Below are 42,232 nucleotides of genomic sequence, written 5' to 3' on the forward strand. Positions count from 1 at the left end.
GCGTCGAACATCCGGGTGGCGTCGTCCGGGTCGAGGATGCCGCCCACCCCGATCACCGGCAGCCGTCCCCCGGTCTCGGTGTGCACGAAGGAGACCACCGCGCGGGCCCGGTCGGCCAGCGGCCGGCCGGAGAGCCCGCCCGCCTCCGCCCCGCGCGGCACGTCGGCGGCGGCCAGCCCGTCGCGGGCCAGCGTGGTGTTGGTGGCGATCACCCCCGCCGCGCCCCGGGCCAGGCAGACCTCCAGCAGCTCGGCGATGGCCGGCTCGGTCAGGTCCGGAGCGATCTTGACCAGCACCGGCTTCTCCCCCACCAGCGCCGCCAGCAGGGCGTCCAGGTGCGCCTTGCCCTGCAGGGAGCGCAGTCCCGGGGTGTTCGGGGAGGAGACGTTGACCGCGAAGTAGTCACCGTGCCCGCGCAACGCCCGGTACGAGGCGAGGTAGTCCTCCACCGCCTCGTCCAGCGGGGTCACCTTGGACTTGCCCAGCGAGATGCCCAGCGGCACCCCCAGCGGGCGGGGCAGCCCCGCCAGCCGGGCCGCGAGCGCCTCGGCGCCGGCGTTGTTGAAGCCCATCCGGTTGACCACGGCCTCGCTGTCGCGCAGCCGGAACAGCCGGGGCCGGGGGTTGCCCGGCTGGGCGTGCGCGGTCACCGTGCCGACCTCGACGAAGCCGAAGCCCAGCGCCGGCCAGGCCGGCAGGGCGACGCCGTTCTTGTCCATCCCGGCGGCCAGCCCCACCGGGTTCGGGAACTCCACCCCGAACACGGTGCGGGGCGCCCGGACCAGGTACCGGGAGCGCAGCGCCGCCAGGGCCGCCGGCCGCCCGGCGAGCCCGCCGAGCCGCCGCAACGTCCACTCGTGCGCCGCCTCGGCGTCCCCGCCGCCCACCCGGAACAACCAGGGCCGCACCACCCGCTCGAACATCACCCCGCACCTCCCGCCCCGCGCCCCACTCCGTCTCCCGTTCCCCGCCCCACTCCCCGCCCCGTTCCCCCGGCGGTGATCATGGGGTTGGCGGCCCGCCGTGCCGTGGCGACTGCCGCCAACTCCATGATCGACGGGGACGGGGACGGGGACGGCGGTGGGGTGGGTGGGGTCACTGCGGGGCCCGGAGGGTGGCGTGGAGTTCCTGGAGGGGGCGGACCTGCATGTCGCCCCGGATCCGGGCCTCGATGCCCATCACCGCCGCCGCCACGCCCGGCACCGTGGTGATGCACGGGATGTCCGCGGTCACCGCGGCGCTGCGGATCTCGTACCCGTCGGAGCGGGCGCTCGCGCCCGAGCCCTGCGGGGTGTTCACCACCAGCCCCACCTGACCGCTGAGGATCAGCGACACCGCGTCGTCGTCCGAGCCGGCCTGGTAGTGCTTGCGGATCTGCTCGCAGCCGATGCCGTGCCGGCGCAGCACCTCGGCGGTGCCCTCGGTGGCCAGGATCTCGAAGCCCAGGTCCGCCAGCCGCTTCACCGGGAAGACCATGGCCCGCTTGTCCCGGTTCGCCACCGAGACGAAGACCTTCCCGCCGGTGGGCAGCGACCCGTACGCGGCCGACTGGGACTTGGCGAACGCGTGCCCGAAGTGGGGGTCGATGCCCATCACCTCGCCGGTGGACTTCATCTCCGGGCCGAGCAGCGAGTCCACGCCCTTGCCGGTCGGGGTGCGGAACCGCTTGAACGGCAGCACCGCCTCCTTCACCGCGATCGGGGCGTGCGCCGGCAGCGAGCCGCCGTCCCCGGTCGCCGGGAGCAGCCCCTCGGCGCGCAGCTCGGCGATGGTGGCGCCGAGCGCGATCCGGGCCGCCGCCTTCGCCAGCGGCACCGCCGTCGCCTTCGACACGAACGGCACCGTCCGGGACGCGCGCGGGTTGGCCTCCAGCACGTACAGCACGTCGTCCTTGAGCGCGTACTGCACGTTGAGCAGCCCGCGCACCCCCACCCCGTGCGCGATCGCCTCGGTGTACCGGCGGACCTGCTCGATGTGCGGGCCGGCGAGGGTGATCGGCGGCAGCGCGCAGGAGGAGTCGCCGGAGTGGATGCCGGCCTCCTCGATGTGCTCCATCACGCCGCCCAGGTACACCTCGCCGTCGGCGTCGCAGAGCGCGTCCACGTCGATCTCGATGGCGTCGTCGAGGAACCGGTCCACCAGCACCGGGTGGTCCGGGGAGATGTCGGTGGCCCGGCCGATGTAGTCACGCAGCGTCGGGTCGTCGTAGACGATCTCCATGCCCCGCCCGCCGAGCACGTACGACGGGCGGACCAGCACCGGGTACCCGATCTCCTCGGCGATCGCCCGCGCCTGCTCGTACGAGGTGGCGGTGCCGTGGGCCGGCGCGCGCAGCCCGGCGCGGGCCAGCACCTCGCCGAACGCACCCCGCTCCTCGGCCAGGTGAATCGACTCCGGCGAGGTACCGACCACCGGCACCCCGGCGTCCTTGAGCCGCTGCGCCAGGCCCAGCGGGGTCTGCCCGCCGAGCTGCACGATCACCCCGACCACGCCGGGCCCGCCGGCGTCGCGGCCGGAGGTGTCCTCGGCGTGCCAGACCTCCAGCACGTCCTCGAAGGTCAACGGCTCGAAGTACAGCCGGTCGGCGGTATCGTAGTCGGTGGAGACGGTCTCCGGGTTGCAGTTGACCATGACCGTCTCGAAGCCGCCCGCCGTGCCCTCGGCACCGGGCACGGCCCCCGCCGGCGCCGGAGCGCCGCGCAGCGCCTGGACGGCGTGCACGCAGGAGTAGTCGAACTCGATGCCCTGCCCGATCCGGTTCGGCCCCGAGCCGAGGATGATCACCTTGGGTCGCGCCGAGCCGGTCACCTCGGTCTCGGTGTCGTAGGTCGAGTAGTGGTACGGGGTGGTCGCCTCGAACTCGGCGGCGCAGGTGTCCACCGTCTTGTAGACCGGCCGGACGTCGAGCCGGTGCCGCAGGGTCCGGACCCCGTCCTCGGCGGCCAGTTCCGGGCGCAGCGCGGCGAGCTGCCGGTCGGACAGGCCGGCCCGCTTGGCCCGGCGCAGCAGGTCCAGGTCGAGCACCGGGGCGGCGACGATCTCCCCACGCAGCTCGACCAGCGCGGCGATCTGGTCCAGGAACCACGGGTCGATCCCGCCGGACGCGGCGGTGACCTCGGCGACCGAGGCGCCCAGCCGCAGCGCCCGCTCCACGGTGTACAGCCGCCCGTCGTGCGGCACCCGCAGCGCGGCGAGGGTGTTCTCCTTCGTCGCGCCGTCGGGATCCGGCTGCGTCCAGAAACCCGCTGATCTGGTTTCCATCGAGCGCATCGCCTTGTTCAGCGCCTCGGTGAAGTTACGCCCGAGGCTCATCGCCTCGCCGACCGACTTCATCGTGGTGGTCAGCTCCGGGTCCGCGCCGGGGAACTTCTCGAACGCGAACCGGGGGATCTTCACCACCACGTAGTCCAGGGTCGGCTCGAAGGCCGCCGGGGTCTTGCGGGTGATGTCGTTGGGGATCTCGTCCAGGGTGTAGCCGATGGCCAGCTTCGCGGCGATCTTCGCGATCGGGAAGCCGGTCGCCTTCGACGCCAGCGCCGAGGAGCGGGACACCCGGGGGTTCATCTCGATCACGACGATCCGGCCGTCGGCCGGGTTCACCGCGAACTGGATGTTGCAGCCGCCGGTGTCCACCCCGACCTCGCGCAGCACCGCGATACCCAGGTCGCGCAGGTGCTGGTACTCCCGGTCGGTGAGCGTCATGGCCGGGGCCACGGTCACGCTGTCCCCGGTGTGCACCCCCATCGGGTCGACGTTCTCGATCGAGCAGACCACCACCACGTTGTCGTGGCGGTCCCGCATGAGTTCGAGCTCGTACTCCTTCCAGCCGAGCACGCTCTCCTCGATCAGCACCTCGTGCACCGGGCTGGCGGCCAGCCCCGCCCCGGCGATGCGCTGAAGGTCCTCGTCGGTGTGCGCCATGCCGGAGCCGAGACCGCCCATGGTGAACGACGGCCGGATCACCACCGGCAGGCCCAGCTCGGCGACGGTCTCCTCGACCTCGGCCATCGAGTGGCAGACCCGCGAGCGGGGCACCAGCGCCGCCGGGTCCTCGACCCCGATGCGGACCCCGGCCTTGGCGACGATGTCCTTGAAGAGCTGCCGGTCCTCGCCGCGCCGGATCGCCTCAATGTTGGCCCCGATCAGCTCGACGCCGTACTTGTCCAGCACCCCCGCCTCGTGCAGGGCGACCGCGGTGTTCAGCGCGGTCTGCCCGCCCAGGGTGGGCAGCACCGCGTCCGGCCGCTCCCGGGCGATGACCAGCTCGACGAACTCCGGGGTGATCGGCTCGACGTAGGTGGCGTCGGCGAACTCCGGGTCGGTCATGATCGTCGCCGGGTTGGAGTTGATCAGGCTGACCCGGATGCCCTCCTCGCGCAGCACCCGGCAGGCCTGGGTGCCGGAGTAGTCGAACTCGCAGGCCTGTCCGATCACGATCGGCCCGGAGCCGATGACCAGGATGTGCTTGAGATCGCTCCGCTTAGGCATTCTTGCCGCCTTCACTGTGGTTCCGGTCGAGGCCGCGGCCCTCGCTCTGCTTCCGGTCGGGGCCGCGGCCCTCGATCAGCTCGGCGAAACGGTCGAAGAGGTAGTCCGCGTCGTGCGGGCCGGCCGCCGCCTCCGGGTGGTACTGGACGGTGAAGGCGGGCACGTCCCGGGCCCGCAGCCCCTCGACCACGTTGTCATTGAGGCAGACGTGGGACACCTGGACGCCACCGAACTCGGTCTCGATCACCTGGTCGGGGACGACCGCCCCGGGCGCGGCCCCCGGCACCTGCACGGCGAAGCCGTGGTTGTGGCTGGTCACCTCGACCTTGCCGGTGGCCCGGTCCAGCACCGGCTGGTTGATCCCCCGGTGGCCGTAGCCGAGCTTGTAGGTGCCGAAGCCGAGCGCCCGGCCGAGGATCTGGCTGCCGAAGCAGATACCGAACAGCGGCACCTGTCGGCGCAGCACCTCACGGGCCAGCGCGGCCGGGCCGTCGGCGGTGGCCGGGTCCCCCGGGCCGGGCGAGAAGAACACCGCGTCCGCGCCGGTGGCCAGCAGGTCCTCGATCGTCGAGTGCGCGGGCAGCACGTGGGTGGTCACCCCCCGGGCGGCGAGCCGACGCGGCACGTTGCGCTTGATCCCCAGGTCCAGCGCGGCGACGGTGAACCGGTGCTCGCCCTCGGCCTCGACCACGTACGGCGTGGCGGTGGTCACCTCGGCGGAGAGGTCCGCGCCGACCATCTGCGGGGCCTCCCGCACCCGGGCCAGCAGGGCGCGGGGGTCGTCCTCGACGCTGGAGACGCCGACCCGCATCGCGCCCCGCTCCCGCAGGTGCCGGGTGAGCGCCCGGGTGTCGATCCCGCTGATGCCGACCACGCCCTCGGTGCCGAGCCGGTCCTCCAGGCTGCCCGTGGCGCGCCAGTTCGAGGCGACCCGGGCCGGGTCACGGACCACGTACCCGGCCACCCAGAGCCGGGCCGACTCGTCGTCCTCGGTGTTGACGCCGGTGTTGCCGATGTGCGGGGCGGTCTGCACCACCACCTGCCGGTGGTAGGACGGGTCGGTCAGGGTCTCCTGGTAACCGGTCATGCCGGTGTTGAAGACCGCCTCGCCGAAGGTCTCCCCGACGCTGCCGTACGCCTCGCCGTGGAAGGTCCGGCCGTCCTCCAGCACCAGGATCGCGCTCCTGCGCTTCGCCATTACGCGCCCCCTTCGATCCGGACTGCGGGACTCCGCTCCGCTACGTTCCTCGCCCGGAAACCCGAGCCTTCCTCGATCCGGACTGCGGGACTCCGCTCCGCTACGTTCCTCGCTCGGATCACTTGACTGCCTTTCCGTCGAGCACCGTCGCCTCGCCACGCAGGAAGGTCGCCACGATGCGACCCGGCAGCGTCATCCGGGCGTACGGGGTGTTGCGGCTACGGCTGGCCAGCTCGGCCGGCTCGATCCGGCGTCGGGCGGCCGGGTCGACCAGGGTGAGGTTGGCCGGCACGCCGGGGGCGGGGTCGACACCGTGCCCGGTCAGCCCGGCGATGCGGGCCGGCGCGCGGGACAGCCGCTCGGCGATCAGGTCCCACTGCGGCCCGAGCACCTCCAGCGCGATGGACAACGCCGTCTCCAACCCCAGCATGCCAGGCCGGGCGTACGCCCACTCGCACTCCTTGTCCTCCACCGCGTGCGGCGCGTGGTCGGTGGCGACGATGTCGATCACGCCCTCGACCAGTCCGGCGCGCAGCGCGGCGACGTCGGCGGCGGTCCGCAGCGGCGGGTTGACCTTGAACACCGGGTCGTAGCTGGCCCCCGGGCTCCAGTCGGCGGCGACCGCCGCGCTGCCCAGTTCGCCGCGACCGCCCACGACCTCGTCGGTCAACAGAAGGTGGTGCGGGGTGACCTCGGCGGTGACCCGTACCCCCCGGGCCTTGGCCTGGCGCAGCACCTCGACGCTGCCGGCGGTGGAGACGTGGCAGACGTGCAGCCGGCTGCCGACGTGCTCGGCCAGCAGCACGTCCCGGGCGATGATGGCCTCCTCGGCGACCGCCGGCCAGCCGGTCAGGCCGAGCCGGGTGGAGACCTCGCCCTCGTGCATCTGGGCGCCCTCGGTGAGCCGGGGCTCCTCGGCGTGCTGGGCGATGATCCCGTCGAACGCCTTGACGTACTCCAGGGCACGGCGCATCAGCTTCGGGTCGGCGACGCAGTGCCCGTCGTCGGAGAAGATCCGCACCCGGGCCGCCGAGTCGGCCATCGCGCCCAGCTCGGCCAGGCGCTCACCGGCCAGCCCCACGGTGACCGCGCCGATCGGCTGCACGTCGACCAGGCCGGCCTCCCGGCCGAGCCGCCAGACCTGCTCGACCACCCCGGCGGTGTCGGCGACCGGGGAGGTGTTCGCCATCGCGCAGACGGCGGTGTAGCCGCCCAGCGCCGCCGCCCGGGAGCCGGACTCCACGGTCTCGGCGTCCTCCCGGCCCGGCTCGCGCAGGTGGGTGTGCAGGTCGACCAGGCCGGGCAGGGCGACCAGCCCGTCGGCGTCGACCACGACGGCGTCCGGCGCGGAGAGCCCCGGGCCGGCCTGCGCGACCACGCCGTCGCGGATCAGCAGGTCGGTCGGCGCGGCGCCGACGACGCTCACGTTCTTGATCAGGTACGCGGTCACCGGTTGTTTCCTCCGAGCAGCAGGTAGAGCACGGCCATCCGCACGGAGACTCCGTTGGCGACCTGTTCGACGATGGTGGAGCGGGGCGAGTCGGCGACCTCGGGGGTGATCTCCATCCCCCGGTTCATCGGCCCCGGGTGCATGACGATCGCGTGGTCGGGCAGCCGCCGCAGGCGGGGGCCGTCCAGGCCGTAGCGGCGGGCGTACTCGCGGGCGGAGGGGAAGTAGGAGTCGCCCATCCGTTCCCGCTGCACGCGCAGCATCATCACCACGTCCACGCCGGGCAGCACCGCGTCCAGGTCGTAGGAGACGGCGGTGCCCGGGGCGAGGGCGGCGGCGATGTCCACCGGGATCAGCGTCGGCGGGCCGACGAGGGTGACCTTGGCGCCGAGCGTGGACAGCAGCAGGACGTTGGAGCGGGCCACCCGGCTGTGCAGCACGTCCCCGACCACCGCGACCGAGAGGCCGGCCAGCCGGCCCAGCCGCGAGCGCATGGTGTACGCGTCCAGCAGCGCCTGGGTCGGGTGCTCGTGGGTGCCGTCGCCGGCGTTGACCACCGAGCCGTCCACCCAGTCGGCCAGCCGGTGCGGGGCCCCGGAGGCGGGGTGCCGCACGACCACCGCGTCGGCGCCCATCGCCTGGAGGGTCAGCGCGGTGTCCTTCAGGCTCTCGCCCTTGGTCACGCTGGAGCCCTTGGCGGAGAAGTTGATCACGTCGGCGCTGAGCCGCTTCGCCGCCGCCTCGAAGGAGATCCGGGTCCGGGTGGAGTCCTCGTAGAAGAGGTTCACCACGGTCCGGCCGCGCAGCGCGGGCAGCTTCTTGACCTCCCGGCCGGCGACGGTGGCCATCTCGGCGGCGGTGTCCAGGATCTGGGTCGCGGTGGCGGCGTCCAGGTCCGCGCCGGAGAGCAGGTGCCTGATCATGCGTACGCCTGCCTTTCGTTCGCGGTGCCCCGCTCCGCTGCTGTCCGCGCGCTCACCGGGCGTCCTCCCCGTAGAGGCGTACCTCGTCCTCGCCGTCGGTCTCAGCCAACGTCACCCTGACGTTCTCGGCCAGCGCGGTGGGGATGTTCTTCCCCACATAGTCGGCGCGGATGGGCAGCTGGCGGTGCCCCCGGTCGACCAGCACGGCGAGCTGCACCGAGGCGGGGCGGCCGATGTCGCTGAGCGCGTCGAGCGCGGCCCGCACGGTGCGGCCGGAGAAGAGCACGTCGTCGACGAGGACGACCCGGCGGCCGTCGATCCCGCCCGGCGGAAGCTGGGTGGGCCCGACCGCGCGGGTGGCGTGCCGGCGCAGGTCGTCGCGGTAGAGGGTGATGTCCAACACGCCGACCGGAACGTCGAGCCCCTCGAAGGTGCTGATCCGGGCGGCGAGCCGGCGGGCCAGCGGGACGCCCCGGGTCGGCACGCCGAGCAGAACGGTGTCGGCGGCGCCCTGGGTCTTCTCCAGGATCTGGTGGGCGATCCGGTCGACCACGCGGGAGACGTCGGCGGCGGTCAGGATCACCTTCACCGAGGGTTGCCGCGCGGGAGACGAACGGGCAGCCGGTGGGTAGGCCACGGCGGACCTCCTTCCCCGCCTCACGGGACGGGTCGTTAAAGGACGTCGGGACCGGCACGGCGACCGCGAACGGCCGCCGACCGGGGCTCACGCCACGTTACCAGTGGTCACCGCGTCGAGATCCGCCGGCCGCTGATCCCCGGCTCAGGGTACAGAAATGCGGACAACTCCCCCGGCCGCCCCAACGGTACGGTCACGAGCACTTGACCAGGTGTCCCAATCCCCGTACCGTCACGCTCCGTAGCGATCGCTGGGAGAACCCCGAGCAGCACTGGGAGTGTCCGAATGCCCTCTGAATACGCCAAGTCGCTGGGCGCCCGCCTGCGCTCCATCCGCCAACAGCAGGGCCTGTCCCTGCAGGGGGTGGAGGAGAAGTCGAACGGGCGCTGGAAGGCTGTGGTGGTCGGCTCGTACGAACGCGGTGACCGCGCCGTCACGGTGTCCCGTCTGGCCGAGTTGGCCGACTTCTACCGCGTTCCCGTCAGCGAGCTGCTGCCCGACGGCAGCGGGGTGCGCCACGAGCCGACCAGCAAGATCGTCCTGGACCTGGAGCGGCTCTACGACGAGGCCTCCGAGGACCTCGCGTACGTGGCCCGGTACGCCCGCGCCATCCAGCAGCAGCGCGGCGACTACAACGGCCGGGTGCTCTCCATCCGCGCCGACGACCTGCGCGCCCTCGCGATCGTCTACGACGCCTCGCCGTCGGGCCTGATCGAGCGGCTCACCGAGCACGGGGTGCTGGTCGCCGACCCGCGGGCGTTCTTCGCCTCCTGAGCGCTGTCACGGCCTCCTGAGCGCCGTCACGACGGGGCCCGTGCCATCCGGCACGGGCCCCGTCGACGTTCTCTGTGATTCTCCGCTCACCCGACGTCCCGCCTGCCGGAACCCCGGACGGCGGACCGGGTCGGGCCACCGCCGCCGGGTCGGCCCCGGTCAGCGGGTGGCGTACTCGGCGATCCGGTCGAGCAGACCGTTGAGGAACCGTGGGGAGTCGTCGGTCGACATCTGCCGCGCCAGCTCCACGGCCTCGCTGATCGCCACCGGGTCGTCGATCTCGTCGACGTAGAGCAGCTCGTACACGGCGATGCGGGCCAGGTTGCGGTCGACCACCGGCATCCGGTCCAGCGTCCAGCCCTCGGCGTAGCTGGCGATCAGCTCGTCGATCCGGTCCAGGTGCGCGGCCACCCCCTCGACGAGGCTGACCGCGTACCCCAGGTGCTCCGGATGGGGCCGCTCGATCCGTTGCAGGTAGCCGGCGAGCACCTCGACCGGCGGCCGGTCCCGCAGGTCGGCCTCGAAGAGCACGTCCAGCGCCCGCTTGCGCGCCTTGCGGCGCGCCGGCATCTGCTGCTTGGGCCCCTCGGCCATCAGGCGCGGCCGAGGTAACGGCCGTCGCGGGTGTCGACCTTGATCTTCTCGCCGGTGGTGATGAAGAGCGGCACCGGCACGGTCGCCCCGGTCTCGACGGTGGCCGGCTTGGTCCCACCGGTGGACCGGTCGCCCTGCAGGCCCGGCTCGGTGTAGGTCACCTCCAGCACCACGCTGGTCGGCAGCTCGAGGTAGAGCGGCAGCCCCTCGTGCATGGCGACGGTCGCCTCGGCCTCGGGCAGCAGGTAGTTGGCCGCCTCGCCGACGGTCCCGCCGGGGACGGTGATCTGGTCGAAGGTGTCCAGGTCCATGAAGACGTAGTCGTCGCCGTCGGCGTACAGGTACTGCATGGTGCGCTTGTCCACGGTCGCGGTCTCGACCTTGGTGCCCGCGTTGAAGGTCTTGTCGACGACCTTGCCGGAGAGCACGTTCTTCAGCGTGGTACGCACGAACGCACCACCCTTACCGGGCTTGACGTGCTGGAATTCGACGACGGCCCACAGCTCCCCGTCGAGGTTGAGTACCAGGCCGTTCTTGAGGTCGTTGGTGGTGGCCATTTCCTGCCTTGATCGTCGAATGGCGGACAGACCTGGGAAGTCTACTAGCAGGCCGCCGACCGCCGCCGCTGCGCCGACGGTGGGCACCGACCACGCGGCGTACCGGAGTCCAGCGGGACAGCCCGGCGACGGACGGCCGGGCCGGGGCCAGGCCGGCCACCCCCGCGTGGGCCAGGTCGACGACGGTGCCGCCCGGCGGCCTCAGTGGGCCGCCCTCGGCAGGGTGAGCAGGACCAGGGCGCCACCGACGGCCATCACGGCGAAGACCATCGCCATCCCGAACGTCTCGGTGAGCGGCCCCACCACGACCGGCGCGGAGATCGCCCCGATCCGGGACAGCGCCGACACGATCGACGCGGTCCGGGCCGGGGCGATGCCGTGCCGGACGGAGAGGTGGTCGGCGGCCCCGAAGAGCATGGGAAAGATCGGACCGGCACCGAGACCGGCACCGGCGATGGCGGCCAACGCCCACCAGGCCGACGCGTCCACCGCCGTCACCGCCAGGCCGGCGAGCATCGACCCGAGCACCGTCGCACCGGCGACGGCGGCCACCGGCACGGTGCCGAACCGGCGCACCGCGACGTCGAGGACCAGCCGGGACGCCACCAGCCCCGCCGCGAAGACCACCGGGGCGGCGGCGGCCACCTCGGGCGGCGCCAGGAGCCCCCGGCTGAGCAGCAGCCCGGTCCACTCCTGACCGGGACTCTCGACGTAGCTGGCGGCCAGCGCGGCGAGGGCGAGGACCGGCAGGACGTAGCGCAGCCGCCGGGCTCGGGCCGACCCGGCGGCGACGCCCGGCGCGACCGGGTCGGTCGTGGCCGGGCCGGTGCGCGCCGGCGCGTCGTCGTCGGCCGGGCCGGCCCGGCGCCGCAGGACCAGGACCGCGACCTGCGCCGCCACCGCGACCACGGTGACGACCGTGACGTGCACGACGACCGGCACCCGCAGCCCGGCCGCGGCGGCGCCGAGCACGCCCGCGGCGGTCAGCGACAGCGACCAGGTGGCGTGCATCCGGCCCATCAGCGAGGTACGCCGCCGCTGCTGGCCCCGCACCGCGACGGCGTTCATGCCGACGTCGTGCGCGCCGTCGAGAACGCCCATCAGCAGCAGCGCCAGGCCCAGGAAGATCAGTTCCGGCGCCCAGGCCACGGAGACCGCCAGCACCGCGTACCCGAAGCCGGCCAGCAGGGTCGCCCCGAAGTCGCCCCGCGCCCGCACCAGGGCCGGGGCGACCAGCGAGCCGACCAGGCCGCCCAGCGCCGAGGCGAACAGGACCACCCCGAACGCCGTCTCGCTGGCCTGGGTCCGGTCGGCGATCTCGGGGTAGCGGGTGAGCAGGGTGCCGTACATCGCCCCGTTGACGGCGAACGCGACGGCGGGCGCGAACCAGTCCAGCAACTCCCGACGGTTACTGCTGGTGCGCACCCCGACGACCATGCGGTAAACTTATACGCATCAGAAGGCCGGCACAATTCAAGGACAGGTTCCGATGCCCACCGGTCCCCGACCACGGATGACCGACCTCGCCCGCGCCCTCGGGGTCAGTCAGGCCACGGTCAGCAACGCGTTCAACCGGCCCGACCAGCTCAGCCCCGAGCTGCGCGAACGGATCCTCGCCGCCGCCCGGCAGGCCGGCTACCCCGGCCCGGACCCGCTGGCGAACACCTTCCGGCGGGGCCGGACCGGCGCGATCGGGCTCATCGTGCACGAGCCGTTGCAGTACCTCTTCGAGGACGCGGCGGCGCAGCTCATCATGGCCGGCGTGGCGCGGGCCTGCGGCGAGCACAGCTCCTCCCTGGTGCTGGTGCCCCGGGCCGAGCCGGGCCGACCCGACGTCGTCTCCTCGGCCCTGGTCGACGGGTTCGTGGCCTTCTGCGACCCCCTCGAACCGGACCGCCGCGAGCTGCTGCGCCGCCGCCGGCTGCCGGTCGTCGGGCTCGACGCCCCGATCGCCCCCGGCGAGCCCTACGTCGGCATCGACGACCGGCACGCCGCGCGCACCGCCGCCGCGCACCTGGTCGCCCTGGGCCACCGCCGGTTCGGGGTGATCAGCTTCCGGCTGGCTCCCGACTCGACGCCCGGCATCGTGCCGACCGGGTTCGACGCGCCCACCGGGTACGTCGCCAACCGGGCCCGGCTCGACGGGTACCGTGACGGGCTCCGCCCGGCCCTGGACGCCGGCGGCACCGCCACCGTCGCCGCCGCCAAGGGCGTCGAGGAGGGCCACGGCGCGGCGGTCGCCGCGGACCTGCTCGACCTGCCCGACCCGCCCACGGCGATCCTGGCGATGAGCGACCGGCTCGCCCTCGGCGCCGTCGCGCTGGCCCGCTCGCGCGGCCTCGACGTCCCCGGTGACCTCTCCGTCATCGGCTTCGACGACGTTCCCGCCGCCGCCACGGCGACACCGCCCCTGACCACCGTGGCCCAGCCGCACGCCCGCAAGGGCACCGAGGCCGTCCGGCTGCTCTTCGAGGAGGAGCCGGCAGCGACCGCCCTGCTACTGCCCACCCACGTCGTGGTGCGCGGCTCGACCGGGCCGCCGTCCGGCACCACCTGAGCCGCACCGACCACCAGGAGGGGACATGGAGCATCCCGCCGCCGCCCATCTCGCCCTGGGCGCCGTCCGCCGGCACGTCGAGTCCGCGCGCCCGGACGCGCCGACCCGTCCCGAGCCGCCGGGGCCGGGGCCCCGGATTCCGCAGGCCCGACACCGGGCGGCCGGGGCCCTGCGCCGGCTGGCCGACTGGATGGAACCCCCGGCGTCCGCCCTGCGCGTCGGCGAGTGACCGGTGCCGGCCGGGCGCACCGCCGCAGCGTTCAGCCGGCCAGGGTGGCCAGGTGCCGCAGGGCGAGCCGGTACCCGTCGACGCCCAGACCGCAGATCACCCCGGTGGCGACCGCCGACACCACCGAGTGGTGCCGGAACTCCTCCCGGGCGTGGATGTTGGAGATGTGCACCTCGACCAGGGGCCCCCGCAGCATCGCGCAGGCGTCCCGGACCGCGTACGAGTAGTGCGACCAGGCGGCCGGGTTGAGCACCACCGCCGCGCCCTCGTCGGCGGCGGCGTGCAGCCAGCCCAGCAGCTCGTGCTCGGCGTCGGTCTGCCGGACGGTGACGTCCAGCCCCACCTCCCGGCCGGTGGACTCGCACAGCTCCACCAGGTCGGCGTAGCTGGTCACCCCGTACACGTCGACCTGGCGGGTGCCCAGCCGGCCCAGGTTGGGGCCGTTGAACACGTACACCCTCCGCGCGCTCACGACCGGGCCACCTGGCGGTAGGCGGCGTGCAGCAGGTCGTCGTCCGGGCCCTCCAGGATCGCCGGGCGGGCCAGCCCGTCCAGCACCACGAACCGCAGCCGGTTGCCGCGCGCCTTCTTGTCGACCCGCATGGTGGCCAGCAACTGCGGCCAGGCGTCGGCGGGGTAGCTGGTGGGCAGGCCGAGCGCCGCCACGGCGCTGCGGTGCCGCTCGGCGGTCGCCTCGTCCAGCCGGCCGGCGAGCCGGGCCAGGGTGCCCGCGTACACCAGGCCGACGGCGACCGCGTGCCCGTGCCGCCACCGGTAGCCCTCGACCTTCTCGATGGCGTGCGCCAGGGTGTGGCCGTAGTTGAGCACCTCCCGTACCCCGGACTCGCGCAGGTCACCGGAGACCACGTCGGCCTTCACCCGGATCGCCCGCTCGATCAGCTCCCGGGTCACCGGCGCGGTCGGGTCGGTCGCCGCCGCCGGGTCCCGCTCCACCAGGTCGAGGATGACCGGGTCGGCGATGAACCCGCACTTGATCACCTCGGCCTGCCCGGCGGCCAGGTCGGCGGCGGGCAGGCTGTCGAGGGTGGCCAGGTCGGCCAGCACCCCGACCGGTGGGTGGAACGCGCCGACGAGGTTCTTGCCGGCCGCCGTGTTGATGCCGGTCTTGCCGCCCACGGCCGCGTCGACCATGCCCAGCAGCGAGGTCGCCACCGGCACCCAGCGCACCCCGCGCAGCCAGCAGGCCGCGACGAACCCGGCCAGGTCGGTGACCGCGCCGCCACCCACCCCGACCACCGCGTCGGTGCGGGTGAAGCCGGCCGCGCCGAGCCGTTCCCAGCAGTCGGTGGCGACCTCGATCCGCTTGCCCGCCTCGGCGTCGGGCACCTCGATCGGCAGCGGTTCGACCCCGGTGGCGCGCAGCCGCTCGCCGAGGGCGTCGGCCAGGTTCTTCAGCGGGGGCGCGTGCAGCACCGCGACGCGGTCCGCCCCCGGCAGCAGGCCGGGCAGCGCGTCGAGCAGGTCACGTCCCACCAGTACGTCGTACGGCCGCTCGCCGCCGACCGAAATCCGGGTCTCCTCGTCCATCGAGGGCAGCCTAGTGGAGCCGGGTTCGGCGGGCCGGCCGACGCCCGGCGGTGCCCGGATGGCGGTACCGGCGACGGTCAGCGCTTGAGCAGCGTGACGATCTCGTCGGCGATCTCGTCGGGGGTACGCCCGTCGGTGACCACGGTCGCGGTCGCCACCTCGGTGTAGAGCGGCCGGCGCTGGTCCATCAGGTGTTTCAGCGTGGCCCGGGGGTTGATCGCCAGCAACGGCCGGCCCGCCCCCAGCCCGACCCGCCGGACCGCGTCGGGCAGCTCCACCGACAGGTGCACCACGGTGTGCCCGATCAGGGCGGCGCGGTTCTCCTCGGCGAGCACCGCGCCCCCGCCGAGGGCGAGCACCCCGGCGTGCGAGGCCAGCGCCGCCGCCACCGCCGCCCGTTCGAGGGCCCGGAAGTGCTCCTCCCCCTCGTCGACAAAGATCTCCGGGATGGGCTTGCCGGCCATCCGCTCGATGTCGCCGTCGGTGTCCCGGAACGCCACGCCGAGCCCGGCGGCGAGCGTCTCGCCCACCGTCGTCTTGCCCGACCCCGGCGCTCCGACCAACACGACCAGCGGCTTCGTCACGGCAGCGGTCACCGGATGACCAGGGCGTCGAGGTACCCGGCCAGGTTGCGGCGGATCTCGGCCACCGAGTCGCCGCCGAACTTCTCCACCGTCGCCTCGGCCAGCACCAGGGCCACCATCGCCTCGGCGACCACCGCCGCGGCGGGCACCGCGCAGACGTCGGAGCGCTGGTTGATGGCGGTGGCCGGCTCGCCGGTGGTGACGTCGACCGTGGCCAGGGCCCGGTTCAGCGACGAGATCGGCTTCATCGCCGCCTTCACCCGCAGCGGCTCGCCGGTGGTGATGCCGCCCTCCAGACCGCCGGCCCGGTCGGTCACCCGCCGTACCCCGGTCGCGGTGGGCACCATCTCGTCGTGCGCCTCGGAACCCCGGGACCGGGCCTGCTGCCAGCCGTCGCCGATCTCCACGCCCTTGATCGCCTGGATCGACATCAGCGCGGTGGCCAGCCGGGCGTCCAGCTTGCGGTCCCACTGCACGTGGCTGCCCAGACCCGGCGGCACCCCGTACGCGAGGACCTCGACCACGCCGCCGAGGGTGTCGGCGGCCTTCTTCGCGGCGTCGACCTCGGCGACCATCCGGGCGCTGGCCTCGCTGTCGAGGCAGCGCAGCGGGTCGGCGTCGATCTGCTCGGCGTCGGCCGGGGTGGGCCGCAGGCCCGGCTTGGCGGCGACCGGGCCCAGCTCGACCACGTGCGAGACGATCTCGATGCCGAGGGCCTGCCTGACCAGCGCCTTGGCCACGGTCCCCACGGCGACCCGGGCGGCGGTCTCCCGCGCGCTGGCCCGCTCCAGGATCGGCCGGGCGTCGGTGTGCCCGTACTTCTGCATCCCGGCGAGGTCGGCGTGGCCGGGCCGGGGCCGGGTGAGCGGGGCGTTGCGGGCCTGGCTGGCCAACTCGTCCGGGTCCACCGGGTCGGCGGCCATCACGGTGCGCCACTTGGGCCACTCGGAGTTGCCGACCCGGATCGCCACCGGGCTGCCCAGGGTCACGCCGTGCCGCAGCCCGCCGATGATCTCGATCTCGTCCTGCTCGAACGACATCCGCGCGCCCCGGCCGTAGCCGAGCCGGCGGCGGGCCAGCTCACGGCCGATCTCACCGGTGGTCACCTCGACCCCGGCGGGAACGCCCTCCAGCAGCGCGACGAGGGCGGGACCATGCGATTCACCTGCAGTCAACCAGCGCAACACAGCGGTCAGTCTGTCACGCCCGGTGGCCGCGCCCGCGTACCGCCCGGCGCGTCCCGCCCTGCGGACGGCCCGGCCCGCCGCCGGGCCGCCCGGTCCCGCCCCGGCGCGTGGTGCGGGCCGTCGCCGGACGGCCCGCACCAGCGGCGGTTCAGCGGTCGGCGAGGATCCGGGCGTCACCCGCGATCACCCGGGCGACGGCCGCCGGGACGAGCTTGCCGGCCTGCCGGTCGGCGTACCGGGACAGCTCGTCGTAGCGCCCCTTGACGAGGTGGTTGAGCAGCACGGTGAGCGCCTGCTCCTCGGCCCGCGAGGTGAGGATCAGGTGACCCAGGCCGGCCTGGGTGGCGGTCACGGTGACGGTGCTCTCGGTGGAGACCGTGCCGGTGGGGCCGGTGGCCTCGGCGCGCAGGGTGTGCGGGCCGACGGCCAGGGTCCGCAGGTCCAGCGGCTCACCGACCGGCACCGGACGGCCGTCCAGGGTGACGGTGACCGTGTCGGCGCCGGTGGCCGGCACGGTGAGCACCGGCTGCTGGGCGCGGTTCAGCTTCGCCCCGTCGGCGGGCGCGGCGATGCTGACGGTGACCCCCGGCTCGTTCCCCTCGTCGGCCTGCTGCCCAGCGGCGTTCCAGCCGGCCAGCTCGGCCGGGCGGTCGGTGATGACGCCGTCGACGCCGAGTTCGTCGAGCTGCTTCCACTGGGCCGGGGAGTTGATCGTCCACACCATCACCGCGATGCCGGCGGCGTGCAGGTCGGCGACGATCCCGGGCCGGGTGGCCAGCGCCGCACCGGACGGGTTGTACGCGGTCAGCCCCAGCTCGCGGGCGGTCGCCACCGGGTCGGCGTCCAGGGTGCCGCGCAGCAGCCCGGTGGGCAGCTCGGGGGCCAGTTCCCGGGTGTACCGCAGGGCGTCGACCTCGAAGCTCTGCACGAAGACCCGGCCGGTCATCCGCTCGGCGCGGATCACCTCCACGATCCGGGCCACCTGGTCACGGGTGTGCGCGCCCTTGATCTCCAGCAGCAGGTTGCCGCCCCGGGTCCGCAGGTCGGCGAGCTGCTCGGCCAGGGTCGGCAGCGTCGCCCCGGCGAAGTGCGGGGCGAACCAGGACCCGGCGTCGAGGGTCTTGAGCTGGGCGGCGGTGAGGCCACGGATCGGGCCGGTGCCGGAGGTGGTCCGGTTGACCGTGGTGTCGTGCAGCACGAACGGCACCCCGTCGCTGCTGGGCTGCACGTCGTTCTCCACGAAGTCGGCGCCGGCCCGGCGGGCGACCTCCTGGGCGACCAGGGTGTTCTCCGGAGCGGCGGAGGAGGCGCCCCGGTGCGCGACCACGGTCATCGGGGCGCCCTCGGGGCGCAGGTACCCGCTGTCCGGCAGCTCGGTGACCCGGACGTCGTCGAAGGAGACGGTGCCGCCGTTGACGACCAGCGCCTGTCCGCCGTCGGCGGAGCGGGCCAGGCTGCTGGTGGTCAGCAACTGCCGGCCGTCGAGGAACCAGCGGGCCCGGTTGCCGTGCACCTCGATGGCGACACGTACGTCCCGGCCGGTGCCGGCGGCGTACCCGGCGGCGGCGGTGTTCGTGACGTTCCAGGCGTTGCCGGTGGTGAGCTGGGCGAACTCCAGCCCGTTGGCGGCCGTGGTGCCGCTGCGCATGGTGGCGATCCACCACGGGGTGGAGCCGTCGGCGGGCACGTCCAGGCCGAGCGCCGTCCAGCGGGTCGGCTCGGCCACCGACTCGAACCGCACGGTGGCCTCGAACCGGAAGCTGGTCAGGTGCCGGCCGAAGGTGATCTTCCTGGTGCCGCTGGTGGCGGTGCCCCGCAGCCGGCCGTCGCGCACCGTCCACTCGCCGTCGACCGCCCGCCAGCCGGCCGGCAGGGTACCGGCGGAGAAGTCCTCGTCGACGACGACGTCACCGGGTTGCGCGGCGGCCGGGGTGGTGGGCTGGACGGCGGCGACCAGCCCACCGGTCACGGCGAGCGCCGCGCCGACGGCGACCATCCGGGACGGTCGGCCGGGCGGGGTCGATCCCGCAACGCGGCGGGCGGTCACCGGCCGCAGGGCCCGCCGCAGCAGGGCGGAGCAGCGAAAAGTCAGCATGGCCGCCGACGCTAGGGGCGGGTTCGGAACGGCCGGTGTCGACCAGGGCGACGGTCGACACCGACCAGGTTTCCGGCAGGTGGCCACCGGCCTCCACGGTCGAGGGTCAGTCTCGGGGTGACTGGGATCGCACCCGAGGGTCCAGCGCCATCCACTGTTCGGCAACCCCCTGCGGAACCTCGCGGACGAGCAGATCACCCCGCTTGCCCTGCCGCGGATACTGCGGAGGGATGAGGCGCTTGTCGAGGAGTTGTGCGATCGCGTGAAGGGCGCAGAAGCCAAAGAAGAAGGCGTACGGGGTCGGAGAGAATGCCAGCTTCCACCAATACCAGCCATGGGCCACCGCGCCGCAGACCACAGTGATCAGGCTTGCCGGACCGAGAACCAGCGCGTCGAACCGCTGCACGGCCTGCGCCTTTCTCACCCGCTCCGCCGCCTGCCGACCGAACGGCAGCGCCACGGCAGCAGACCGTCGCACCAGCGACGAGCGCCAGGGGCGAACCGTCACGGGCTCGGCTGGCTCGCCGTCGGTGAGGGAGACGGCAGGAACGCGCAGCGAGGCGACCGCCTCCCGGGGAATGACAAGATCCATCGACATTTCTCAGCCCTCGAGTCGGCCGGGGTGCCGCGACAAACCACGACACCGCAGGGTGGTACGGAGTTGGGCAACTGCTGGTCACGGTGGTGATGAGATCGTGGGGGGCTGCCGGCCCCGCCAGTGGGCATTGCGGGCCCGGCAGCCACCCGTCGGGACGGGCTTTCCGTCGAGGCTGGACCGCGCGCCTACCGGGTGGTCATCCGGTCCGGACCGCGATCAGGGACTTGGTCATCCCCAGCAGCCGTTCACCGCGGATGGCGGCGTCGGGAAAGAGGTACCGCATCTCCGCCCGACCGATCAACTCGGTGTTGAGAACCTGCTTCATCGCCAACTCGTACGGTTTGCCCGGGTTGTAGGCCAGCGGCCACTTTCGCGCGACGAACACTCGGGCCGGCAGCGGCAGGAACTGCATTCCCGGCGCCACCCAGTGCGGCTCCACGGGAAAGTACCGGTACGGGGTTTGCACCCAGTACGCGGGGGCCAGATCGCGGACCGCCTCGGCCATCCGCCGGCGGCGCTCGTACCCGCCCACGTGCTCCAGGACGCTGTTGCTGAAAACCAGGTCGTAGCGGCGGGCGCGAATTGCGGTCGGCAACTCGCAGGCGTCCGCGTGATCCGCCTCCGCCCATTCCGGCAGCTCCGTCGGCAACGGTTCAAGATTGACCACGTGCACCCGCTTCGGGCGGACCGGCACCCGGGTCCAGTTCTCCACCCGGCCACCCAGGTCGAGAATGTCCATGTCCGCCAGATCAGGAAATGTCCGCGACAGCCACGCGGCTCGGCGCGCCCGACGCCGGGCCCCGAAAGAGGTGGGCGAGTCGACGAGTCGAAACCTGACCGAATGCAACACCATGGAAAGGAATACTGCTATGTTGCATTGACGTTCGCCACCTTCAGAAAACAGTCGATCAGTGATACGCGGCACGCTGCGGGCCGGCCTCCGGACACGGTCGACCCGCACCCGCACCCGCACCCGCACCCGGAGGACGACCCGACCTCAGATGCCCCGGCCCCGCTTGTGGAGCGTGCGCAGCACCGCGTCGGCGCGGACCACCCGACCGGCGACGGCCAGCGCCAGATAGGCCCTGGGCTCGCGGGGGTTGTCCCGGATCGTGCGCCGGGCCCAGTGCACCGCGCCCCGCCGGTCCCCGGAGGCCGCCCGCGCGAAGGCGATCTGCCCGGTGACCCGGGCCTGCCCGGCCGGCTGGGTGGCGAACTCGGGGTAGCGCTCCAGCAGCCACTGCAACGCCGCCGAGATGGTGTCCCAGCGCTGCGCGAAGTAGGACCGCTTGTGCCACCGGACCAGCACGTACGGCACCGTCAGGTTGACCAGCGGGGCACTGCGCGCGGCGCGCAGCAGGAACTCGTAGTCCTCGGCGTAGCTGCCGGGGATCTCCTCGTCCACCAGCCCGAAGCCGTCGCGCAGCGCCGTCGCGCGGATCACGAACGTCGACGGGTGCAGCTCGGTCATCCGGTCCCGCAGCAACTCGGCCAGGGTGATCGTCTCCCGGTCGAGCACCCGGTCCACGCTCCGGCCGTCGTAGCTGACCCGGATGCCGCAGCTCACGAACTCCGCGCCCGGCACGGCGGTCAGGGCGGCCACCTGGGCGCTCAGCTTGCCGGGCAGCCACTCGTCGTCGTCGTCGCAGAAGGCGATCAGCTCGCCCTCGGCGGCCAGGGTGCCGCTGTTGCGGGCCCCGGCCAGCCCGGCGGCGCGCTCGTTGGCGATCACCCGGACCCGGCGGCCCGGCCGGGACAACTCCTCCAGGGAGCGGTCCGGGGTGGACTGGTCGTGGACCACCACCACCTCGATCCGGCCCGGGTAGTCCTGGTCGAGGATCGCGGCGACGGCGGCGCGCAGCAACTCCGGGCGGTCCCGGGTGGGCACCACGGCGCTGACCGTCGGGTACTGCGGGGTCATCGGGTCGGCTCTCCGTCCGTCACGCGGCTCCTCGGCCGCCACCACGGCCGGCTGCGCCGACGCGGGGCGGCGGCCACCAGCCCTTCCACGATCTGTCCGACCCGTTCGACGGCGGCCAGCCGGGCGGCGGCCGTGGCCTCGTCGGTGGTCACGGTGAACCGGCCGGGGTCGGCGAGACCGGCCTCCAGCGCCGCGACGAGGGCGTCGCGGGACTCACAGAGCGCCACCAGGCCGGCCGCGCCGAGCCGGCGGGCGAAGAGCAGCTGGTGGTTGTCGACGTGTTCGCCGTACGCCGGATCGCGGGGCACCACGATCGGCAGGTGCCCGTGCCGGCGGGCCTCCAGGATGGTCGCCGGGCCGCCGTGGCAGATCACCAGGTCGGCGGCGGCCATCGTCGTCTGCAGGTCGGCGTGGCCGAGGAACGGCGTCGCCCCCGGCGTGGCCGGGGCCCGGGTGTGCCCGTGCTGGACGGTCAGCTCGACCCGGGGCGCGACACCGGGATGCCACTGTTCGAGCCAGCCGACCAGCCGGTCGAAGGGGTGCTTGTCGGTGCCCACCGCGACGAGCAGCCGGGTCCGGGAGCCGGTCCCGGTCGGCCTGGTGGTGGTCGACTCGACCGCCTGCGGCGGCCGTTGCCGGGGGATCCGGGCCGGAGCGGTGGCCTGCGGGACGCCCGGGGCGGACGACATCGGATCTCCGGTCACAGCAGCGTTCCCACCACGGTCGCCTCGGGGTACTGCCGGCGCTGTTCCTCCCACTGCACGAGCATGGCCGACAGGAACGGCCGGCAGAGCCGGGCGGTGAGCGTCGCCGTGTCGATCCGGTCGTACACCTCGATGTAGACGGTCGGGATGCCGCGCAGCCGGGCGAGCACCACGAACGGCACCGCCACCCCGGCGCCGGTGGTGACCACCGCGGCGATCCGGCGTTGACGCAGCACCCGCACCGCCAGCCAGGCGTTGCGCAGCAGGTTGGGAATGTTGCGGGTGGTCGGGTGGTACGCGGGCACCAGGTCCTCACCGGCCAGCAGCGACACCGCCTCCGGGGTGTCGAAGGTGACCCAGCACCGGGGCCACCGCTCGTACCACGGCCGCAGCGCCAGCAGTTGGGCCAGGTGCCCGCCGCTGGAGCCGACCAGCAGCAGGGCGGGAGGACCGGCCGGGTCCTCGACGGTTGTGTCCACGCGACTCCCCACAAGCACGCCCGGAATCCTCGTCAGCAGCGACAATCGGAAGCTAGGAGACCACAGGTCGCCGCCAGCCAGAAATCCGTTGCCGGGCCCGGCACCGGCACCGCACCGGCCCGGACCTGCGCCGCTGGCGATCGACAACGCTCTCACCTGCGGTTTCGTCGATCCACTCACCGGATCCACCTGATGGCAACCCCGAGTTCAGTCGTAATGTCGTCTCTCGACGGTGTCCAGCAGAGCGGGATGCAGCGCCGCGTTCCAGCCGGCCCCGGCCGAGGCCAGCCGCCAGGTCCGCAGCCACATCTCGATCAGGTACGCCTCGGCCACCAGCGCCCGGCCCGCCACCGACAGGCCCAGCCGATCCCCGTGCCGCGCCAGGTGCGCGTCGACCGCTCGCGCCGCCTCGGCCGCCGACCGGCCGTCGAGGACCAGGGCCCGTTGGAAAGCGTCGTGGGCCAGGTCGAACCCGACCGGGACGTCCGGTCCACTGTGCTCCCAGTCCCAGGCGACCAGCCGACCGCCGTGCACGCCGAGGTTCCACGGCACCCAGTCGCCGTGCCAGTGTCCGAACTCGACCCGGGTGCCGCCGTGCCGTCCGGCCAGCGCCGCCACCGCCGCGACGGCCCGGTTCCCGGCCGGATCCGCCTCGGCCGCCCGCGCCGCCTCCGCCCCGAGCCGGGCGAGGAAGGTGGAGCCGGCCAGGGGTCGGGGTCCGGTCGGTGGCCCCCCACGCCGGGCCACGGCGAGCAGCGCGCCGAGCCGGGGCGGGTCGTCGGCCGGGACGCCCCGCACGGACAGCGGCAGCGGGTCGACCACCGCGATCACCTGACCGGCCCAGGTCAGCTCGGCGAGCAGCCCGGGGGCGGCCGGGTGCTCGCCCACCCCGGCCACGGCCGGTAGCGCGCGCAGCGCGGCGCACTCGGCGGTCACCAACGCGCGGGTCGCGTCGTTCCAGCCGATCTTGGCGTACCCGAGGGGTCGGCCGTCCGCCGCGAAGACCTGCAACGTGGGCTTGTGGTTCGGGTCCGGTGGGCGTACCCCGCAGGCCGCGTACGCCGGCCGCACGTCGAGCACGTCGGCCAGGTGCGCGGCGAGCAGCGCCCCGGCCGGGTCGACGCCCTCGGGCAGGGAGACGGTGAGGGTCGGGAAGCGGGCCGCGTCGAGCACCCCGACCCGGGCCAGCGCGCCCAGCCCGGCCCGCACCGCGCGGACCTTCGGCGGGCGCAGGGCGTTGTACGCCAGCAGCGCGGCGGCGGTGGCCCGGACCGCGCCCCGGGGCAGCAGGAACCGGGCCCGCTCGACCGACGGCACGACGGTGTACCGGGCCACCACCGTGTGCCCCGGCGGTGCGCCGTCGCCGACGGTGAGCCCGATCCGGGGGTCGCCGAAGACGGCCCGGCTGACCCAGCCCAACCCGTCGGTCCGCGCCCGGGGGTCCTGCGTCGCCGTCACGCCGCCGGGTCCGACCAGTCGAACGTCATGCCCAGCCGCCGCGCCAGGGCCGCGTTGTACGGCCGGTAGTACGCGGTCAGCTCCTCCCGGACCGCCGGGTCCAGCGGCGCGGACCGCCGGTCGTTGTACACCTTGAAGTTCGGCAGGTCGTGGCCGGGCAGGCCGAGGAAGTCCAGCGTGCGGGCGTACGTCGCGCGGGCGTCGCGGTACAGGTCCTCGCTGGGCAGGAAGAGGAACTGCGACCGGTCGAACCGCTCCAGCCACGGTTCGAGGTGTTCCAGGTAGCGGCCCCGCGCCCGGTACGTGTACCAGTCGTACGGCTCGCTGAAGTGCTCCGGCTCGGCGATCAGCCGTTCCCGCTCCCCCGCCGTCCGCTCCGGCTCGGCGGCGAGCGCGGCGGCGAAGTCCAACGGCTCGATGTCGTGGGTGCGGCGCTCCTTCCAGTGCGAGTACGCCCGCTCCACCGGGTCGCGCAGCAGCACGATCAGCTTCACCTGGGGCATCAACGCCGCCACCCGCTGCGCCGCGAGGGGGTGGAACATGTACAGCGGCGCCGCCTCGCCGACCCGCACCGGGCCACCGTGCCGGCTCTCCAGGGCGGCCCGTTGCCGCACCGTCGGGAAGTGGCTGCGGTACCAGGCCTCGCCGCGCCGCCAGTGCTCCTCGAAGTAGTGCGACGCCTTGGTGTTCCAGGCCGGGAAGAGGCGCGGCACCAGCGGGTGCTGGATCAGGTAGTTCCACAGCGAGGTGGTCCCGCCGCGCTTCGTACCGATGATCAGGAAATCCGGCAGCGGGCGGCGGTCACTGGTCCGCACGCCGTAGTCGACCAGGCTCTCCCGGACCCGTTCGGTCACCTGGGTCGGTACGAGTTGCTTCACGCGGTCCCGGATCGAGGACACCGCGCCTCACCTGCCCTTCGAGGGTTGGGGCGGGGCGGGCCGACCGCCCCGGATCTGCGCCAGGATGGCCCGGATGCCGTGCCGCACCCGGGGATTCGTCACCAGGGCGACGGCACCGACGGCGAGCACGCCCAGCGCCACGGCCAGCCCGGGGATCCCCCGCCCGGCGGCCAGCACCCCGACCGCCGCGGCGGCGCCGACCCCGGCGGCCGTGGCCGCCGCCGCCCGCAGCATGGCGCGGTCGGTCAGCGGGTGACCGACCAGCCGTCGGGCGCACGCGGCGGCGATGAGGTTCTCGGTGACGATGCCGGTGCCCCAGGCCACCGCCGCCCCGGTGGCCCCGTACCCAGGAATCAGCAGGAGCCCCAGGGTGACCGTGCCGGTCAGCCCGGCCACCGCGGCGGCCAGGTGCAGCCCGCTGCGCCCGCCCATCAGCAGCAGGCTCTGCACGTTGCCGACGCCGGTGTTGACCAGCATGGCCAGGGCGAGGACGGTCATCGCCGCCGAGCCGGCCGCGAACTCCGGCCCGAAGAGCTGGAGAAAGGCCAGCCCGAAGACGGCCAGCAGCAGGTACACCGGCCAGGACAGCACCAGCCCCCAGGTGGTCAACTGCCGGTGCACGGTGGCCGCCGCCGCCCGCTCCCCCTGGCCGAGCAGACGCGACAGTTGCGGCGAGACGGCCACCCGCAGCCCCTGCATGGCCAACTGCCCGGCCAGCACGTACCGGCCGACCGCGCCGAAGACACCCGCCTGCGCCTGGTCGGCCAGGGCCGAGGTGAGCAGCACCCCCACCCACATGCTGCCGGCGTCGATCGCCGCCGACGCGGCCCGGGGCAGCGCGAAGCCCCAGAAGGCACGCCAGTCCGCCGGCTGCGGGCGCACCTCGACGCCCCGGCCCAGCCCGACCGGCCCGGCGACCAGCGCCAGGCAGGCCAACAGGGCGATGCCCGCCGGCACCAGCCACCCGGCCAGGCCGAGCACCAGCCCGCCGCCGACCAGCGCCGCCGCCCCGACCAGCACCGGCCGGGCGACGGGCAGCAGGAAGAACTGCACCGCCACGTACGCCCGGATCGGGCGGACGCAGCGCAGCGCCGCGAGCAGCAGGGTCATCGCGACCACCACCGGCACCGCGACGAACGCGGCCACCAGCAGGGGGGTCCCGGCGGTACCGGAGCCGTCGAGCAGCCGCCCGGCGAGCGGGCCGGCGGCGAGCACGCCGACCCCGGCGACCAGCAGCGCGACCAGCAGCGGCGGCAACAGTGCCACGGGCAGCAGGCGGGCGGCGTCCCCGGTCCGGCCGATCCGCCGCCGGGGCAGGGCCCACATCAGCCCGGTCTCCGCGCCCAGGGTGCAGATCGCGGTGGCGACGGTGACCACCCCGATCGCCGCGAAGAAGGCGCCCGAGCCGACCGTGCCGTACCCCCGGGTGATCACCACTGCGAGCAGGAAGCCGAACAAGCCGCTGGTGGCCGCCCCGACGAGGCCGGCCGCCCCGCTGCGGGCGCTGCGCCGCGCCTCCGTGGAGCCGTCGACGGGGCCGTCGCCCGACGCGCCGGTGGGGCCGTCGCCCGGGATGGCGGTGACAGCCCCGCCCGGGATGGCGGTGGGGCCGGTCGGGCGGTCCGGCCGGGGCTCGACGGCGGTCACGCGGGCACCGCCGGGGCGCTCGGCAGCCGGCCGGGACCGGCGGCGCGTTCCCGCTCGGTCAGCGCCATCGCGAAGGAGACCACGAAGAACGCCAGCGCCAGGTTCTGGTTGGCCATGCCGTAGAAGGGCACCTGCACCAGGCAGACCACCGGCACCACGGCCAGCCACTGGCCGGCGGCGGAGAGCGCCCGGGAGCAGACCAGGTACGCCACCACGAACCAGCCGAGGAAGCAGAGCAGCGCCGGCACCCCGTGGCTGAACAGCACCATCCACAACTGCCCCTGGGTGCCGATCGGCGCGTCGGCGGAGACGGTGTCCACGTTGACCGGCGCCCCGTACCCCAGCCACGGCGAGTCCGCGATGCGCCGCAGCACCTCCTGGTAGAGCGAGAGCCGGTCGGTGTTGGTGTCGCTGCGTTCCACCCGGTCGCCGATCAGGTCGAAGACGGGGATGAACAGGGTGGCCACCGCGCCGAGGACGGCCACCCCGACGATCGACGCGGCGACCCGCAGGTTGCCGCGCAGGCTGGCCCGGATGCCGAGCACGAGCAGCCCGACGCCGAGGCTGAGGAACATCGCCCGGTTCAGGGTGAGGAAGGCCGGGGCCAGCGACAGCGGCAGCGAGACCAGCAGCACCCAGCGCAGCACCCCGCGCCGCAGCAGCGCGGTCAGCGCCACGATGCAGGGCAGGGTCATCGCGTACGCGCTGCCGAAGTTGTTGGTGTACGCGTACGGCGCGGCCGGCCGGTAGATCGGGGTGAGCGAGCGCGGATTGAACTCGGCGGTGTTGAGGTGGACCATGTCCCGGATGAACGGCGTCCGGGCCAGTCCGCCGGGCAGCAGCGACTCCACCAGCGTGGTCATCTCGAACCGGGGCACCAGCACCCCCAGCCAGCCCAGCACGACCAGGCCGAGCCAGAACGCGGCCAGCGGCATGAGCACCACGATCTGGTCGGCACGTTCCCGGGCGACGGCGTAGACGTAGCACCCGACCACGAGCGCGGTCAGGTAGAACGCCAGCCGCAGGGCGAAGGTCAGCACCGAGGCGGCGCTCTGCAACTGGGTGGCGCTCACCGCCACCAGGGCGAGGAAGAGCAGCCAGATCCCCGCGCCCGGCGGCAACGGCACCCGTCCCCGGGTGACCAGCAGGGTGAGCAGCACCGCCCCGAGCAGCGGCCAGCCGAGGTAGAAGGCCCCGGTCAGCCACCAGACCGGCACCAGACCGAACATCAGCGCCAACGGCCACAGCGGCAGCCGCGGCGGCGCGGACCCCGCCCCGGTGGCTGCCGGCGATCCCGCCGCCACCACCGGCACGGCCCGCGACACCGGTACCGCCGCCGACACGGGTACCGCCGCCGACACGGGTACCGCCGCCGACGCGGACACCGGCACGGGTGCCGACGCCGACACGGGTGCGGGGGCCGGCACGGGTGTGGAGGCTGACACGGGTGCGGGGGCCGGTGCCGGCGGGGCGGGGGCCGCCGGCACCGCCGCCACGGCCCGGGTGGGGGCCGACGCGGGTGCCGGCACGGATGCCGCCGCCCGCACAGGCACCGGTGCAGGTGCCGACGCAGGCACCGAGGCAGCGGCGGACACCGGGGCCGGCGCGGACACCGGGGCCGGCGCGGACACCGGGGCCGGCGTCGGGGTGGAGGCGGAGGCCGGGGTGGAGGCTGACGACGGGGGCGAGGCGGTCGGGTCGGGAACGGGAACCCGGGCGGAGGCCACCGTGGACCCGGGCCGGCGGGCCGGAGCCGGCCCGGTCCCGTCGGGTTTCCGCTCAGGACCGGCGGGGTGCCGCTCAGGACCGGCGACGTTCGGCTCGGGACCGCCGGGGACCGGCTCAGCCATGACCGTTGCGGGTCAGCACGAAGCCCAGCGGGGTGACCCCCGCCGCCCGCAGCCGTTCCACCAGCCGACGCAGGTCGGCCTGCCGGGTCCGGTCCCGTTCGACCACGACCACCGCCGTGCCCTGCCGGGCCAGCGCCACGCCCCGCTCGTCGGACTCGGCCGGCGGCGCGTTGTAGAGCACCAGGGGCTGACCGACGCCCTGCCGGGCGGTGCCGATCCGGACCGTCCCCGAGCCGACCGCGATGTCCTCGGCGTCGACGGTGCGCCCGTACTCGCCGTCGCGTTTCGACGAGACCCGGGGCAGGGTCACCGTCGCCTCCGGGTCGCTGGACGGACGGGCGCCGACCGGGTACGGCGACGGCCGCCGGCCCGCCGCCGGCCCGGTGGTGGGGTTGGCCGCCGGCACCGGGACCGCGCCGGAGGCCCCGGCGACGGGCACCGAACCCGAGGTCGCGGTGCCGCCCGGGCGGGGCTTCGGCACGGTCCCCGGACGACCGAGCGCCACCGGGGAGCGGCCCTGGACGGCCGAGCCGTCGATGGTCGCGCCGGGCCGGTCGAGGGGCAGCCTGGACCGGCCGGCGAGCACCGCGTCCCGCAGCCGCCCGGACCGCCCGCTGTCGTCGGCGACGAAGACCGGACGGCCGTCGGCGGCAAGCGCCACCGCCAGCCCGGCCGTGGTCGTCGTCGGGTCCTCGCGGGCGGTCAGCACCGCCACCCGGGCGGGCGGGCGCACCTGCGCGGCGATGGCCATCGCGACGTACCGCACGTCGGCGTCGACCGGCTGCCCCCGCCCGGGCGGCACCCGGCGGCGGCGTACCGTGCCCAGCAACGGCAACCCGGTCACCTCCCGGCCGTCGGTCACCGAGCGCACCCGCCGGTCCATCGACTCCCAGGCGTACGCCACCACCACGCCGACCAGCGTGCCGCCGAGCAGCCCGGCGACCAGGAAGAGCATCCGGTTGCCGTCCCGGGAGGCCAGGGCCGGCTCGGCGGTCTGGGTCACCCAGCCGGGGTTGACGTCGACCGCGGCGATCTCGCTGCGCGCCGAGTTGAGCTGGCCCAACTGGTTGTTGATCCCGGACAGTTCGCTCACCGTCGCGTCGGAGACCCGGCCCTCGGCGTTGTCGATCCGCCGCTGCAACGCCCGTTGCTGGCTGGTGACGTTGCTGATGTTCTCGTCGTACGCGCGCAGCATCTCGGTGCGCTGCTTCTCGTACATCTCCCGCCGGACGTCCAGGTACGACTGGGCGGCGAGGTTGACCATCTCGACCGCCTCCTCCACCGAGGGGGCCCGGTAGACGAAGCGCAGGATCTGGCCGCCGGTGGGGATCTCCACCTCCAGGGCGTTGCGCACGTCCCGAGGGCTCTGGCCGTTCGCGGTGGCGATCCGTCCCACCACGTCGGTACCGGTGGCGATGCCGCTCTCCACGTTCATGTTCACCGCGCGGTCCGGGCTCGACCCGGTCGGGGTGAAGGCGTCGGTCACCACCGGGCGGACCGCGACCACCGCGTTGGCGGTCACCGCCGAGGGGGCCAGCAGCACGAAGGTGAGCGCGGCGAGCAGACCCGCCGCGGCGATCCCGCCGACCAGGCGGATCCGGTGCAGCGGAATGCGCAGCAGATCGGTGATCGTGACGGTGCGGGCGGGCGGACCCGGCCGCTCGGTCGCCGACCATCCGGCGGGGCTGGGATCAGTCATGGAACTTCTTCACCGTCTGTTGAGGGTTGCCGACCACGACGACCCGGGGCGGCACGTCGGTGCGGACCACCGTAGCCGCTCCCACCACGCTGTCGTCACCGATCCGCACCCCCTTGAGCACCAGCGCGTGCGCGCCGATCCAGACGTTCTCACCGATCACGATCGGCGCCCGGGTCCGGTCGGTGGCCGGCTCGTGCCGCAGCTCCGGCGGAAGGTTGTGGAAGTCGTTGTCGATCAGCTCGCAGTTGGACAGCAGACTCCGGTCACCGATGGTGACCGAGGTCCAGCAGCCGATCCAGGTGGCGTTGAGCAGGCAGTCCGTGCCCACCCGCACCTCGCCCGGCCCGGCGAAGCGGACCAGCTTGTTGACCCGGGTCCGGTCGCCGATGCTCACCCGTACCCCGCGCCGCAGCCGGATCCGGCCCCGGATCTCGACGTCCCGGCCGAGGGTCAACCGGCGGTAGCGCAACCGGTACCAGCCCCGCCGGAACGCGTACACCGCGCGCAGCACCGGGCCGCGGCGGGCACGAGCGACGCCAGTCAACGGGCCCTCCTCGTCGTCACGGGGGCCGGCGACGAGACTCGTCACCGGCCCCCGGTAGTCCAATTTACCGAGTATTCATCACGATCGGTCGATCGCTACTGTACGGAGAAGAACATCGCCGGCTGTGACCAGGTCAGGCCGGCGCTGGCCGGGGCCAGCACGGTCGCCGAGGCACCGGCCACCGCCGGCGTGGCCGTGGGGTCGAACGGCACCGAACGCAGCGAGCCGTCCGTGTGGCCGTACACGATCTTGCCAGCGACCCAGGCCATGCCCCGCACCGCCGACCAGGTGATCCCGGTGGTGGGGACGGCGAACTCGGTGGCGCCGAGGTAGTTGCCGTCGGTCTCGAAGTACCGGTAGTACAGCCCGGACGCCCCGGTCCGGGTGTAGTACAGCCGGCCGTCCAGGAAGAACGCGCCGGTCAGGTTCGCCGGGGTGAACCAGTCGTTGTAGCCGGAGGCCTCCCACGGCACGCCGATCGTGGTGCCGTTGTACAGCGAGATGTCGATCCGGCTGCCGGTGGGCGAGCCGGTGACCTGACGGGACCAGTAGATCCGGTCACCGACCTGCCAGGTCGCCCCGGCCCCGGTCCAGTTCGGCTGGCTGACCGTGGTCGGCGTGCCGAGGGTGGTGCCGTTGAACGGGACCTTGGCCAGCTCCCCGTTGGCGGTCCGCAGGTGCAGGTTGCCGCTGGTGGCGGACTGGGCGTTGCGCGGCGTCGCGGTGCGCCCGCCGGCCAGCGGGAACATGCCGAGCCGGCCGTGGTACTCGTCGCCCATGCCGTCGGAGTTGTGGCCGAAGTAGAGCCCGTCCGTGCCGCGCCAGAGCACCGGCACCGAGGAGCCCCAGTTGCTGGCCCCGGAGGGCAGCGACGAGCCGCCGCTGCGGCGCGGGTTCCAGTTCAGCGGCATCCCGGTGGCCGGGTTGACCGCGCCGATGCCGAGCCGGTCGACCGCTCCGTTGCCGGCGACGTCGCTGGCGTTCGGGTTGTTCAGCCAGCGGAAGTGCCCACCGAGGTAGATCGCCCCGTCGGCCACCTCGACCGAGGTGATGGTGTCGTTGCCGGTGAAGTTGACCCAGGTGGCGAGCTGCCCGGTCCCCCGGGCGGCGGTCTCGAACCGGACCAGCGCGTCGCAGTACGCCGACGGCCAGCCCGACCCGCCGTTGGTGCCGACCACGAACCAGCTGCCGTCCGCGCCGAACCGCACGTCCTGCACGTAGTGCACGAAGGTCGCCGGGTTGCCGCAGGGCGCGACGAACTTCTCCGAGCTCCAGTCGATCACGCTGGGCGTACCGGTCAGGTCGACCAGGCCGATCTGGTTGCGCGGCAGGTCGTTGAGGTACAGGAAGTTGCCGCCGACGACCAGGGTGCTGCCGTCCGCCGACACGTCGATCGTCCACACGTACGAGTTGGTCTCGTGCCGGCCCACCGAGGCGTTGACGTTGAAGGTCGGGTCGATCGCGCCGGTGGTGGCGTTGAGCCGGGCCAGGCCGGCGTGCGCGGTGCCGTTGAGCCAGTTGAAGGCCCCGGCGACGTAGAGGTGGTTGCCGTGCAGGACCAGGTCGCGCACGTTGCCCCCGTCGGAGCGGCCGACCCAGGAGTCGACGATGGCACCGGTGACCGGGTCGAGGGCGACCAGGTTCCGCCGGGCCACCCCGTTGACGGTCTTGAACGCGCCGCCGACGATCACGGTGCCGCCCGGCCCGGCGATCAGCGCGTTGACCGCGCCGTCGAGCACCGGCAGGAAGGTCGTCGACACGGCCCCGGTGGTGCGGTCGTAGGCGAACAGGTACCGCTGGGTGGCCCAGCCGGCGGTGACGGTGGGCCGGATCTGGGTGAAGCTGCCGCCCACGTACACCGTGTTGCCGACCTGCGCGAAGGCGCGGGTCTCACCGTCGCGGGCGTGCGGGGTGGTGTCGGCCGGGTTGGTCGAGACCAGGGTGGCCGGTGCGGGGACCGGGACCACGGCGGCGGAGGCGGCACCGGGCACGGACAGCACCGTGAGACCGACCACCGTCGCGAGCAGCGCCGCGCGGAGGCGGAGGGAACCGGCGGTACGCCGGTAGAGCGAGGGAACGGGCACGCTTTGCTCCATCGGGGGGAGAACAAGAACCTGCGTAGCGTCCCTCGTGGGGGGCGAAAAGGGAAATCCGCCGATTGGGCGGTCGGTGAATCGAGTTACCGACACCGGGGCGGTCGGTCCGGTCCGGACCGACCGCCCCGGGTGGACACCAGGTCAGCCCGGCGTGCCCAGCCCCGTCGGCTGCCGCAGGTAGCTGTCGCGGCCGGCGGCGGCGAAGCCGGCGAGCGCGGCGGCGTCGTGGTTCATGGTCATGTCGCAGGTGCTCGTCTTGCGGGTCATCCCCGGCGAGTTGAAGTAGATCGCCGCCTTGATCTTCGGGTGCGCCTTCAACGCCGCCGGGAACTGCTCGAACCAGCGACGCTTGGCGGCCGGGTCGTCCGGGTGCAGGTTGGTGCCGAACTCGGCGAGCATCCGTGGCTTGCCCGCCCCGATGCCGTTCTCGTCCAGCCAGCGGTAGAAGCCGCCGACCGTGTCGTGCGGGCTCTTCCACACCGTACTGCCGTTGCAGACGTGAAAGTTGTACGGGTCGTAGCCCACCCAGTCCACGTACCGGTCACCCGGGTAGAGGCCGGCGTACCGGTGGTGGTGGCCGGACCAGCCCATCATCACCCAGACCCAGACCGCGTTGTCCGCCCCGGCCCGCTCGAACCGGTCGTGCACGTACCGCCAGGCGCGGACGAAGTCGGCGTCGCTGCCCTTGGCCGGCTCGTCCTCCGGCTCGTGGTCGAAGCCCATGAAGACCGGGGAGCCGATCGCCCTGATCCGGCCGGCGACCGCGTCGATGGTCGCGTCGTGCCGGCCACTGTAGACGTCCGCCCAGGTCAGCACGGTGCCGGTGGAGAAGACCCGGGACTCCCAGGCGAAGAAGGGAATCCGCCCCTGGCGCATCTGCTCCTGCTGGTACGCGTCGGGGAAGGCGCCGTTGCTGCCGGAGTTGGAGAAGTCGTGGTACCGGTGCACGACGTCGAACCTCCGCCCGACCTGCGCCTCCACGTCGGCGACCGACTGGCCGTGGTCCCACCCGTTGCCGGCGGAGGCCGGCGAGTACATCCCCCACCAGGCGCCGCAGGAGGGCACCAGGATCGGCGACACCGTCCCGCACCGGCCGGAGCCGCTGGCCGGCGGCGTCGTCGGGTCGGGGGCGGGGGTGGTGGCGGTGGGGCGGGTCGGGCTCGGGGTGGCCGGGGGCTCCGTGCGGGGCGTCGCGCTCGGGGTGGGCGGCGCGGCCGGCGCGGAGGTGGGTGGCAGCACGGAGGCCGTCGGGCTCGCCCCGGTGCCGACGTCGTAACTCAGCACCAGGCGCGGGTGCAGGCCCGGGTCGCGGTTCTCCCGCGACGCCCAGTAGATCCGGGTGTCCAGCCCGGTCTGCGCCAACGCGACCGTGACGGTGCCGTTGCCGCGCACCAGGCCCGAGACGTCCCACTCGTTGAAGCCCTTGGTCACCGTCGACACCGAGTCGAGCACGTCGCCCAGCTCCACCGGCGCCGGGCGCGGCTGGCCGGCGTCCACGGTGGAGGCGTACGCGGTGACCGCGGCGGCGGCGTCGCGCCAGGTGTGCACCCGCAGCGTCGCCCGGATGTTGACGGCGGTGGCCGGCAGGTCGGTCACCGCGAACCGGATGACCGCGTCCCGGGTGCCGCGCGGGTTCCCGTCGCAGGGCGCCGGGCAGGTGGCCAGCGTCGTCTTCGCGCCGTTGTCACCGTCCTGCGGCACCGTCGTGGCGGTGGTGTCGGCGACCGCCACCAGCGCGGCGTCGTCGTCGGCCAGCAACGGCATCATGGTGGCCACGAGGCCGGCCACCACGCCGACACTGAGGACACCGAGGATGGCGGCCCTGCGCCGGGACCCGGTGTACCGGGTGAGGCGGTGAACTCCACGCCTGGTCACGAGCACACTCCCTGTGTCGACTGTGGTACGGGATGCAGCGTAGCCACGACCGGCACCGGACTTCGACAGCACAGCGCCGCGTCAGCGCGTCTTAACCCGCAGCTAAGGATTGCCGGCTAGTGGGACGCGCGGGCGGCGACGAGGGCGGCGCGCATCGCCGCCACCGGCGCGGTGACCCCGGTGAACTGCGCGAACTGGCCGACCGCCTGGGCGAGGAGCAGGTCCAGCCCGGAGACGATCCGGCACCCGGCCGCCTGGGCGGCGGCGGCGAGCGGGGTGGGCCAGGGGTCGTAGAGCGCGTCGAAGACCACCGCCCCCGGCCGCCAGCGCAGCCCCCCGACGATCGGGTCGGCGACCCCCTTCGGCACCGTGGAGACCAGCACGTCCACGTCGGCGTGACCGCCGGCCGCCGCCCACGGGGCGCCGGTCAGGGCGAGGCCGAGCGTGGCGGCGACCGGACGGAGGTCGTCGACGGCCGCCGCGCGGCGGGCCACCACGGTCACCGAGGCCGCGCCGAGGCGGGCCGCCGCGGCCAGCGCCGCCCGCGCGGTGCCACCGGCGCCGAGCACGGTCACCGTGGCGCCCGCGCCCACCCCGGCCGCGCCGAGCACCTCGACCATGCCGGTCACGTCGGTGTTGTCCGCGTACCAGGAGCCGTCCGGGCGGTGCACCAGCGTGTTGGCCGCGCCGACGGCGGCGGCGAGCGGGGAGACCTCGTCGGCCACCGCCAGCGCCGCCTCCTTGCCGGGCATGGTCACCGACAGCCCGGCCCACTCCGGGCCGAGGCCGGCGACCAGGCCGGCGACCTCGGACTCCGCGCACTCGATCCGGGTGTACGACCAGCCGGTCAGCCCGGCGGCGGCGTACCCGGCCTGGTGGATCACCGGGGAGAGGGAGTGCGCGATCGGCTTGCCGATCACCGCCGCCCGTCGTGCAGTTCGGGGCTCAGCCACCGACAGTTCTCCACATGACCCAAGGCTACGCCGACGCCGACGCCGACAGCCGCGCCACCCGGCCGCAACCGGCCACCAGAATCTCACCACCATGACAGATTGTGCTTGCACCAATACCTATGGTTACATCGATGCGTCATGTCGATCAACACAGGGAGTAGGCATGCGGTTTCGGAAACTGACCGCCTCGGCCGCCGTCGGCGCTCTCGCCGCGCTGTCACTGGCCGTCGCACCGGCAAGTGCTAGCACGCTCAACGCCGGAGCGACCCCTCAAGCGGGCAACTCGGCGGTGAAGATCCGGACCGGAGCGGGCACCAGCTACACCGCCGTCGCACAGATCAACGAGGGCCAGTGGGTGAGCTGCTGGTACCCGGTCACGGCCGACTGCAACTCCGCCAGCACGGGCGTCACCACCGGCAGCTCGTACACCTGCAACGGCACGACCAGCAACAGGTGGCTGAAGGTCGGCCACAACCGCACCCTGCGGTACGTCGCCCTCGGCTGCGTGCGGATCTCCCAGATCCCGCCAGGCGCGCCGGTGGTCGGCTGAGCCACAGCGACCGGGCGGGGTGAAGGTCGTGACCTTCACCCCGCCCGCCACTGCCATCCCTGCACAGGGTGGACCTAGATGATCCCGGCCTCGCGGGCCTTGGCCTCGTTGCGCAGATGGCCCTCGTAGGTGTCGGCGAAGGCCGAGTTGCCGTCCCGGTCGACGGCGACGAAGTAGAGCCAGTTGCCCGTCGGGGGGTCCATCGCCCCTTCCAGCGCTTCCTTGCCCGGGTTGTTGATCGGCGTCGGCACCAGTCCCTTGAGCTTGCGGCTGTACGGGTTCTTGGTGTCGAGGAGCTCGTCCCTCGTCATCTCCGCGGACGTCTTGGTCTTCTGACCGGTCAACTCCAGGTAGTAGTTGACCGTGACGTCCATCTCCAGGCAGTTACAGGGAAAGTCCCCGTAGACCCGGTTGTACGCCACCCGGGCGACCTTGCCGAGGTCGGCCTTCGTGCCCGCCTCCGCCTGGGCCAGCGACGCGACGATCAGCGCCTCGTACGGGGTGATGCCGCCACGCTCCTTCTGCACCCGGTCGGCGAACTCCATCTCCCCGGTGACGGTGAGGAAGCGCTCGACCATGGTCTGCAGGATGGTCTCGGCGGTGGCGTTCGGCGGCAGCTCGTAGGTGTCGGGGAAGAGGAAGCCTTCGGCCGACTTGGTGACCTTCTTGCCGTCGCTGCGGGTGATCCACCAGTCCGGCACGCCCAGGGCCTCCGGGTCCTTCGCCGCCGCCTCGAAGTCCTTGACCGGGATCTTGGTGTACTCGGAGAGCAGCTTGAAGATGCCCTTGGCGGTCCGGCCCTCGGGGATGGTGACCCCGTTGACGATCTTGTTCTTCAGGTCGAGCAGGGCGGTGACCGCGCTCTCCCCGCTCATCTCCTTGCGGACCTTGTACACCCCGGGCTGGATGTTCTTGGCCAGGGCGTTCGCGTCCGCCGCGTTGATGAAGGCCTTCGGGCTCTTCACCACCCCGGCGCCGTGCAGGGCGGTGGCCATGTCGGCGATCAGCGCGCCCTGCTTGATCTCGACGGTCACCTCGCCGGTGCCCGCGCCGTCGTAGTCGGGTGTGGTGAAGTAGTTCTGGACCCGGTCGAAACCGTAGAACGCGCCGCCGCCGATGCCGCCGAGCAGCACCAGGGCCATCAGCAGGGCGAAGGCCGTCTTGCCCCGGCCGCCCGACCGCTTCTTGCCCTTGCGTCTCTCGACGAAGCCGCGCCGGTGCCGGCCCTTCTCCCCTCGCTCCTGTTCGTCGAACCCGAGGTCCAGATCGTCGATCATTACGTCCGCCTCCGCTGCGCGTCCAGCCAGCTCTGCAGAATCTCGACCGCGGCGGCCTGGTCGACCACCGCACGTTGGCGCTTCCCCCGGACGCCCCGCTCGGACAGCCTACGAGACGCGACCACGGTCGACATCCTCTCGTCGCTCAGCGCCACCGGTACGGGGGCTATCACATCAGCCAACCGTTGAGCGTACGCCTTCGCGTGGATCGCCGCGGGCCCGTGCCGGCCGGCCAGGTTCACCGGCAGTCCGACCACCACCTCCACCGCCTCGAACTCGCTGACCAGGCGGGACAGCTCCGCCATGTCGGCCGGCACCGCCTCGGGCGCGGCGGCGAGGTCCCGGGCGAGGGTGGCGACCGGGGTGGCCAGCACCCCGTGCGGGTCGGAACGGGCCACCCCGACACGCACCTGCCCGACGTCCACGCCCAGTCGCACCCCGGTCACTCCACGACTCCCCGGTCATGCGTCGACCCGGGCTGGTCCGGTGAGACTCCACCGGAGCGGCCCGGGTCGACGGCAGTGGCACACATCACGTGTCGGCGATGGTCTTCTCGACGGTGAGCAGCAGGTTCGGCGCCTCGGCGGCCGGCAGGCCACCGCCCTGGGCCAGGTCGGGGCTGCCCCCACCCCGGCCGGAGAAGGCCGCCTTGACCAGGTCGTTCGCCGCCAGGCCCCGGGAGCGGGCCGCGCCGTTCACAGCCACCACCAGGGAGGCCTTGCCATTGGCGCGGGCCGCCACGGCGACCACCGCCGGCCGGGCCGGGTCGATCTTGCCCCGGATCTCCTGGGCCAGGGTCCGCACGTCGTTGCCGGCCGCCCCCTCGGGCGCCTCGGTGCCGACGTACGCCACGCCCCGCACGTCCTTCGCCTGCCCGGCGAGGGCCCCCGCGCCGCCGAGCACGAGCTGGGCCCGCAGCTTCTCCAGCTCCTTCTCCGCGTCGCGGAGCTGGGTGACGGTCTGCTCGACCCGGTCGGCGACCTGCTCGCCGGGCACCCGGAACAGCTCGGCCAGCCGGGCCACCAGCAGGTGCTCGCGGGCCAGGAAGCCGAAGGCGTCCATGCCGACCAGCGCCTCGATCCGGCGGACGCCGGAGCCGACCGACGCCTCCGAGAGGATCTTCACCAGGCCGAGCTGGGCGGAGCGGGCCACGTGGGTGCCGCCGCACAGCTCCCGGGCGTAGTCGCCGACCTCGACGACCCGGACCCGCTCGCCGTACTTCTCCCCGAACAGCGCCATCGCGCCGATCCGCCGCGCCTCCTCCTGGCTGGTGACGAAGGCGTGCACCTCCAGGTCGGCCAGGAGCACCTCGTTGACCTGCTGCTCCACGTCGTGCAGCACGCTCGGCGCCACCCCGGTCGGGGTGTTGAAGTCGAACCGCAGCCGACCCGGGGCGTTCAGCGAACCCGCCTGGGTGGCCGACTCGCCGAGGAAGTTGCGCATGGTCTGGTGCACCAGGTGGGTCGCGGTGTGCGAGCGGGAGATCGCCCGCCGCCGGGTCACGTCGATCTCGGCGTACCCGGACTCCCCGGCGCGCACCTCGCCCCGGACCACCCGGGCCCGGTGCACGATCAGCCCCGGCACCGGCTGCTGCACGTCGAAGACCTCGACCTGACCGCCGCCGACGGTGATCAGCCCCTGGTCGGGCTGCTGCCCGCCGCCCTCGGCGTAGAAGGGGGTGGTGTCGAGCACCAGCTCGACCGTCTCCCCCTCGCCCGCCGCGGCGACCTCGCCGCCGCCGGCCAGCAGCGCCCGGACCCGGGACTCCCGGGTCAGCTCGGTGTAGCCGGTGAACTCCACCGCGCCGCCCGCGTCCAGCACGCCCCGGTACGCCGACAGGTCGGTGTGCCCGGTCTTGCGGGCCGCCGCGTCGGCCTTCGCCCGCGCCCGCTGGTCGGCCATGAGCCGGCGGAAACCCTCGGCGTCGACCTGGAGCCCCTGCTCGGCGGCGATCTCCAGGGTCAGGTCGATCGGGAACCCGTACGTGTCGTGCAACTGGAACGCCTTGTCCCCGGAGAGCGCCGGCTTCCCCGCCGACTTCGTCTCCGTGATCGCGGTGTCCAGGATCGTGGTGCCCGCCCGCAGGGTCGCCAGGAAGGCGTCCTCCTCCGCGTACGCGTACTGCGAGATCCGGTCGAACTCCGCCGCCACCTCCGGGTACGACGGCGACATGCAGTCGCGCGCCACCGGCAGCAGCTCCGGCAGCGCCCGCTCCTGCCAGCCCAGCAGCCGCATCGCCCGGACCGCCCGCCGCATGATCCGCCGCAGCACGTACCCGCGACCCTCGTTGCTCGGGGTCACCCCGTCGGCGATCAGCATCAGCGAGGTCCGCACGTGGTCGGCGATCACCCGCAGCCGCACGTCGTCGGGGTGCGATTCGGCGGCCACGGTGCCGGAGTGCGCCCCGTACCGCTTCCCGGTCAGCTCCGCCGCCCGCGCCAGGATCGGCCGGACCTCGTCGATCTCGTACAGGTTGTCGACGCCCTGGAGGATGGAGGCGATCCGCTCCAGGCCCATCCCCGTGTCGATGTTCTTCTTCGGCAGGTCACCGACGATCCGGAAGGTCTCCTTGTCGACCACGTCGGTGATCTCGTGTTGCATGAAGACCAGGTTCCAGTACTCCAGGAACCGGTCCTCGTCGACCTCCGGCCCCCCGTCGCGACCGTACGCCGGGCCCCGGTCGTAGTACAGCTCCGAGCAGGGCCCCCCCGGGCCGGGGATGCCCATCGACCAGTAGTTGTCCTTCTTGCCCCGGCGCACGATCCGCTCCGCCGGCACCCCGGTGTCCCGCCAGATCTGGTACGCCTCGTCGTCGTCGAGGTAGACCGTCGCCCAGATCCGCTCCGGGTCCAGCCCGAAACCGCCCTCGGCGACCGACTTCGTGGACAACTCCCAGGCGAGGGGGATCGCCCCCTCCTTGAAGTAGTCGCCGAAGGAGAAGTTCCCGTTCATCTGGAAGAACGTGCCGTGCCGACTGGTCTTGCCGACCTCGTCGATGTCCGGCGTCCGGATGCACTTCTGCACGCTCGCCGCCCGGGGCCACGGCGGGGTCTGCTGCCCGAGGAAGTAGGGCACGAACTGCACCATGCCGGCGTTGATGAACAACAGGTTCGGATCGCTGATGGCGGGCAGCGGAGCGGACGGGACCACAGCGTGCCCCTTCGCCTCGAAGTGCGCGAGGTACCGCCGCTTGATCTCCGCCGTCTTCATCGCTGGTACTCCTCGGGAAAAATCTCTCGGTCCCCGATCCGCGGGTCCTCCCGCAGCTCGGCGAACTGGTCGTCGAACGCCTCGCCCCGGGCGAACGCCGCGTGGATCTCCTGCTCGCGTTCGGCCATCCCGATGCGGACGTCCTCCACGAAGCTACGCAGCGACTCGACCAGGCTGCCAGCGGATTCGGACAGCCCGCCGGCGATGCCCGCCGGAGTGTACGCCTGCGCGGTGCGGGTCGCCTTGCGCACCACCACCACGCCCACGGCCAGGCCGATACCCAGCCAGAACAGTCGCCTCATGCTCCCAATCCTCCCGCGCCCGACCGGCCTGGGCTCAGCCGTTGCCGCGCTTGGCGGCCCGGCGCTGCTGCTTGATGCTGTCGCGGACCTCACGCTCGGTCTCGGCGTGCCGGCGGGCGGCAGCGGCCCGGCGGACCCCGTACCCGAAGGCGGCCACCTTGACCAGCGGGTTCGCCGCGGCGGCGGAGACCACGGTGGCCAGGTTCGCCACGTTCGCGGTGACGTTCTGCGCGTGGCTGGTCATCGTGTCGACCTTGGCCAGTTGCAGGTTCACCCCGTCCAGCGAGGTCTGCACCTGCTCCAGCGCGGTGTTGACGTTGCGCACGGTCTGGTTGACGTCGCCCAGCAGCGGCGTGGTCCGCTCGTTGAGGTCAGTGATCATCCGGGTCGTGGCGTCCACGGTGTGCCGCAGCCGCAGGATCGGCACCGCCAGCACGAGCACCAGCATCAGGAACGCGCCGGCCGCGATCAGGGCAGCGATCTGTCCACCATCCACGCATGTCCTCCTCAAGCAGATTCGTCGAGCCGCGCCGTCCACGCCGGGCCCACGGCCGGCACGCCCACCGGCGTCGGCCACGGCCGTGCGGGCCCCACGGGGCCGGCGGAACACCCGTCCCACCAGCCCCAGACCCTACCGTCAGTGATGAATGCCCGCTCACGACGGTGAGGGGGTCAACTCCCCGAGGGGGTCCTCGGTCAACGTGGGGAACGGGTCCTCACCGGTCAGTGACGGGTCGGTGCTCGGCTGCGGTCGCGTCCGGTCGTCGTCGATGGCGTTACGCACCTTCAACGACACCGAGGCCCCGGTGCACTCCGCCGGCAATTCCTCACCCGGCGCCGGGGACGGCACGATCGCGGGCTCGCCGTCGGCTCCCGGGGGCGGGACGCAGGTCGGCTCCCGTACCCACAGGTCGAGCGTGAGCTCGTCGCGCCGCCAGCAGGTGTACGAGCCCTTCTCCTCCTGCTCCGGGCACCGTTCCACCTGCCACCGCCGCCAGCCGTCGCGGACCAGCGCCTGCTCGTACACCCGGGCGGTCTCCTCCGGCGGGCGCTCCGACTCCACGGTGCGTTCCCGCAGCCGGCAGTCGAGCAGGCACCAGCGGCTACCGCTGACGTCGTCCTGCGTCTCCACCGCCGCCCAGGCGGGCACCTCGAGCGCGTCGAGGGTGTCGAAGACCGGGTCGTTGCTGAGCGTACGGATACCGAAGTAGAGCGGCAGCGCACCGAGCAGCACCACGATCACCGTACCGAGCAGGACCAGCCGCAGCCGACGCCGTTCGCGGAGCCGACGCCGCAGGTCGGAGCGGGCGCCACCGCCGGCACCCGCCGGCTCGGCGTCGTCCGGGCCG

38 protein-coding genes are annotated in these 42,232 nt (G+C 73.5%); 4 read left to right on the forward strand and 34 right to left on the reverse strand.

Annotated features, from left to right (window positions below; genetic code table 11):
- From AWW66_RS15505 to pyrR, 6 genes are all read right to left on the reverse strand, one after another.
- Positions 1–926 (reverse strand): quinone-dependent dihydroorotate dehydrogenase (locus AWW66_RS15505; RefSeq protein ID WP_067366296.1); only part of this gene is annotated, 926 nt, incomplete at its 3' end.
- A 169-nt stretch (positions 927–1,095) separates the two neighbouring features.
- Positions 1,096–4,488, reverse strand: a complete 3,393-nt coding sequence (gene carB, locus AWW66_RS15510) for a carbamoyl-phosphate synthase large subunit (RefSeq protein WP_067366210.1) — start codon at positions 4,486–4,488, stop codon at positions 1,096–1,098.
- Positions 4,481–5,686: a glutamine-hydrolyzing carbamoyl-phosphate synthase small subunit gene (gene carA / locus AWW66_RS15515; RefSeq protein WP_067366211.1), complete on the reverse strand. Its 1,206-nt coding sequence runs from the start codon at positions 5,684–5,686 to the stop codon at positions 4,481–4,483. Before carA ends, carB begins: the two co-directional genes overlap by 8 nt.
- Positions 5,687–5,804: 118 nt before the next feature.
- The gene (locus AWW66_RS15520; protein WP_067366214.1) at positions 5,805–7,136 is read right to left on the reverse strand and encodes a dihydroorotase; all 1,332 of its coding nucleotides are present in this window, start codon (positions 7,134–7,136) and stop codon (positions 5,805–5,807) included.
- Positions 7,133–8,059: an aspartate carbamoyltransferase catalytic subunit gene (locus tag AWW66_RS15525; protein ID WP_067366217.1), complete on the reverse strand. Its 927-nt coding sequence runs from the start codon at positions 8,057–8,059 to the stop codon at positions 7,133–7,135. The genes AWW66_RS15520 and AWW66_RS15525 overlap by 4 nt, the downstream gene beginning before the upstream one ends.
- Positions 8,060–8,111: 52 nt before the next feature.
- Positions 8,112–8,696 carry a bifunctional pyr operon transcriptional regulator/uracil phosphoribosyltransferase PyrR gene (gene pyrR, locus AWW66_RS15530; RefSeq protein WP_067366221.1) on the reverse strand — a complete coding sequence of 195 codons (585 nt, stop codon included), beginning with the start codon at positions 8,694–8,696 and terminating at the stop codon, positions 8,112–8,114.
- Between the two features lie 285 nt (positions 8,697–8,981).
- Here pyrR and bldD point away from each other — a divergent pair, with 285 nt between their 5' ends.
- Positions 8,982–9,470, forward strand: a complete 489-nt coding sequence (gene bldD, locus AWW66_RS15535) for a transcriptional regulator BldD (protein WP_013285505.1) — start codon at positions 8,982–8,984, stop codon at positions 9,468–9,470.
- Positions 9,471–9,629: 159 nt separating this feature from the next.
- Here bldD and nusB read toward each other — a convergent pair whose 3' ends face one another.
- The 3 genes from nusB to AWW66_RS15550 all read right to left on the reverse strand — a co-directional run bounded on the left by nusB (position 9,630) and on the right by AWW66_RS15550 (position 12,046).
- Positions 9,630–10,040 (reverse strand): transcription antitermination factor NusB, encoded by a 411-nt coding sequence (gene nusB / locus AWW66_RS15540; protein ID WP_211271957.1) that lies wholly within the window; start codon positions 10,038–10,040, stop codon positions 9,630–9,632.
- Between the two features lie 23 nt (positions 10,041–10,063).
- On the reverse strand, positions 10,064–10,621 hold the full coding sequence (gene efp / locus AWW66_RS15545) for an elongation factor P (protein WP_067366227.1): 558 nt from the start codon (positions 10,619–10,621) through the stop codon (positions 10,064–10,066).
- A 201-nt stretch (positions 10,622–10,822) separates the two neighbouring features.
- Complete coding sequence (locus AWW66_RS15550) at positions 10,823–12,046, reverse strand: MFS transporter (RefSeq protein ID WP_245648329.1); 1,224 nt, start codon at positions 12,044–12,046, stop codon at positions 10,823–10,825.
- Positions 12,047–12,110: 64 nt separating this feature from the next.
- Here AWW66_RS15550 and AWW66_RS15555 point away from each other — a divergent pair, with 64 nt between their 5' ends.
- The gene (locus tag AWW66_RS15555) at positions 12,111–13,178 is read left to right on the forward strand and encodes a LacI family DNA-binding transcriptional regulator (protein ID WP_067366233.1); all 1,068 of its coding nucleotides are present in this window, start codon (positions 12,111–12,113) and stop codon (positions 13,176–13,178) included.
- Positions 13,179–13,203: 25 nt separating this feature from the next.
- Entirely contained in the window at positions 13,204–13,407 is a 204-nt protein-coding gene (locus AWW66_RS15560) for a hypothetical protein (protein WP_067366236.1), read from the forward strand.
- A 31-nt stretch (positions 13,408–13,438) separates the two neighbouring features.
- On the opposite strand, the gene aroQ is transcribed toward AWW66_RS15560, so the two are convergent.
- The 19 genes from aroQ to AWW66_RS15655 form a co-directional block, all read right to left on the reverse strand.
- Complete coding sequence (gene aroQ / locus AWW66_RS15565; protein ID WP_083978518.1) at positions 13,439–13,879, reverse strand: type II 3-dehydroquinate dehydratase; 441 nt, start codon at positions 13,877–13,879, stop codon at positions 13,439–13,441.
- Positions 13,876–14,955 carry a 3-dehydroquinate synthase gene (gene aroB, locus AWW66_RS15570; protein ID WP_067366243.1) on the reverse strand — a complete coding sequence of 360 codons (1,080 nt, stop codon included), beginning with the start codon at positions 14,953–14,955 and terminating at the stop codon, positions 13,876–13,878. Before aroB ends, aroQ begins: the two co-directional genes overlap by 4 nt.
- A gap of 77 nt (positions 14,956–15,032) precedes the next feature.
- Entirely contained in the window at positions 15,033–15,539 is a 507-nt protein-coding gene (locus AWW66_RS15575) for a shikimate kinase (protein ID WP_083978522.1), read from the reverse strand.
- Positions 15,540–15,547: 8 nt separating this feature from the next.
- Positions 15,548–16,726, reverse strand: coding sequence for a chorismate synthase (gene aroC, locus AWW66_RS15580; RefSeq protein WP_067366250.1), 1,179 nt, complete (start codon positions 16,724–16,726; stop codon positions 15,548–15,550).
- 148 nt (positions 16,727–16,874) lie between these two features.
- The gene (locus AWW66_RS15585; protein WP_083978519.1) at positions 16,875–18,821 is read right to left on the reverse strand and encodes a glycerophosphodiester phosphodiesterase family protein; all 1,947 of its coding nucleotides are present in this window, start codon (positions 18,819–18,821) and stop codon (positions 16,875–16,877) included.
- 106 nt (positions 18,822–18,927) lie between these two features.
- Positions 18,928–19,413 carry a hypothetical protein gene (locus AWW66_RS34870; RefSeq protein WP_245648330.1) on the reverse strand — a complete coding sequence of 162 codons (486 nt, stop codon included), beginning with the start codon at positions 19,411–19,413 and terminating at the stop codon, positions 18,928–18,930.
- Positions 19,414–19,615: 202 nt separating this feature from the next.
- The gene (locus AWW66_RS15595) at positions 19,616–20,272 is read right to left on the reverse strand and encodes a class I SAM-dependent methyltransferase (RefSeq protein WP_067366256.1); all 657 of its coding nucleotides are present in this window, start codon (positions 20,270–20,272) and stop codon (positions 19,616–19,618) included.
- A 144-nt stretch (positions 20,273–20,416) separates the two neighbouring features.
- Entirely contained in the window at positions 20,417–21,340 is a 924-nt protein-coding gene (locus AWW66_RS15600; RefSeq protein ID WP_067366259.1) for a glycosyltransferase family 2 protein, read from the reverse strand.
- Positions 21,337–22,029 carry a glycosyltransferase gene (locus AWW66_RS15605; RefSeq protein WP_083978520.1) on the reverse strand — a complete coding sequence of 231 codons (693 nt, stop codon included), beginning with the start codon at positions 22,027–22,029 and terminating at the stop codon, positions 21,337–21,339. The genes AWW66_RS15600 and AWW66_RS15605 overlap by 4 nt, the downstream gene beginning before the upstream one ends.
- 11 nt (positions 22,030–22,040) lie before the next feature.
- The gene (locus tag AWW66_RS15610) at positions 22,041–22,523 is read right to left on the reverse strand and encodes a glycosyltransferase family protein (RefSeq protein WP_067366262.1); all 483 of its coding nucleotides are present in this window, start codon (positions 22,521–22,523) and stop codon (positions 22,041–22,043) included.
- 207 nt (positions 22,524–22,730) lie between these two features.
- Positions 22,731–23,981 carry a hypothetical protein gene (locus tag AWW66_RS15615; RefSeq protein ID WP_067366265.1) on the reverse strand — a complete coding sequence of 417 codons (1,251 nt, stop codon included), beginning with the start codon at positions 23,979–23,981 and terminating at the stop codon, positions 22,731–22,733.
- On the reverse strand, positions 23,978–24,880 hold the full coding sequence (locus AWW66_RS15620; protein ID WP_067366269.1) for a sulfotransferase domain-containing protein: 903 nt from the start codon (positions 24,878–24,880) through the stop codon (positions 23,978–23,980). The genes AWW66_RS15615 and AWW66_RS15620 overlap by 4 nt, the downstream gene beginning before the upstream one ends.
- A 6-nt stretch (positions 24,881–24,886) precedes the next feature.
- Entirely contained in the window at positions 24,887–26,479 is a 1,593-nt protein-coding gene (locus AWW66_RS15625) for a lipopolysaccharide biosynthesis protein (protein ID WP_067366305.1), read from the reverse strand.
- Positions 26,480–26,523: 44 nt separating this feature from the next.
- Complete coding sequence (locus tag AWW66_RS15630) at positions 26,524–27,840, reverse strand: O-antigen ligase family protein (RefSeq protein WP_067366308.1); 1,317 nt, start codon at positions 27,838–27,840, stop codon at positions 26,524–26,526.
- Positions 27,841–28,369: 529 nt separating this feature from the next.
- A complete protein-coding gene (locus AWW66_RS15635) occupies positions 28,370–30,076 on the reverse strand; it encodes a lipopolysaccharide biosynthesis protein (protein ID WP_067366271.1) in 1,707 nt (568 codons plus the stop codon).
- Entirely contained in the window at positions 30,069–30,575 is a 507-nt protein-coding gene (locus tag AWW66_RS15640) for an acyltransferase (RefSeq protein WP_157527489.1), read from the reverse strand. The genes AWW66_RS15635 and AWW66_RS15640 overlap by 8 nt, the downstream gene beginning before the upstream one ends.
- Before the next feature lie 140 nt (positions 30,576–30,715).
- Positions 30,716–32,647, reverse strand: a complete 1,932-nt coding sequence (locus AWW66_RS15645; protein WP_245648331.1) for a hypothetical protein — start codon at positions 32,645–32,647, stop codon at positions 30,716–30,718.
- Positions 32,648–32,857: 210 nt separating this feature from the next.
- Complete coding sequence (locus AWW66_RS15650) at positions 32,858–34,591, reverse strand: glycosyl hydrolase (protein ID WP_067366314.1); 1,734 nt, start codon at positions 34,589–34,591, stop codon at positions 32,858–32,860.
- Between the two features lie 116 nt (positions 34,592–34,707).
- The gene (locus AWW66_RS15655) at positions 34,708–35,544 is read right to left on the reverse strand and encodes a shikimate dehydrogenase (protein ID WP_067366276.1); all 837 of its coding nucleotides are present in this window, start codon (positions 35,542–35,544) and stop codon (positions 34,708–34,710) included.
- A gap of 163 nt (positions 35,545–35,707) precedes the next feature.
- Here AWW66_RS15655 and AWW66_RS15660 point away from each other — a divergent pair, with 163 nt between their 5' ends.
- The gene (locus AWW66_RS15660) at positions 35,708–36,094 is read left to right on the forward strand and encodes a hypothetical protein (protein WP_157527487.1); all 387 of its coding nucleotides are present in this window, start codon (positions 35,708–35,710) and stop codon (positions 36,092–36,094) included.
- 74 nt (positions 36,095–36,168) lie between these two features.
- Here AWW66_RS15660 and mltG read toward each other — a convergent pair whose 3' ends face one another.
- The 6 genes from mltG to AWW66_RS15690 all read right to left on the reverse strand — a co-directional run bounded on the left by mltG (position 36,169) and on the right by AWW66_RS15690 (position 42,180).
- Entirely contained in the window at positions 36,169–37,371 is a 1,203-nt protein-coding gene (mltG, locus tag AWW66_RS15665) for an endolytic transglycosylase MltG (protein ID WP_067366281.1), read from the reverse strand.
- Complete coding sequence (gene ruvX / locus AWW66_RS15670; RefSeq protein WP_067366284.1) at positions 37,371–37,817, reverse strand: Holliday junction resolvase RuvX; 447 nt, start codon at positions 37,815–37,817, stop codon at positions 37,371–37,373. The genes mltG and ruvX overlap by 1 nt, the downstream gene beginning before the upstream one ends.
- An 85-nt stretch (positions 37,818–37,902) precedes the next feature.
- The gene (alaS, locus tag AWW66_RS15675) at positions 37,903–40,581 is read right to left on the reverse strand and encodes an alanine--tRNA ligase (RefSeq protein ID WP_067366287.1); all 2,679 of its coding nucleotides are present in this window, start codon (positions 40,579–40,581) and stop codon (positions 37,903–37,905) included.
- Positions 40,578–40,883 (reverse strand): hypothetical protein, encoded by a 306-nt coding sequence (locus AWW66_RS15680; RefSeq protein WP_067366290.1) that lies wholly within the window; start codon positions 40,881–40,883, stop codon positions 40,578–40,580. Before AWW66_RS15680 ends, alaS begins: the two co-directional genes overlap by 4 nt.
- A 34-nt stretch (positions 40,884–40,917) precedes the next feature.
- Positions 40,918–41,379, reverse strand: coding sequence for a DUF948 domain-containing protein (locus AWW66_RS15685; RefSeq protein ID WP_067366293.1), 462 nt, complete (start codon positions 41,377–41,379; stop codon positions 40,918–40,920).
- A 159-nt stretch (positions 41,380–41,538) separates the two neighbouring features.
- On the reverse strand, positions 41,539–42,180 hold the full coding sequence (locus AWW66_RS15690) for a hypothetical protein (protein ID WP_067366317.1): 642 nt from the start codon (positions 42,178–42,180) through the stop codon (positions 41,539–41,541).
- Positions 42,181–42,232 lie beyond the last annotated feature (52 nt).

Source organism: Micromonospora rosaria (assembly GCF_001567585.1).
Classification (GTDB): domain Bacteria; phylum Actinomycetota; class Actinomycetes; order Mycobacteriales; family Micromonosporaceae; genus Micromonospora; species Micromonospora rosaria.

What these genes read in the sequence shown, in the direction of transcription:
- AWW66_RS15660 (WP_157527487.1), top strand. Translation starts at nt 35,708, where the DNA reads ATGCGGTTTCGGAAACTGACCGCCTCGGCCGCCGTCGGCGCTCTCGCC.
- AWW66_RS15560 (WP_067366236.1), top strand. Translation starts at nt 13,204, where the DNA reads ATGGAGCATCCCGCCGCCGCCCATCTCGCCCTGGGCGCCGTCCGCCGG.
- AWW66_RS15585 (WP_083978519.1), bottom strand. Translation starts at nt 18,821, where the DNA reads ATGCTGACTTTTCGCTGCTCCGCCCTGCTGCGGCGGGCCCTGCGGCCG.
- carB (WP_067366210.1), bottom strand. Translation starts at nt 4,488, where the DNA reads ATGCCTAAGCGGAGCGATCTCAAGCACATCCTGGTCATCGGCTCCGGG.
- mltG (WP_067366281.1), bottom strand. Translation starts at nt 37,371, where the DNA reads ATGATCGACGATCTGGACCTCGGGTTCGACGAACAGGAGCGAGGGGAG.
- alaS (WP_067366287.1), bottom strand. Translation starts at nt 40,581, where the DNA reads ATGAAGACGGCGGAGATCAAGCGGCGGTACCTCGCGCACTTCGAGGCG.
- carA (WP_067366211.1), bottom strand. Translation starts at nt 5,686, where the DNA reads ATGGCGAAGCGCAGGAGCGCGATCCTGGTGCTGGAGGACGGCCGGACC.
- AWW66_RS15555 (WP_067366233.1), top strand. Translation starts at nt 12,111, where the DNA reads ATGCCCACCGGTCCCCGACCACGGATGACCGACCTCGCCCGCGCCCTC.
- AWW66_RS15600 (WP_067366259.1), bottom strand. Translation starts at nt 21,340, where the DNA reads ATGACCCCGCAGTACCCGACGGTCAGCGCCGTGGTGCCCACCCGGGAC.
- AWW66_RS15605 (WP_083978520.1), bottom strand. Translation starts at nt 22,029, where the DNA reads ATGTCGTCCGCCCCGGGCGTCCCGCAGGCCACCGCTCCGGCCCGGATC.
- AWW66_RS34870 (WP_245648330.1), bottom strand. Translation starts at nt 19,413, where the DNA reads ATGGATCTTGTCATTCCCCGGGAGGCGGTCGCCTCGCTGCGCGTTCCT.
- AWW66_RS15525 (WP_067366217.1), bottom strand. Translation starts at nt 8,059, where the DNA reads ATGATCAGGCACCTGCTCTCCGGCGCGGACCTGGACGCCGCCACCGCG.
- bldD (WP_013285505.1), top strand. Translation starts at nt 8,982, where the DNA reads ATGCCCTCTGAATACGCCAAGTCGCTGGGCGCCCGCCTGCGCTCCATC.
- nusB (WP_211271957.1), bottom strand. Translation starts at nt 10,040, where the DNA reads ATGCCGGCGCGCCGCAAGGCGCGCAAGCGGGCGCTGGACGTGCTCTTC.
- aroB (WP_067366243.1), bottom strand. Translation starts at nt 14,955, where the DNA reads ATGGACGAGGAGACCCGGATTTCGGTCGGCGGCGAGCGGCCGTACGAC.
- AWW66_RS15635 (WP_067366271.1), bottom strand. Translation starts at nt 30,076, where the DNA reads ATGACTGATCCCAGCCCCGCCGGATGGTCGGCGACCGAGCGGCCGGGT.
- AWW66_RS15595 (WP_067366256.1), bottom strand. Translation starts at nt 20,272, where the DNA reads ATGGTGTTGCATTCGGTCAGGTTTCGACTCGTCGACTCGCCCACCTCT.
- efp (WP_067366227.1), bottom strand. Translation starts at nt 10,621, where the DNA reads ATGGCCACCACCAACGACCTCAAGAACGGCCTGGTACTCAACCTCGAC.
- AWW66_RS15680 (WP_067366290.1), bottom strand. Translation starts at nt 40,883, where the DNA reads ATGAGGCGACTGTTCTGGCTGGGTATCGGCCTGGCCGTGGGCGTGGTG.